The sequence below is a fragment of the Alteromonas sp. AWM4_230 genome, assembly GCF_056158305.1.
Genome location: NZ_JBSWTB010000001.1, coordinates 950,253 through 1,007,923 on the forward strand (window position 1 = coordinate 950,253; position 57,671 = coordinate 1,007,923).

Annotated in this window: 56 protein-coding genes and 1 pseudogene (2 of these 57 cut by a window edge); 39 read left to right on the plus strand and 18 right to left on the minus strand. The window is 42.3% G+C overall.

From position 1 onward, the window contains the following. Positions 1 to 338 carry the 3' portion of an Lrp/AsnC family transcriptional regulator gene (locus ACXACS_RS04090; RefSeq protein ID WP_474804379.1) on the plus strand. The gene continues 145 nt to the left of window position 1, outside the view, so the window shows 338 of its 483 coding nt (coding positions 146-483); the start codon falls outside the window, past its left edge; its stop codon occupies positions 336 to 338. Between the two features lie 41 nt (positions 339 to 379). Here ACXACS_RS04090 and ACXACS_RS04095 read toward each other — a convergent pair whose 3' ends face one another. The 4 genes from ACXACS_RS04095 to ACXACS_RS04110 all read right to left on the minus strand — a co-directional run bounded on the left by ACXACS_RS04095 (position 380) and on the right by ACXACS_RS04110 (position 3,896). Then, positions 380 to 544: a hypothetical protein gene (locus tag ACXACS_RS04095; RefSeq protein ID WP_014950935.1), complete on the minus strand. Its 165-nt coding sequence runs from the start codon at positions 542 to 544 to the stop codon at positions 380 to 382. Positions 545 to 934: 390 nt separating this feature from the next. After that, positions 935 to 1,942 carry a cytochrome d ubiquinol oxidase subunit II gene (locus ACXACS_RS04100; RefSeq protein WP_474804381.1) on the minus strand — a complete coding sequence of 336 codons (1,008 nt, stop codon included), beginning with the start codon at positions 1,940 to 1,942 and terminating at the stop codon, positions 935 to 937. Positions 1,943 to 1,953: 11 nt separating this feature from the next. Beyond that, positions 1,954 to 3,327, minus strand: coding sequence for a cytochrome ubiquinol oxidase subunit I (locus tag ACXACS_RS04105; protein ID WP_474804384.1), 1,374 nt, complete (start codon positions 3,325 to 3,327; stop codon positions 1,954 to 1,956). A gap of 11 nt (positions 3,328 to 3,338) precedes the next feature. After that, positions 3,339 to 3,896, minus strand: coding sequence for a GbsR/MarR family transcriptional regulator (locus tag ACXACS_RS04110; protein ID WP_136783374.1), 558 nt, complete (start codon positions 3,894 to 3,896; stop codon positions 3,339 to 3,341). A 223-nt stretch (positions 3,897 to 4,119) separates the two neighbouring features. On the opposite strand from ACXACS_RS04110, the gene ACXACS_RS04115 reads away from it, so the two are divergent. Next, positions 4,120 to 6,846 (plus strand): ATP-binding protein, encoded by a 2,727-nt coding sequence (locus tag ACXACS_RS04115; RefSeq protein ID WP_474804388.1) that lies wholly within the window; start codon positions 4,120 to 4,122, stop codon positions 6,844 to 6,846. A 159-nt stretch (positions 6,847 to 7,005) separates the two neighbouring features. Here the strand turns inward: ACXACS_RS04115 and ACXACS_RS04120 are convergent, their stop codons facing one another. The 4 genes from ACXACS_RS04120 to ubiD form a co-directional block, all read right to left on the minus strand. Next, a complete protein-coding gene (locus ACXACS_RS04120) occupies positions 7,006 to 8,031 on the minus strand; it encodes a substrate-binding periplasmic protein (protein ID WP_474804391.1) in 1,026 nt (341 codons plus the stop codon). Between the two features lie 279 nt (positions 8,032 to 8,310). Beyond that, positions 8,311 to 9,723 (minus strand): M28 family metallopeptidase, encoded by a 1,413-nt coding sequence (locus ACXACS_RS04125; RefSeq protein ID WP_474804394.1) that lies wholly within the window; start codon positions 9,721 to 9,723, stop codon positions 8,311 to 8,313. 201 nt (positions 9,724 to 9,924) lie between these two features. Next, positions 9,925 to 10,620 carry an NAD(P)H-flavin reductase gene (fre, locus tag ACXACS_RS04130; protein WP_474804396.1) on the minus strand — a complete coding sequence of 232 codons (696 nt, stop codon included), beginning with the start codon at positions 10,618 to 10,620 and terminating at the stop codon, positions 9,925 to 9,927. 98 nt (positions 10,621 to 10,718) lie between these two features. Next, the gene (gene ubiD, locus ACXACS_RS04135; RefSeq protein ID WP_179984729.1) at positions 10,719 to 12,185 is read right to left on the minus strand and encodes a 4-hydroxy-3-polyprenylbenzoate decarboxylase; all 1,467 of its coding nucleotides are present in this window, start codon (positions 12,183 to 12,185) and stop codon (positions 10,719 to 10,721) included. A 297-nt stretch (positions 12,186 to 12,482) separates the two neighbouring features. On the opposite strand from ubiD, the gene ACXACS_RS04140 reads away from it, so the two are divergent. Together ACXACS_RS04140 and ACXACS_RS04145 are read left to right on the plus strand one after the other, a co-directional pair. Continuing rightward, positions 12,483 to 12,734, plus strand: a complete 252-nt coding sequence (locus ACXACS_RS04140) for a TIGR02647 family protein (protein ID WP_118491853.1) — start codon at positions 12,483 to 12,485, stop codon at positions 12,732 to 12,734. A gap of 162 nt (positions 12,735 to 12,896) precedes the next feature. Next, complete coding sequence (locus ACXACS_RS04145) at positions 12,897 to 13,541, plus strand: tetratricopeptide repeat protein (protein WP_474804399.1); 645 nt, start codon at positions 12,897 to 12,899, stop codon at positions 13,539 to 13,541. Positions 13,542 to 13,722: 181 nt separating this feature from the next. On the opposite strand, the gene ACXACS_RS04150 is transcribed toward ACXACS_RS04145, so the two are convergent. Next, on the minus strand, positions 13,723 to 14,292 hold the full coding sequence (locus ACXACS_RS04150; protein WP_474804401.1) for a cytochrome b/b6 domain-containing protein: 570 nt from the start codon (positions 14,290 to 14,292) through the stop codon (positions 13,723 to 13,725). Between the two features lie 101 nt (positions 14,293 to 14,393). Beyond that, positions 14,394 to 14,675, minus strand: a complete 282-nt coding sequence (locus ACXACS_RS04155) for a PepSY domain-containing protein (protein WP_014950922.1) — start codon at positions 14,673 to 14,675, stop codon at positions 14,394 to 14,396. A gap of 311 nt (positions 14,676 to 14,986) precedes the next feature. Here ACXACS_RS04155 and ACXACS_RS04160 point away from each other — a divergent pair, with 311 nt between their 5' ends. Further along, on the plus strand, positions 14,987 to 17,350 hold the full coding sequence (locus ACXACS_RS04160) for a TonB-dependent receptor (protein ID WP_474804405.1): 2,364 nt from the start codon (positions 14,987 to 14,989) through the stop codon (positions 17,348 to 17,350). A 63-nt stretch (positions 17,351 to 17,413) separates the two neighbouring features. Here the strand turns inward: ACXACS_RS04160 and ACXACS_RS04165 are convergent, their stop codons facing one another. Next, entirely contained in the window at positions 17,414 to 19,114 is a 1,701-nt protein-coding gene (locus ACXACS_RS04165) for an alkaline phosphatase D family protein (protein WP_474804408.1), read from the minus strand. 228 nt (positions 19,115 to 19,342) lie between these two features. Between ACXACS_RS04165 and ACXACS_RS04170 the strand changes: the two genes are divergently transcribed. From ACXACS_RS04170 to ACXACS_RS04325, 32 genes and pseudogenes are all read left to right on the plus strand, one after another. Beyond that, positions 19,343 to 19,630, plus strand: a complete 288-nt coding sequence (locus ACXACS_RS04170) for a hypothetical protein (protein ID WP_474804411.1) — start codon at positions 19,343 to 19,345, stop codon at positions 19,628 to 19,630. A gap of 8 nt (positions 19,631 to 19,638) precedes the next feature. After that, a complete protein-coding gene (locus tag ACXACS_RS04175; protein WP_474804414.1) occupies positions 19,639 to 19,986 on the plus strand; it encodes a HigA family addiction module antitoxin in 348 nt (115 codons plus the stop codon). A gap of 328 nt (positions 19,987 to 20,314) precedes the next feature. Continuing rightward, positions 20,315 to 22,732, plus strand: coding sequence for a ribonuclease R (gene rnr, locus ACXACS_RS04180; protein WP_474804417.1), 2,418 nt, complete (start codon positions 20,315 to 20,317; stop codon positions 22,730 to 22,732). Continuing rightward, positions 22,733 to 23,473 (plus strand): 23S rRNA (guanosine(2251)-2'-O)-methyltransferase RlmB, encoded by a 741-nt coding sequence (gene rlmB, locus ACXACS_RS04185; protein WP_474804420.1) that lies wholly within the window; start codon positions 22,733 to 22,735, stop codon positions 23,471 to 23,473. A gap of 522 nt (positions 23,474 to 23,995) precedes the next feature. Continuing rightward, the gene (locus ACXACS_RS04190) at positions 23,996 to 25,684 is read left to right on the plus strand and encodes a S8 family serine peptidase (RefSeq protein ID WP_474804423.1); all 1,689 of its coding nucleotides are present in this window, start codon (positions 23,996 to 23,998) and stop codon (positions 25,682 to 25,684) included. Between the two features lie 310 nt (positions 25,685 to 25,994). Then, complete coding sequence (locus ACXACS_RS04195) at positions 25,995 to 27,389, plus strand: DUF4397 domain-containing protein (protein ID WP_474804426.1); 1,395 nt, start codon at positions 25,995 to 25,997, stop codon at positions 27,387 to 27,389. 132 nt (positions 27,390 to 27,521) lie between these two features. Beyond that, entirely contained in the window at positions 27,522 to 29,630 is a 2,109-nt protein-coding gene (locus ACXACS_RS04200; RefSeq protein ID WP_474804429.1) for a GAF domain-containing hybrid sensor histidine kinase/response regulator, read from the plus strand. Positions 29,631 to 29,850: 220 nt separating this feature from the next. After that, positions 29,851 to 30,219 (plus strand): 50S ribosomal protein L14, encoded by a 369-nt coding sequence (rplN, locus tag ACXACS_RS04205; RefSeq protein ID WP_012519228.1) that lies wholly within the window; start codon positions 29,851 to 29,853, stop codon positions 30,217 to 30,219. Positions 30,220 to 30,231: 12 nt separating this feature from the next. After that, positions 30,232 to 30,546, plus strand: a complete 315-nt coding sequence (rplX, locus tag ACXACS_RS04210) for a 50S ribosomal protein L24 (protein ID WP_014950912.1) — start codon at positions 30,232 to 30,234, stop codon at positions 30,544 to 30,546. A 17-nt stretch (positions 30,547 to 30,563) separates the two neighbouring features. Beyond that, positions 30,564 to 31,103 (plus strand): 50S ribosomal protein L5, encoded by a 540-nt coding sequence (gene rplE / locus ACXACS_RS04215; RefSeq protein WP_012519226.1) that lies wholly within the window; start codon positions 30,564 to 30,566, stop codon positions 31,101 to 31,103. A gap of 12 nt (positions 31,104 to 31,115) precedes the next feature. Beyond that, on the plus strand, positions 31,116 to 31,421 hold the full coding sequence (gene rpsN / locus ACXACS_RS04220) for a 30S ribosomal protein S14 (RefSeq protein ID WP_012519225.1): 306 nt from the start codon (positions 31,116 to 31,118) through the stop codon (positions 31,419 to 31,421). A gap of 13 nt (positions 31,422 to 31,434) precedes the next feature. Then, positions 31,435 to 31,827 carry a 30S ribosomal protein S8 gene (gene rpsH / locus ACXACS_RS04225; protein WP_012519224.1) on the plus strand — a complete coding sequence of 131 codons (393 nt, stop codon included), beginning with the start codon at positions 31,435 to 31,437 and terminating at the stop codon, positions 31,825 to 31,827. Between the two features lie 13 nt (positions 31,828 to 31,840). Further along, on the plus strand, positions 31,841 to 32,374 hold the full coding sequence (rplF, locus tag ACXACS_RS04230; protein WP_334059908.1) for a 50S ribosomal protein L6: 534 nt from the start codon (positions 31,841 to 31,843) through the stop codon (positions 32,372 to 32,374). A 12-nt stretch (positions 32,375 to 32,386) separates the two neighbouring features. Continuing rightward, on the plus strand, positions 32,387 to 32,740 hold the full coding sequence (rplR, locus tag ACXACS_RS04235) for a 50S ribosomal protein L18 (protein ID WP_014950908.1): 354 nt from the start codon (positions 32,387 to 32,389) through the stop codon (positions 32,738 to 32,740). Between the two features lie 9 nt (positions 32,741 to 32,749). After that, positions 32,750 to 33,250, plus strand: a complete 501-nt coding sequence (rpsE, locus tag ACXACS_RS04240) for a 30S ribosomal protein S5 (RefSeq protein ID WP_012519221.1) — start codon at positions 32,750 to 32,752, stop codon at positions 33,248 to 33,250. Between the two features lie 6 nt (positions 33,251 to 33,256). Next, on the plus strand, positions 33,257 to 33,436 hold the full coding sequence (rpmD, locus tag ACXACS_RS04245; protein ID WP_012519220.1) for a 50S ribosomal protein L30: 180 nt from the start codon (positions 33,257 to 33,259) through the stop codon (positions 33,434 to 33,436). 3 nt (positions 33,437 to 33,439) lie between these two features. Further along, positions 33,440 to 33,874, plus strand: coding sequence for a 50S ribosomal protein L15 (gene rplO, locus ACXACS_RS04250; RefSeq protein ID WP_012519219.1), 435 nt, complete (start codon positions 33,440 to 33,442; stop codon positions 33,872 to 33,874). Positions 33,875 to 33,879: 5 nt separating this feature from the next. After that, positions 33,880 to 35,199 carry a preprotein translocase subunit SecY gene (gene secY, locus ACXACS_RS04255; RefSeq protein WP_012519218.1) on the plus strand — a complete coding sequence of 440 codons (1,320 nt, stop codon included), beginning with the start codon at positions 33,880 to 33,882 and terminating at the stop codon, positions 35,197 to 35,199. Between the two features lie 38 nt (positions 35,200 to 35,237). Next, positions 35,238 to 35,354 carry a 50S ribosomal protein L36 gene (gene rpmJ, locus ACXACS_RS04260; protein ID WP_012519217.1) on the plus strand — a complete coding sequence of 39 codons (117 nt, stop codon included), beginning with the start codon at positions 35,238 to 35,240 and terminating at the stop codon, positions 35,352 to 35,354. Positions 35,355 to 35,529: 175 nt separating this feature from the next. Continuing rightward, entirely contained in the window at positions 35,530 to 35,886 is a 357-nt protein-coding gene (gene rpsM / locus ACXACS_RS04265; protein ID WP_012519216.1) for a 30S ribosomal protein S13, read from the plus strand. 14 nt (positions 35,887 to 35,900) lie between these two features. After that, entirely contained in the window at positions 35,901 to 36,293 is a 393-nt protein-coding gene (gene rpsK, locus ACXACS_RS04270; protein ID WP_012519215.1) for a 30S ribosomal protein S11, read from the plus strand. Positions 36,294 to 36,317: 24 nt separating this feature from the next. Then, on the plus strand, positions 36,318 to 36,938 hold the full coding sequence (gene rpsD, locus ACXACS_RS04275) for a 30S ribosomal protein S4 (protein WP_012519214.1): 621 nt from the start codon (positions 36,318 to 36,320) through the stop codon (positions 36,936 to 36,938). A 19-nt stretch (positions 36,939 to 36,957) separates the two neighbouring features. After that, positions 36,958 to 37,947, plus strand: coding sequence for a DNA-directed RNA polymerase subunit alpha (locus tag ACXACS_RS04280; protein WP_039217818.1), 990 nt, complete (start codon positions 36,958 to 36,960; stop codon positions 37,945 to 37,947). A 41-nt stretch (positions 37,948 to 37,988) separates the two neighbouring features. Then, positions 37,989 to 38,390 (plus strand): 50S ribosomal protein L17, encoded by a 402-nt coding sequence (gene rplQ, locus ACXACS_RS04285; RefSeq protein ID WP_012519212.1) that lies wholly within the window; start codon positions 37,989 to 37,991, stop codon positions 38,388 to 38,390. A gap of 280 nt (positions 38,391 to 38,670) precedes the next feature. Beyond that, a complete protein-coding gene (locus ACXACS_RS04290) occupies positions 38,671 to 40,017 on the plus strand; it encodes a flagellin N-terminal helical domain-containing protein (RefSeq protein WP_474804447.1) in 1,347 nt (448 codons plus the stop codon). Between the two features lie 220 nt (positions 40,018 to 40,237). Then, entirely contained in the window at positions 40,238 to 41,299 is a 1,062-nt protein-coding gene (locus ACXACS_RS04295; protein ID WP_474804450.1) for a glycosyltransferase family 61 protein, read from the plus strand. Between the two features lie 59 nt (positions 41,300 to 41,358). Then, the gene (locus ACXACS_RS04300) at positions 41,359 to 42,408 is read left to right on the plus strand and encodes an HAD family hydrolase (protein WP_474804453.1); all 1,050 of its coding nucleotides are present in this window, start codon (positions 41,359 to 41,361) and stop codon (positions 42,406 to 42,408) included. Between the two features lie 2 nt (positions 42,409 to 42,410). Next, on the plus strand, positions 42,411 to 44,327 hold the full coding sequence (locus ACXACS_RS04305; protein WP_474804456.1) for a rhamnan synthesis F family protein: 1,917 nt from the start codon (positions 42,411 to 42,413) through the stop codon (positions 44,325 to 44,327). Between the two features lie 4 nt (positions 44,328 to 44,331). Continuing rightward, entirely contained in the window at positions 44,332 to 45,585 is a 1,254-nt protein-coding gene (locus ACXACS_RS04310) for a glycosyltransferase family 2 protein (RefSeq protein ID WP_474804459.1), read from the plus strand. Between the two features lie 11 nt (positions 45,586 to 45,596). Then, complete coding sequence (locus ACXACS_RS04315) at positions 45,597 to 46,718, plus strand: hypothetical protein (RefSeq protein WP_474804462.1); 1,122 nt, start codon at positions 45,597 to 45,599, stop codon at positions 46,716 to 46,718. Positions 46,719 to 46,720: 2 nt separating this feature from the next. Further along, positions 46,721 to 47,638, plus strand: coding sequence for an acyltransferase (locus ACXACS_RS04320; protein WP_474804465.1), 918 nt, complete (start codon positions 46,721 to 46,723; stop codon positions 47,636 to 47,638). 150 nt (positions 47,639 to 47,788) lie between these two features. Then, positions 47,789 to 47,914: pseudogene (locus ACXACS_RS04325) on the plus strand (IS481 family transposase); the annotation flags it as partial. A gap of 106 nt (positions 47,915 to 48,020) precedes the next feature. On the opposite strand, the gene ACXACS_RS04330 reads toward ACXACS_RS04325, so the two are convergent. From ACXACS_RS04330 to ACXACS_RS04360, 7 genes are read right to left on the minus strand one after another with little or no spacing between them, the layout of a single operon-like run. Further along, a complete protein-coding gene (locus tag ACXACS_RS04330) occupies positions 48,021 to 48,695 on the minus strand; it encodes an acylneuraminate cytidylyltransferase family protein (protein ID WP_474804468.1) in 675 nt (224 codons plus the stop codon). Further along, a complete protein-coding gene (locus tag ACXACS_RS04335) occupies positions 48,692 to 49,351 on the minus strand; it encodes an HAD family hydrolase (RefSeq protein ID WP_474804471.1) in 660 nt (219 codons plus the stop codon). The genes ACXACS_RS04330 and ACXACS_RS04335 overlap by 4 nt, the downstream gene beginning before the upstream one ends. After that, positions 49,335 to 50,963: an aldolase catalytic domain-containing protein gene (locus ACXACS_RS04340; protein WP_474804474.1), complete on the minus strand. Its 1,629-nt coding sequence runs from the start codon at positions 50,961 to 50,963 to the stop codon at positions 49,335 to 49,337. Before ACXACS_RS04340 ends, ACXACS_RS04335 begins: the two co-directional genes overlap by 17 nt. Then, positions 50,964 to 51,725, minus strand: coding sequence for a hypothetical protein (locus tag ACXACS_RS04345; protein ID WP_474804476.1), 762 nt, complete (start codon positions 51,723 to 51,725; stop codon positions 50,964 to 50,966). It lies immediately after the preceding gene. Positions 51,726 to 51,737: 12 nt separating this feature from the next. Continuing rightward, positions 51,738 to 52,487, minus strand: coding sequence for a glycosyltransferase (locus tag ACXACS_RS04350; RefSeq protein ID WP_474804478.1), 750 nt, complete (start codon positions 52,485 to 52,487; stop codon positions 51,738 to 51,740). Further along, a complete protein-coding gene (locus ACXACS_RS04355) occupies positions 52,484 to 55,402 on the minus strand; it encodes a glycosyltransferase (RefSeq protein ID WP_474804480.1) in 2,919 nt (972 codons plus the stop codon). Before ACXACS_RS04355 ends, ACXACS_RS04350 begins: the two co-directional genes overlap by 4 nt. After that, complete coding sequence (locus ACXACS_RS04360) at positions 55,392 to 56,402, minus strand: NAD-dependent epimerase/dehydratase family protein (protein WP_474804483.1); 1,011 nt, start codon at positions 56,400 to 56,402, stop codon at positions 55,392 to 55,394. The genes ACXACS_RS04355 and ACXACS_RS04360 overlap by 11 nt, the downstream gene beginning before the upstream one ends. A 39-nt stretch (positions 56,403 to 56,441) precedes the next feature. Here ACXACS_RS04360 and rfbA point away from each other — a divergent pair, with 39 nt between their 5' ends. Both rfbA and rfbC read left to right on the plus strand, forming a co-directional pair. Then, positions 56,442 to 57,323: a glucose-1-phosphate thymidylyltransferase RfbA gene (gene rfbA, locus ACXACS_RS04365; RefSeq protein WP_474804486.1), complete on the plus strand. Its 882-nt coding sequence runs from the start codon at positions 56,442 to 56,444 to the stop codon at positions 57,321 to 57,323. A gap of 73 nt (positions 57,324 to 57,396) precedes the next feature. Next, positions 57,397 to 57,671, plus strand: the 5' portion of a protein-coding gene (rfbC, locus tag ACXACS_RS04370) for a dTDP-4-dehydrorhamnose 3,5-epimerase (protein ID WP_474804489.1). It continues 271 nt past the right edge of the window; 275 of the gene's 546 nt are visible here — the first part of the coding sequence; its start codon is at positions 57,397 to 57,399; the stop codon falls past the right edge of the window.

Sequence of the window (57,671 nt, forward strand, 5' to 3'; positions counted from 1 at the left end):
TAGAAGAGAAGGGCATAATTTCTAAACGAGTGGCGCTGTTGCAAGCAAAGCAGCTAGGCCTTGCAATGACGGTTTTCGTTCAAGTGAAAGCAGGAAAGCACGATGGAAAATGGCTAGCAAGTTTCGCCAAGCACGCCGCGTCATTTGATGAAGTTGTTGAATGTTATCGTATGTCAGGGGAGTACGATTACTTGCTGAAAGTCCTCGTCACCGATATGGATTGCTTCGACCACTTTTATAAACGATTGGTTAACGGTATAGAGTTTTCAGACGTTACCTCTAGCTTTGCCATGGAACAGATTAAGTACACAACCTCAGTCCCTTTAAACCACATTTAATACGCCAAAAAAATGGGCCGGTTTGACGGGCCCCATATAAATTAATGATTTTGGTCTTCAACGTGCTGGTCGGCAAATATCTTGGATTTCTTTTTAATTTTACATCCTAAGATACGCTGCGCATTTTTACGGCCGATGTAATGAGCGACTGTATAGGGGTGCGCGCGTTTGAAGAACCGTGAGAACGAATGGAATACATTTTCCATAGTATTGGCTCCTTCTAGTAAAAATTGCCCCAAATAAAATATAGTAATATTACAGTTTGATGTCAACAAAATAATTGTCATTAAACAATTTAGATATCTCGTTCACATAATAAGGATAGACTCAGTAGAACTGAGCATCCTCTATTCATTGGTATACATTGTTCGAGGGAAAGGATCATATTTTGATCGCAGGTTTTCAGATCGAGTTTCCGAGCAGGTTATAGTCGTCGCCGAAAACGCCACAGGCCAGAAAGTAGTTGGAAACAGAATAAACTCACAACGTATAAGCGCCAATTATAGCGCTGAATAGAAAGTGAACACCACTGACTATCAGTGATGTTCACTATTGTTTTGAGTAATTAGGATCTGCTGGGATCCCAATAATAAATACTAGTAGTAAGAAAGCTTCTCTGATTTACCGGAGAAAATCTTATACACCATGGCCGTATAAGCCAGAATGATTGGCACAACAATAACTACACCGACTAGCAAGAAGCGCAGGGAGTTAGCGTCACTGAGCGCATCCATCACCGTCATCTGCCCAGGTATAATAAACGGGTAGTAACTAATGCCAAATGCGGTAAAGCAAAGTAAAAATACAAGCAAGGCTATAAAGAACGGAAGCCATTCGCCTTTACCTTGAGCGTCAGGCAGCTTTTTAAGCAATACCCCACACAATGCTAAAAGCGCAAAACATGCTACGGGTATAGCAAAAAGCACATAGCCCCAAGGTGCAGACAGCCATAAGTCTCGCACATCATCGTGTAGGGTTAAATTAGCGATACTTACTGCAGTAATTCCCACAGCCAGTACAACCAACCCTCGGCGTGCCCAATAATATGCTTTTTCTTGAAGCTCTCCTTCGCCTTTGAGTATTAACCAGCATGAGCCAATAAATGCATAGGCCGCTGTTACTCCAAATGCCGCAAGTAGAGCAAAGCCTTGAGCCCAAATATCAGTGCGAAGCCCTGTCACGTAAATACCTAACATGTATCCTTGCGCGAGCGTAGTTAAAAGCGAACCGTATTTAAATACTAAATCCCACTTACGCTTTTTCACCTGCACAACCTTGGCGCGAAAATCGAATGCCACACCGCGCAAAATAAGCCCTAACAACATGAAAGTTGCAGGTAAGTACAGAGTTTGCAGAAACTCGCTATGGGCTTCAGGAAAAGCAATGAGCAGTAAGCCTATGGCAAGCACAAGCCAGGTTTCATTGGCATCCCAGTAAGGCCCAATAGAGGCTATCATATCGTCGCGAAAAGCCTCTTTTCTTGGCGGTATTAATACGCCAACACCTAAGTCATAGCCATCTAAAATAGCGTACAGTAATACAGATAAACCAAGTAAGCCGACGTAGATGTTTCCAAGCATTTCTGCTGATACATTTTCAAACATGTTTGCTCTCCTTATACCGTGCTTGGGTCAGGTTCAGAGGGTTGCATCTTAGCCTTCGCTACTTCGCGCTCTTCCGTCGTTATTTCCTCGATTTCCACTGCTTTTCTACACATCAACATAAGCGTTCCCATGTATGCGATTAAGAGCACCGTGTAAATGACGAGGTAAAGCGTGAACGACAGAGCAATATTGGCCGGTGGCAATTGGGTAACAGCATCAGCGGTTCTTAAGACGCCACTCACCAAATAAGGCTGTCGACCTATTTCTGTAACGTACCAGCCAGCTAACGTTGCTATCCAGCCGCTAAATGCCATACCTGCAAACGTACGTTTCAGCCATACAGGAAATTCTTTCTTGCGAATAAGGTAAAGACTACCAAGCCATGAAACAGCCAGCATTAGCATACCCATACCTACCATGACTCTGAAGCCGAAGAAAACAGGGGCTACAGGTGGGTGCTCTCCCTCAAACTCATTAAGCCCTTCTATCTCTCCTTTGAGCTCATGGGTAAGAATTAAACTTGCACCGTAGGGAATAGGAATTTCAAAATGATTCTCTTTGCTTTCTTCGTCAGGAATTGCAAAAAGCAACAAAGGTGCGCCTTCAGTGGTTTCCCAAAGCCCTTCCATCGCCGCTACTTTCTGCGGCTGATGTTCAAGGGTATTTAAACCATGCATGTCGCCAGCAAAAATTTGCAGCGGAATTAACACTGCCGCCGTATAGGTGGCAGTTTTAAGCGCGAGCTTAGGCGCAAGCTTGTCGTCGCCTTTAAGCATGCGGTATGCCGAAAGCCCCGCTATTAAGAAACTAGCTGTCAATCCGGACGCTAACATCATATGAGCAAAGCGATAAGGGAAAGATGGGTTGAAAATAATTTCTTTCCAGTTTGTGGCATAAACCACCCCATCAACTACTTCAAAACCTTGTGGAGTTTGCATCCAGCTATTAAGCGCTAATATCCAAAATGCAGATGTTGTGGTGCCGAGAGCGACTATAAGGGTGGATGCTGTATGCAGCCAGTTAGGAACACGGCGTATACCGAATAGCATGATACCCAGGAATGTGGCTTCTAAAAAGAATGCGGTAAGGACTTCGTAACCTAAAAGAGGGCCTGCTACGTTACCCACTTTCTCCATGAATCCAGGCCAATTAGTGCCAAACTGAAATGACATTGTGACGCCGCTAACCACGCCTAATGCAAAGCTTAGGGCAAATACACGTACCCAAAAACGATACATGCGCATCCACACAGGGTGACCTGAAATGTTAGAACGCAGTTTAAAATAGAATAGAAACCAGCCCATCGCCATGGTGATGGTTGGAAATAAAATATGGAAACTAATATTTAACGCAAATTGTAATCGAGACAGCAAGAATGCATCCACAGAGAGCCCCCTTAGTTAACGCTGTTTTTCCCCGGAAGCAGCTTGTCCTTAAGCTCAAGCATACGGCCCACGCCAGAACCTAACTTCATCAACGTGTTTAGCTTTTCAGGTCCAAGATTTTGAAGCTCTTCAGACCATGCAGTAATTGATTCGAGTAAATCATGAATTTCGTTCAGTTTATGCTGAGCGTTCGCCTCCTTTTCATTAGCAGGTGCATCGAGCAGCAGATCCCGAAGCAGGCTCATGGTGGGATCTATTTCACGCTTTCTACGCTCTTCAAAAACCCGGTTTGCTAATGTCCAGATATCGCCAGCGGGAATAAAGAATTCTTTTCTCTCGCCGGGAACGTGATGTTGTTTTACTAGGCGCCATGATTGAAGCTCTTTTAAACCCATACTGGTATTGCCTCTCGAGATATTGAGCGCATCGGCAACCTCTTGTGCAGAAATGGGCTCTTCGTTTAATACAATAAGCGCAAGAATTTGCCCTACTGTACGATTAAAACCCCAGCGGCTTCCCATTTCGCCGAAGTGCATGACTGCAGATGTAATTAAAGGCGTCATTTTCATTCTTATTTTCCAGAAGTTTCAGAAATTATTGAAAGTTTATTGTGTAGGATCAAAAAAGGCAACAATAAAGTGCTTTGTAAGCTAAATTTTATTGATAATTTAATAAAAGTTAATTAGGAAAGTTTCAACGATATTGCATGCTTTGGTTGCAATAAGTTGTTATCGTGGTTGTGTAATTAAAACCCTCATGAAAGTTCGCTTTCAAAATTTCTCGGCCAAGGCAATGCAGCACGTTACAGATAAAAAGATAAAGACGCTTCAGAACTGCGAAGATGAAGCTATCCACCTAATCGAAAGTGTTCAAAGCTTTGGTTACGTTATAGCGGTAGACCCTGAAACTAAAAAAATTCAGGTGTTCAGTGAAAACATTAATGAGCTATTTAAAGTCAGTATCATTGCGGGTGAAACTCTCATCACTGAGCTCATAGATACCCCTTCCGAAGATGCCCCCACTTTTCAAAGTATTTATCAAAGCGTAAAAGGCGGAAACACTCGCCGAGCGTATCAATGGAAATTTGCCGACAACGCGCTTCATTTAGACAACTGGGAAAAAGAGGGGAGCGGTGTCGCGTTCGATTCAAACGGTTTACTTGTTATTGAATTAGAGCCTACCCCGCAGCTTAGCTATGAAGCTGCCCAACAATGGGTACCGATGGACGTAGATATTCGCACGTTGCTTCCTGATGTGGATGGGTGCGAGTCTATCGGTGATGTCGCAGACGCCATTGCGGGCGTATTTAAGCGCTACATAGGGTTTGATTCGGTGATGGTTTATCAATTCGATAAAACCTATAGCGGAGAAGTAATTGGCGAAGCAAAATTACCAGCTTCACGCTCTTTCAAAGGTTTGAAATTTCCGGCATCTGATATTCCTAGCCAAGCCCGAGCTCTGTACTTAAAAAATCGCGTACGTTGCGTATTTGACGTAGAACAAAACCCTATTGCTTTAAAGCCAACAGTGCAAGAAGCAGAGCGACCGCCACTGGATTTATCCATGTCTATGGTTCGTTCAGTGTCGCCGGTTCATATTACTTATCTTAAAAACATGGGTATACGTTCATCGTTTTCAGTGTCCCTTGTGTTTGAAGGTAAACTTTGGGGGTTACTTGCTTGTCACAATAACGAGCCTAAATATATCGACCAAAAAAAGCGTTTGGTATGCGAATCCCTCGGTCATCTCTATGCGTGGCAGCTACATACTAAAGCCTTGCATGAAAAGAAAGAGCAGTTTCAAATTCGCCAACGTAAGCTAAACACTATTATTCACCAGCTTACTGGCTTTGCTAACCCGCTTGAGGCGATAACCCAAAAAGAAAAAGGCCTTTTGGATGTTGCCAATGCATGTGGTATGGCGGTTATTACCCCTGTAGATAAGTATTTAGTAGGAAAAACGCCCTCTGAACAAACATTAACTCGCCTTCTTGACAAATTCGTCATTCCAAACTCTGAAGAGTCAATTGCTATTAGCAAGTTGGCGGAAGAAGTGTCGGAACAATGTGACCTTAATGGCATTCGCGGCATGTATATTTCCTGTGTATCCGCCAAGCTTGGTTACTACACGGTTTGGTTTAGAGAGCAAAAAGACAAAACTATACGATGGGCGGGCCGCGAGGCCGCAAACAAAGATATTGGTAAGGTACTAACGCCTCGTAATTCCTTTGATATGTACTTACAAAGTGTTGCTGATGAGTCGGTAGAGTGGAGCGAGGATGATCAGCTTATAATAGAAGGTTTTGATCACCTATTTATACCTTACGCGCTAAGCTTAAAAGCGTCGCTCGATAAGCAAATTAGTAAATTAGAAGAGTTAGATAAAGCTAAAGATCAGTTTTTGGCGAGTATTTCCCATGAACTTCGTTCGCCCCTTAATTCTATTGTAGGTTGGACGGACTTAGCACTGATGGATGTGACGAATGTCGATAGAATGTCCGATGCATTAGGCGTTATCAAACGCGCTGCGTCTACACAGGCCGCGTTAATTAACGATATCTTAGATTTATCGCGCATTATCTCCGGCACCATGAAGCTCAGCACGCATTCACTTAATATTGCTTCATCTATTTCTGAGGTGGCTAAATCATTTGAAGCGGGCTTTGCCAGTAAAAATATCCATTTGTCGATCAATTGCGAAGATGAGCATACTCAAATTCTGGGTGATAATTTGCGTATTAAGCAGGTGATAAATAATCTGCTCAGTAACGCTCTTAAATTTACAGCAAAAGGTGGAACCGTACATGTGCGGGGGCGAAGGGAACATTCTAACTACTTGTTTCGTGTAAAAGACAACGGTAAAGGAATGACCCAAGATCAGATAGCCCGGGTTTTTGAACGCTTTTACCAAGGTAAAGACTCTCATAACAAACTTGGCTTGGGGCTGGGTTTATCTATTGTAAAGAGCCTAGTTGAAATGCACGGCGGGGAAATTCGCGCCGAAAGCGATGGACTAAATTCCGGGACTACTTTCTTTGTATCTTTGCCTATTGCTCCTCTTAGTTTGCACGATGACATTATCGAAACCAAGAATAGCGAAATCAGTGATTTAACCGAGTCTTTGCGTTTAAGCGGTTTACGAATCTTGGTAGCAGAAGACGAGCAAGACGCCCGTGACTTTATAAAGCTGTTTTTAGAGTCTAACGGTGCCCGCGTCAACGTAGTTAAAAACGGGCTGCTCGCATGGAAAGAGCTAAACGATATGCCCGAAGCTTTCGATCTATTACTGTCGGATATTGGCATGCCGGAAATGGATGGGTTAGGTCTAGTGTTAAAAATAAGAGCTAGCGAAATCCCCGAGATTGCGAAGCTCAACGCTGTGGCACTTACCGCATACGCCTATACATCAGACCGCGTTAAAGCCCTTAAAGCAGGCTTTAATAATTATGTATCTAAACCCGTTGACGGAGAAGAGTTGCTGACTATTTTGGAAATGTATATGCCAGAAACGTCACTCTAATAGCTGAAAACCGCGCCTGTAAGTCTAGTCAGCCTTCAGCGCGCGGATAAGTGCCTACTGCGTGGCATTGTATTGACTACAACCTGAATATAGAGTCTTAAATCAGGCTCCGTTGATGCCCAACAGCGAGTTAGGATCTGTTAGGCTTTCAAAATTTATCTACCAGCGGCGAAGCAGTAGTTGGTACGTGGTTTTATCTAGTAGTGAATCGCGAGGTAATGTATTTTCTTTAGAGGGAAGCGCAGCGCGAGCATCTTCTAACGATGCATACCCTTCACCGTTAATATAAAACACGCTGTTTTCAGAAGTCGGTTTCCCGTCAAGGGAATAGGCCGTATTAAGTAGGTCAGAGGCGGTAGTTATGCTGCTATGCCCAATATAGTCGGCTACGCCATCTCCATTCACATCTTTCGTTAGCCATGCCAATGCAAGAGGCTGATTAAGTTCACCGTTATTCTGTAACTCCGATAAGGCTTGGTTAAATTTCGCAATAATGCTTTCAGCACTGGCAACATTTTTACTGATAGCTATTTGAAACCCCGTTTTGGCTAAAGGCTTTGCTGAAAAGTGCAAAGTTTCTTCGTTATCGTTGGCAAGCAGTATATTTAGTTCTTGTGCGAGAAGCTGAGTGGTAATTAAGTAAGGTGCTCTATCATCGGCAAGTTGGCGAAAGGCATCAAACGTTGTGGGGTTGCGCGACCACTTTATATCTTTAAGTAGTCTGAACGAGGGTGTATTTGCAAAGCGGTTTTCTATGGCGACGCGATTACCTTTTAAGTGTGGAAAAAGTTTTATGTCTTCTACGTTTGCCTTCTTACTTACTGCGTAAAGATAAACAGGTAAGTAAATGTCGGATAGAAAATAATTGCTGCTGTCTTCACCCAAGTTGATATAGGCAAATTCACCGTTTAGCTTCCCAGTTAGTACGGAACTACCTAAAAAAGCTTGTCGCATAACCCGAAGTTGAATATCCAACTCCGCCTTTTCAAACACCTTTTCAAGCAAAGCATTAATTCGAGCAGGCTCACCATCATCGCTTATATAAGTTTCAAAGGTAGCGGCACCCAAAGTCGTTGTGGCAGCTTTTAAAGGAGAAATGTTAACTAAACAAAGTGCTAGGCTTATACCTAACAGGGAAAGGCGTCGAGTGAAAAAAGAGAGCGAAAACGCGCTGAATCTTACCAAAGGTGAACTCCGAACTGCCGTCATGCATTTATTACACTGTAATGTAGTTAGTCACTTAATTCCAATAAACCCGCATTGGTTTAAATTAACAAAATGTAAGCGGCATCAATTAATTGTGTGTCATGCTAACGTCTAGGCAGGCTTTTGTTGAGTAAAGTCATTCGTGACGATAAGCCAGTTTCATTACCAGCTTAACGCCACGAATTTGATTGGGTGCGTAATTGAGGGCGTAATTGAATGCGTGTAAGTACGCGTAATATAAACGCTCAATTTAAACGCTTATTCTCCAAAGCTTCCCGCAGGACCTGGATAAACGACAACGCTTTCAACACCGTCCTTGTTCACGCTGGCAACGCCAAAAAAGTAGTTGTCGATAACCACGTTCTCAAGCATGGCTTCGGTAACGTTACCCACAAATTTACTGTATTCCCATTGCGGTGCATCAGTATGACGCCAATATACTTTGTAACCTTTAAGCTGCGGGTTTTGTTTTGCATCTAGTGCATCCCATTTTAAAAAGGTTGAAGGCTGAACTGCACCGGCAATTTCTACGTTTGCAGGTGGGTTAGGCGCCCACGCCATTGCTGCAAGAGAAACAGCGTTTAAACCGGTAAGCTTAGCGGCGTAGTCAAAGTTAACGCCATCTAAGGTATCGCCATAGGCAATACCGTCTTCTACGCGAAGGTCTTGGTGCTGGCGGGTGTAGTTTTCGTTAGTTTCCATAATACGAATACCCGGGTAGCCCAAATCATTGAACGGGCGATGGTGGCCACCACGACCAAAGCGGTCTAGGCGATAAATCACCATAGTGTCTAAATTTTCAATGTATTTATCGGCGATTTTATCGATATAGCGGGCAAGGTTTCGGCTTGGCGAGTCTACTTCACCCCCAGTGAATCGTCGCATACGCGCTTCTTTTTCCGTTTCGGTTACGCGTGTACCTTCGGCAAACAAGCGAGCGGTGGTGTTATTAATCACACCGTTAACCCCTTCGATATTACCTATCATGTCATTATTGAGCACAGCTTTAATTCGCCAACCGTCTTTCTTGGCTTGGTTTGCCATAATACGCCCGCCGAAAAGCCCTTGCTCTTCGCCAGATAAAGCAGCATACACGATACTGCCGTTAAACTTGTATTTGGATAGTACTCGCGCAGCTTCAAGGGTACCGGCAACACCAGAGGCGTTGTCGTTTGCCCCTGGTGAGTCAGAGGTGAAATCCATCACATCAGACACTCGTGAATCGATGTCGCCTGACATGATGACGTAACGGCCTGGATCGGTGGTACCACGCTGAATCGCAATTACGCTGACCACTTCCACTGGGTCTGGAATACGTTTCTCACCACTAATCACTTCTGATTGGTAGTACACTTCTAAGCAACCACCGCACTCAGCTGAAATTTTATCAAATTCAGATTTAATCCAGCGACGCGCAGCGCCTATACCGCGGGTATCAGACTCGGTTTCAGAGAGAGTATGGCGTGTACCAAAGTTCACCAACTTGGTAATGTCTTTTTCAATGTTTTCGGCAGAGACATTTTTAGCAATATCGTAAAGTGCTTGCTGCTGTTCGCTTTGTGCGTGAGCAGCGAAAGATGCAGTGCTACTTAGCAATATGGCTGAGGCCAGCAGACTATTTGTTCTTATTATGGCGCTTATGTTAGCGAGTGTGGATAGGTTTTTTATCATTGTTTTCTCCAGTAATTATCTTTTCACCATAACTAATACGTGGCTTGTCTACAATTGGAGTAAACCTGTTTAATGGTTGGTCATCGCAAGTCATTGCGATTGAAAAGCGGAGTAAGGCGCTGAGTATAAAAAACGATCTGTAACAAAGAACGAAAAAACCGGCATTCGCCGGCTTTCACAATATGAGGTTTACGCTAGTGCTTAAATAAACGCAAATGCGTCGCCAAATAGGTTTTCAACTTTTAAGCCGCGCTGTGTAAAGTCATCGCGCACCACTTTAGCCATCTCAAAACGACCTGCAACGTAAACCTGAACGTTTGAAAAGTCGACGTGGTCTGCCATAACCGCATGGTGTACCCAGCCCGTTCTGCCTTTCCACTCGTCACATGCAAACTCTACTACCGGCACAAAAGTGAAGTGATCGTTAGTTTCAGCGAGTTCAGTTAGCTTGTCAGCTAAATACAAATCAGCCGCGTGTTTTCCACCCCAATAAAGGGTAAGTGGTGTTTTGTCACCGCTATTAAGATGCTCTTGCAGAATTGAGTAGGTATACGAGAAGCCAGTACCACCAGCAATTAGCACCATAGGCAAGCCATTGCTTTGCAAAAAGGCATTACCATTACCTACGTTTACAGTAATTTCGCCATCTGCACGCATGCGCTCTAGCACTTCACCAGCGTAACTGTTGCCAGGCTCTGCACCAATGTGTAATTCAATGCGGCTATTATCGAAGGCGGCATTAGCAATAGAAAATGGGCGCATATCTTTTTCGCCCATTACCACCATAGCGTACTGACCCGCCTTAAATTCAACAGGGCTTTCTGGCGTTAATTCAACTTTTTGTACCACTTCGGTTAAAGGCGTGATGCTTGCAACCTTGCACTTAATCTCTGACATGTATTTTCTTTAAACCTTCTTGCTTAGCGTGTCGCCTTTTTATGCGCTTTAAGACAAGCGCATGCTTTAATAATCGTTAATAGCGCTACATCGAGTCGCTACATAATACCAAGACTGTCCCAAATATCATCAACGCGTTTTTTAACGTCTTCGTCCATCACAATGGGCACGCCCCATTCACGGTCGGTCTCGCCGGGCATTTTATTTGTGGCGTCCATGCCCATTTTCGAACCTAGCCCTGATACCGGGGACGCAAAGTCCAAGTAATCGATAGGCGTATTTTCTATCATCACCGTGTCGCGGGCTGGGTCCATACGGGTAGTGATAGCCCAGATAACATCATTCCAGTCGCGCGCGTTAACGTCGTCATCGCACACTATCACAAATTTCGTGTACATGAACTGTCTTAGAAAAGACCACACGCCCATCATCACACGCTTAGCGTGGCCTGGGTACTGTTTCTTCATCGTTACCACCGCCATTCGATAAGAGCAGCCTTCCGGTGGCAAATAGAAATCAACAATTTCAGGGAACTGCTTTTGCAAAATTGGTACAAACACTTCGTTTAGCGCAACACCTAAAATGGCTGGTTCATCGGGCGGGCGCCCTGTATAGGTTGAATGATAAATAGGATCTTTACGGTGCGTAATATGGGTAACGGTAAACACAGGGAAGTCGTCGACTTCGTTGTAATACCCAGTGTGATCGCCATAAGGGCCTTCAGGCGCAGTTTCATCCTGAGCAATATAGCCTTCAAGTACAATCTCAGCGCTAGCAGGAACTTGCAAATCATTACTGATAGATTTAACCACTTCGGTTTTATCACCGCGCAGTAGGCCTGCAAAAGCATATTCTGAAAGGGTATCTGGTACAGGAGTAACCGCGCCCAAAATAGTGGCGGGATCTGCACCGAGCGCAACAGATACAGGGTAGGGTTCACCTGGATGAGTTTGACACCACTCACGAAAATCTAGCGCACCACCACGGTGTGATAGCCAGCGCATAATGAGTTTGTTTTTGCCAATAACTTGCTGACGGTAAATCCCCAAATTCTGGCGCTTTTTGTGTGGTCCTTTAGTAACACTCAAACCCCAGGTTACCAAGGGTGCAGCGTCACCCGGCCAACAGCGCTGAACCGGAATTTTTGATAAGTCTACATCGTCACCAGTAAGTACCACCTCCTGACAAGGTGCTTTTTTTAGCACTTTAGCGGGCATGTTCAGCACCTGCTTAAACACAGGCAACTTTTCCCAAAGATCTTTAAGCCCCTTGGGCGGTTCTGGTTCTTTTAGGTACGCCAGCAGTTTGCCCACTTCGCGTAGCGCTTCCACAGAGTCTTGCCCCATGCCCATCGCTACGCGCTCTGGCGTACCAAATAAATTTGCCAGTACCGGCATATCGTGGTTTTTAGGGTTTTCAAACAACAGCGCAGGGCCGCCAGCACGCAAAGTCCTATCGGCAATTTCTGTCATTTCAAGGTCGGTATCAATGGGCTGGCTAATGCGCACTAACTCGCCTTTTGCTTCAAGCTGGCGAATAAAGTCGCGTAAATCTTTGTACTTCATCTGTTTGGCGTATCCACACACGTTATTTATGGCAAGAATATACCATTTTAGTGCAAAGTCCGATCAGTAAGCGGTGTGAAACCAACATTAAACGTTCTACAGACAAATTAACCTTTACAGTGGCGCCATTTAAGTGTGATATAGCAATATGTTATGAAATTTAACAATTACGGGCCAATAGCGCACGGCGTGCGTATTCTTACTTAGCCCTTCTATTTTAGTGCTTTGCGATAACACGCCGCAGTAATGCGCGTGCATTAAAACCCTAATAACCCTTTTTTTGCCTAAGGTGGTTACATGAGTTCATTCGATCAGGACATGCTAGACGAGTTAAATTTGCTACTGAAGTTTCCTGCAGACAGTCTACTTCAGGGGCTGAAAATTCATCACGATGCCAGTCAAAGCATGGTGAACGCAGCATCCAGGCTGTACTCGAAAGGCTTAATTACCCAGCCAGACGGTGGTTACCTAACTGATTTAGGTATTGATTTAGCCGACCACGCCCGTCATATCCAATCCGCCATGTGCCCGCGAAAAAGTAGTCATTAGCCTAAACGTTTTTTGCTATATCTTTTAGCAGATAGGCCAAAGTGAAATAGGCTTTGGCCGCTCGCGATTATTTACGTAAAGAAAAGCGTCTCTTGGTTAAGTTAATCTATAATAGGTCGATAACTAAACTAAGTTTGCGTTATCAACATTTATTGCTTAGCTATGAAACGAATTATATCTACCGCTTTATTAATCTGTGCCTCCGTAGCGGGGTTTTCTGCTCATGCGCTTGAAGGTGAGACGATAGAAGAACTGCGTGCAGTTCAGCTTTACAGTCAAGACGCGCTCATCGACATGATTAACGCGAATACTCACCTAGATAAAGTGGTAGAAGACAGATGTCAGCTTGTTCAAGACATCGAAGCTCGCGCCGATGTGCTAAAAATTCCAGCCTACCAATTTTTATGGGGCGATATGCTGGCGTGGGGGGTATGCGTAGATGCTGAACCCGCTCGTGGAATTGGTTATATGGAAGACGCAGCGAATCAAGGTTTGCCAGCGGCACTTGAGCAGCTTGGACGTTACTATGCAAAGGGCACGCTGGTACAGCAGGATAAAGCACGCGCGGTGGTGTACTTACGAGAAGCCGCGGCACTTAAAAACCTAAAAGCGCAGATTCGTTTGGTCGAGTTGTTTTTAGACGGTCACGGCAGCCCTTACGATTATGAAGATGCCTACCACTGGCTTTATAACTCTGTGACCAACGATAAAAAACAGCATCAGCAAATATCGTCTTACCTCGCTCGCTTAGAAAAATTAATGCATCCGAAAGCTGTGCGTGAAGCAAAGCGTCCTTTAGATAGCTAAATGACATTAGTACCTAATTGGTATCAAACGCCTAATTGATTACGAGAGTAGATTTAAACACAACGGGCAGCAGGCAATCCGAGCAACAGGAAAAAGCTAGCAGTTAGCATGAGCTGGCTTCTGCAATAGCGATAGCCTTTGTGCATTTATGGCTTCAGTGCATTTTCACGCGAAAAGGGGCTTAACGCCTTCGCCAGCCTGTGAGTATAGGGCGAACTAACTGAATATTTCCCATATATTGCACAGCAAACACTGCAGCAACATGCACTAGCACACATGCGTAAAGCACATCGGCGATAATGCTGTGTATCCATTCCAGCGTACTATTACCGAACATGGCATCTATTTCTTCCATCATAAAACCGGTAATACCCAAGCCCAGCAGTAGCGTGATAACGGCCATTATCATTAGCCAGCCGAAAGGGTTATGGCCATGATGAGTGGGAACTTTCTTTTGTTTTACGTGTTGTATATGTTCAGCGAAGGCTTGTTGATGCAATGACACGTTAGAAAAGCTTGCGTATTCAGTGGCAACCTTTTTACTAGCTTCGAATTTGGTTGATAAAAAGCCCCAACTAACCCGTATGGATATAAGCGCTACCGCTGTGTAACCAGCTATTTCGTGATAAAGGCGACCTGGCTCCACAATAAAATAGTTGGTCACAAAGGTAGCGACAAGGCCCCAGTGGCACAGGCGCACTACCCAATCCCAAATATAAATATCCGAAGGCGTATCTTTAGGTCTGTACATTACATCACTTTCTTAAGGTAAAACAAAAACGCTGCAATAGTTTGCAGCGTTTTTATCAAGTCTCAAAGCAAACGAGCTATGAGCCGTTTGCTAAAACACACCTAGTGCATTTCTTTCTTAACAATGCTGCCATCAACTGGGTTGAAGTAAATTTCTACTTTATTTTCTTCTTTGTCGAAGCCGTAGATTTCGTAGCAGTTACCACCTGTTACTTTAAACTCGTTAATTTTATAACCTTGCGCTAACAGCTGAGCCTGAAACGCATCTTGGTTTTGCCATTCAGCTTCAGGTGCAGTAGTACACTGCGTAGTGCCATGCTCTGCACTACAAGCACTTAATAGGGTCGCAGCGCCAATAGCCGTAGCCATCATTAATTTTTTCATTGCAGTCTCCATTTCGCTTTTTAGTTAAACGTTAATTCTGTCCTACGTGGAATGAGTGTACTTAGTTTGCTCTATGATTCAAAGGGGCATATTGCAATAGCCATTTATCGCGGCTTAGATTTTTCGAATGGTATATATCTGTCACAAAAGTGCCTTTGACTTGTCACCTATGCTTCATCGAACCTTCGCAAAAGCGTTCTACATTCTTGTGCTTCGATAATTCTAAAAAGTAGGCAATGTCGCCAATCTACCGGTGAACTGCTTATAAAAACACATAAAACACCCACTAAGCACACGAAAGGAATGATTTGATGCGTCCTCTGTACCCTAGATCCGTTTATTCACGCTCTTTACTTGCTACAACGATTGCGTTTGCTCTATCAAGCGCAGCAATTGCACAAGAAGTAGCGCCCGACACAGAAAACGAAACTGACTATATAGAAGAGATTACAGTAACTGCCCAAATGCGTGAGCAGTCCGTAATGGATGTGCCTGTTACTATGGATGTAATCGGCAGTGAGTTCTTAGAGCGCACCAACATTATGGAGCTTGACGAGCTTTCTCGAATATTGCCAAACGTTCAAATTCAGGAACAAGCCGTAAGCCTACCATCTTTTAATATTCGCGGTGTCACCGATGATGTTTCGTCAGTGGCGGCAACGCCTCGTATATCGGTATACCAAGATGGCTTTGATATCAGTAAAAAAACCGTAGCCAGTGTGGCGCTTTACGATATTGCCCGCGTAGAGGTTTTAAAAGGCCCGCAGCCGACCCTATTTGGTGTGGCTGCAGCCAACGGCGCGGTAAGCATTCACTCTAATCTTCCTACCTTGGAACAGGAAGGTAAAGTGCAGGTTGGCTATAACTCAGAGCAAGGTCAAGAAGTTGAGTTTATGTACAACCAGCCTATCAACGACAACCACAGTTTCCGAATTGCCGGACTTTACCGAGAAATGGACGGCATTGTAGAAAACAATGCCTGTAGCGCTGATTCATACTACGGTAATGCCAACATGTATAATCATTTAGGTGAAGAAGTACCGTGCAATAGCGAAGATCTTCAGGGGGTGTCGGTGCAAGCACTTCGCGCAACTTGGCTTGCAAGCTATGAGAAGCTAGAAATTATTGCTCGTGCGGCCATGGAGTATAATGACCAGCCGGGCATTGCTTTCAAGTCAGGTTCTATTGCACCAAATGATGGAGATACTAGCCCTTTTACCGATGCTGAGTTCAGCTTGGGCAGTGAGTTAGGTATTGAGCGTACGCTTCAAGCCTACGACTTAACTGTAAACTACGATTTCAACCAAATGCTTAGCCTACACGCCGATGCCTACTATAAAGATGTAGAAGTAAGCGAAGGTTTTGATGCAGACGGTTCTGCACTGCGTATTCAAGATGCTTATTTCGATAACGATGCCACACTTCAAGGTGCGTCAATGCGTTTGGTGTATGACTCAGGTGACAAGCTTGCAGCGTTTGTTGGCGCGTCTATTACTCAAGATGAATCGATTTTGCCTTACTATGTGATGGTAGACCCATTTATACGTGGTACCTTCGATGCGGTAAAAGCACAGCTTGAGTCCACCTCGAACATTCCACTTAACCAAAATATCGCTACCGACGCATCGTTAGAAGACATTGAAACGCTACGTGCTATGTTGGTGTCGCAGCTATTTAATGCAGATGGTTCGCCTATTTCTAACCCTGCGCTGCCGTCTATATTGACACAAGGGCCGTTTATCTTTGAAGCTGAGTTAGACATTGCATCTTATGTTGCTGAAGTGTCGTATTTTGTTACCGACAATATTAACGTAACGGCTGGTGTACGCTACATTAATGAAACCCGTTATACCCGCAATACCTTTACCACTGCAGATGGTGCATTTACTTTTGATGCCGAGCGCGACTTTGACGATACTCTGCCACGCTTCGCGGTAAGCTATGACGTGAACAACAACTGGAACTTGTATGCGAACTACGCCAAAGGTCGTCGTTCACCGGTTGTGGATGCAAACGCGGGTGGCGTTAACGTGACAAAAGCTGAAATTGTAGATAGCTACGATTTGGGTGTTAAGTATCAAAGCGCCAACTTCCTGTTCTCGGGCGCCATTTTTACCTACGAATACAGCGACTATCAGCAAAGCTTTACCGATGCGGAAACCTTGCAGTCTATTACTGTAACGGTAGGCGATTCGACCATGTCGGGCATTGAAGGCATGGCGACCTATAACTACAGCGAAACACTCACGTTAACAGCAAGCCTAGGTTTCCTTGACGCTGAATTTGCTGACAGTACTGCTGATGGTTCTGAGTTCCAGTACGGCGGTAACAAATTCCGCCTTGCGCCAGAGGTCAGCGGTGCCATCAACATCAACAAAGTATTCAACATGAATAACTTCGACATTGACGTTAACTGGCTAACCAGCTTCCAATCTGAAGTGTTCTTTGAAAGCAGTAATTACCCTGGTCTTTCTCAAGACACTTATTCACTTACCGATGTTTCGGTGAAACTGCTTCAAGACAACAGCAAGTTTGCCTACGAATTTTACGTAAACAACCTGTTTGATAAAGAGTTCTTAATTGATGCAGGTAACACGGGTGGCGGCTTGGGCATTCCTACCTTCGTACGCGGCATGCCACGCATTGCTGGTGTGCGCGTTTACTACGAGTTTTAGGAATACCTAAAAATAGAGGCGCTTAACTGGGTTAAGCGCCTTAATCTAAACAAATTCTATTTACTACGCGTTTATTTCATAGCTATGCGTATTAACCACTTTTCCTGCCTTGGTCAAAATCGCATCCACATAGTGCCAGGTCGCTTTAGCGTTATCCTCGCTAACGGTCAATGTCATAAAGCCGCGCTGGTGAAGATTACAGTACTGTAAATCATCAATAAGAAGCGGAAGATCGTCGGCAAGGGTTTCTGCCTTTTCATCATCCATACTTAAATAATGTTCCATACCGGGTGATGTCACGCCTGGTGTAGCAAGCTCAACGCCTACTTCTGTGCCATCTTTCAGGGTTAACTTATTGTGCCATGCATTATGAGTATCACCTGCAAGGGCAATAACGGGTTTGCCGATGGATTTTAGCTGCATCAGAACCTGTTCACGTTCAACAGGGTATCCATCCCATGCGTCTAAGTTGTAGGGCATTACCGTATTGATAAGCGCAAGCTCTTGTTCGCTAAGTGCGCCACCTTGCTTTTGTTTGCGTTTGATATTCGCGAGCCTATGTACATGAGCAGGAATATCTTTTCGTTCAACCCCATTAAAAACAGATACTGGGAAGAGCATGCGGCCTATCAATAGCTGCTGCCCTAACACCTGCCATTTAGCTTGGCTCTGCTGCATAGAAGAGTGCAGCCAATTGCGCTGGGTTTCACCAAGTAAACCGCGGTTGGGGTTGCCGATGTCTTTCATAAAACGGGCTTGGTCGAATGCTTTTGTTTCAGCATCACGGTAGTTGCCGTACTCAAGCTGTTTGTCGCGAGCAAGCACGCGGGTGTCGAGCATGTACAAATCAAGAAGCTTACCAAAGGTAAACTGGCGATAAATCTCTAAACGCTCAGTACCAAACGGCGGGCGTATAGGTAACCACTCATAATAAGCTTGAACGGCCGCAGCACGACGTTCATAAAAGTCGCCTTCATCGGCTTGATGATTTTCCGCCCCGTCTTTATAGGTGTCGTTAGTGATTTCATGGTCATCCCACACAACAATAAATGGCTTGTTTTGATGCAACGACAGCAAGCCTTCATCCGTGCGATACAGCGCATAGCGATTGCGATAGTCGGTTAGCGTATAAAGCTCGGTATCGTTATCAGGCGCATAGGTTCGGCCAATCTCTTTTGCATGCTCTGTCGCATAACCTTTGCCATCGTACTCATAAATGTAGTCACCAAGGTGTAATACATAATCGATGTTGTCGTTTTTAGCTGCTTCCATATAAGGCGTGAAAAAGCCAGCGGGGTAGTTAGAACAAGAAAATATGCCGAACGTGACGTTTGATACATCGGTTTCAGGAAGCGTACGGGTTTCACCCACTGGGCTTGTATTGTTGGCGCTTTTAAACCGGTAAAAATAACGGTTAGCAGGACTAAGACCTGCCACGTCTACCTTTACGGTAAAGTCATGTGTTGCTTTCGCTTCAACAATACCGCTACTTACCACGTTGGCAAAATCAGCATCGCTTGCCATTTCCCATAAAATATCGGCTTTGGCTAAACCCGAGCCTGAATCTGTTGTCGGGACGGCGCGCGTCCAGATAATAACGGCGTCTTTTAACGGGTCGCCACTAGCCACACCATGGGTAAAGGTAGCGTTAGTTTGCGGTTGGCTATTTGCTGAATTGCTCACTGTGCAGCCCGCTAGCCCTGTAGACACTGCCACGCTCGCACCTGCGAATGACGACAGCTTTATAAACGTTCTTCTATCCATATGCCTGCTCTTTATAAGTTTGTAAGGTAACTGGTGATGTCATTGTTTTGTTGAACGCTCATGCAACAAAAACCCATTTTTATACTGAGTGTTTGTGACATAGAGATGTCAGGCTTAGTTGAATCAATAACAGTACGTTAGATCGAAGTTTACGTTTTAGATTCTGGTTAACATATGAACGCCTTTTTGAAGTGAAATTACCTCTGTGGTAATCTTATGGGTAGTTGGATGGCAATTGTAAGCTTTCTACATCAAAAGCTACTTTCAATGTGGCTCTCTGATTACGATGAATGGCTGCCGTTAGCATATCGTCATGAAGTCTGGAACGCGTTGTTCGATTTAGATGCTGCCTCACATGTATCAGATTTGCTAGATATCGGAGCAGTAAGCCCTGAAGGAAGCGCCCTTTGGTATGTGACTATCACGGTGAATAATGTAGAACCTTGTGGCGCGGTAACTTGCTATTTTAACGATGGTGACTGTTTCAGCCTTGATTACAGAGAGTACAATCCATGAAACAAAGCATGCACATAGGTATTGAATATCAAGATGACCGGGGCAAAGCATTAATTGATACCGGAGAGCGAGGTTCAAGGCCCGAACATCTTAAAAGACCTCATCCAGGTGAAGTATTCAAACGCAGGTGCATGTCGAAGTCACCCTTGAAGCAATCAGAGATTGCGCAATGTTTAGAAGTCTCATGCAAACATTTATCGCGATTCGTCAACGGCCATTCAAGTTTGACTATTGAATTCGCACGTAAGCTTGAAGCCGTAAGTGGGATAAGTGCTCAGGCATGGATGCATTACCAAGTCGCTTACGACTTATATAGGACAGCAAATAATAAACCCAGCTTACAATCTATTTATTAACTGTTATTTCAGCTATCGGGCTCATCGCCGTGATACTTGGATAAGCCGGACTTACCAAACTTTTTTTCAGCACCTACACTAAAATGGGCTACTTTTGACAGCGGCGCTATCTGCGATCCTCGCGAAGTAATTTTCCAAATCCTGTGGGCCCGAATAACGCACAATCTTTTAGTGCAAATACTGTTATACTGTGCAGCAAATAACCACATGAACCAAAATTGGTTTGTGTGTCTAAAAAACATATTCAATGTTTTCCATAGCGCTTTTAAGAGAAAGGCCACCATCGAAGACGTTTTGAACAAAGTAATTAAAGGTAATTTAAAAATACATGAGTGATGATCCGCATTATCAGCGCGAGAAAGAAAAGTACGAAAATCCGGTAGCCAGCCGCGAATATTTAATGAGTTTATTAAAAGAACACGACAAGCCGTTGTCGTTTCTTGATATCTGTAATTTGGTGAACGCGTTCGATGAAGAAGCGCGAATTGGTATTCAGCGCCGACTACGTGCCATGGAGCGCGAAGGGCAGGTGCAATTCACTAAGCAGAAAAAGTACATACTTCAAAACCGTGATGAACTCATAAAAGGCAGAATTATCGGTCACCGAGATGGTTACGGCTTCTTGCGTCCTGAAGACAAAAGCGGTGACTTATTTATAAGTGCTGGGCAAATGAATTTGTTCCTTCACGATGACGTGGTAGAAGCGCGTATTAGCGGTACCGACCGTCGCGGCAGAAAAGAAGCCTTTGTGACGCAAGTCATTGAGCCGCGCAGCGAACCTATTGTTGGTCGTTATTTTGTTGAGCAAGGCTTTGGCATGGTAGTGCCAGACGACAGCCGTTTGCAGCATGAAATTGTCATTCCACCAGAAAGCACTAACGGCGCCCGCATGGGGCAGGTAGTAGTGGTAGAGCTTACTCAGCGTCCACGCCGTAAAATGAACCCTGTGGGAAAAATTGTTGAAGTACTTGGCGAGCATATGGCGCCGGGAATGGAAATTGAAATGGCCCTTCGGACGTTCGATATTCCACACCAATGGCCAAACGGCGTAACCAAGCAGGTGGAAAAGCTTACCGACCAAGTGCCAGATGAAGCCAAAGAAGGTCGCATCGACTTGCGCCAGCTTCCCCTTGTTACCATAGATGGTGAAGACGCCCGCGACTTTGACGATGCAGTATACTGCGAACCGCTAGACGATGGTGGCTGGCAACTATGGGTAGCCATAGCCGATGTAAGTCATTATGTAAGAACAGGCTCTGCCCTTGATGATGAAGCGCAGCAGCGCGGTAACTCGGTCTATTTCCCTGACCAAGTAATTCCTATGCTTCCAGAGGTATTGTCTAACGGTTTGTGTTCACTAAACCCTGAAGTAGACCGCCTTTGTATGGTGTGTGAAATGACTATCAGTGCAAATGGCAAACTAGAAGAATTCCAGTTTTACGAAGCGGTCATGAACTCACACGCCCGTTTAACCTACACTAAAGTGTGGAATATTCTGCAGGGCGACAAAGAACTTCATCAGCGTTACGAGCCTCATGTACCTCATTTACGTAATCTTCACGACTTGTACCGCGCGCTCAAAAAAGCCCGTGCCAAGCGTGGTGCTATTGAGTTTGAAACCCAGGAAGTGAAGTTTGTATTCAACGCCCAGCGCAAAATTGAAAATATCGTGCCTTTAGTGCGTAACGATGCGCATAAGCTTATTGAAGAATGCATGATTATGGCGAACGTAAGTGCGGCGTTGATGTTAGAAAAGCATGAAGCGCCAGCGCTATATCGTGTACACGATAAGCCAGACGCCGACAGACTTACTGCTTTTACCAGCTACTTAAGTGAAATTGGTATCCCTCATGCCATTGTAGAAGATGCTGAGCCAGCCGCGTTTACCGATGTAGTGCTTAAAACCCGCGGTCGAGTAGACGAAGAGCTTATTCAAACCATGCTGCTACGCTCAATGAAGCAAGCGGTTTACGATGGCGAAAACGTAGGGCACTTTGGTTTGGCACTAGAAGCTTACGCCCACTTTACATCACCTATCCGTCGTTACCCTGATTTAGTGGTACACCGTGCGCTGAAAGGTATTATTGCTAAACAGCAGGGTAAAAAAGCGGTAAGCGGTGCTAAAAACTACACTGTTGAAGAAATTGAGCAGCTTGGTGAACAGTGTTCAATGACAGAACGCCGCGCTGATGATGCGACTCGCGATGTGGCCGACTGGCTTAAATGCGAGTTCATGCTCGACCATGTTGGCGACACCTTCGAAGGGGTAGTGAGCTCGGTTACAAACTTTGGCTTATTTGTGCGTCTTACTGAATACCATATTGACGGCTTAGTACATATAACATCATTAGATGATGACTATTATCACTATGATGATGTTAAACAAGCGCTAGTGGGTGAGTCGGGCCATCGTCAGTTTAGACTTGGTGATACGGTTGAAGTAACCGTTGCGGCAGTTAACCTTGATGAAAGAAAGATTGATTTATTACTCGATAAGTCTATGCTGCGCAGCACTAAAGGCAAGAAGGTAAAAGTGAAGACAGCTAAAAAGGCTTCAGACAAACCTACTCGCTTTGATAATAAGCCCCGCTCTGGTAAAGACTCCCGTTCTGATAAGAAAGGGAGCAAAGGTAAAGGCGGCTCAAGCTCGTCTAGTCGAAGCGGTGGAAAATCGTCAAGTCGCGGCAGCGCAAAAGGCGGTAGCAGCGGAAAAACATTGTCATTGAATAAAAGAGGTAAGCGTTAAATGGCGCAGCAAGAATGGTTATACGGTTTACATGCCATGCAGTCGGTACTTGAAAAAGAGCCCGAGCGTGTAATGGAAGTGTGGGTTTTAAAAGGGCGTAACGATGAACGCTTGACCAACATTGTTAACCAAGCCCGCCGTTTCGGAATTTCAGTTCAGTTTAGTCAGCGTAAAGCGTTAGACGAGAAAGTAAACGGCGAACAGCATCAAGGCGTTGTTGCCAAAGCAAAGCCTGCTCGCGTAATGGATGAAGCGGACCTTGATAAAATACTTGAGCGAGAGTCGCAGCCGCTAATTTTAGTGTTAGATGGTATTACCGACCCTCATAACCTAGGGGCATGCCTACGTACAGCTGATGGGGCGGGCGTACACGCTGTGGTTGTACCTAAAGACAAGTCGGCAAGTTTAAACGGCACAGTGCGAAAAGTGGCCTGTGGTGCGGCTGAAGTTATGCCGCTAATCCAAATTACAAACCTTGCTAGAACCTTGAAGCACCTTCAAGACAAAGGCCTTTGGATTGTTGGCACAGCCGGTGAAACCGACAAAACTCTTTATGATGTTGACCTGAAAGGCCCTACTGCACTAGTGATGGGTGCAGAAGGCAAAGGTATGCGTCGACTAACAAAAGAAACCTGTGACGAATTGGTTAAGTTACCCATGGCTGGTAGCGTAACAAGTTTGAACGTGTCGGTAGCAACTGGCGTTTGTTTATACGAAATCGTACGACAGCGCGGTTTGTAAAGGCTCGTAGCCTGCATTCGCAGGCATAATACAGCCAACTTAATAATGTCTTTAAAAAAAGCGCGTGATCCGAGAGTGTCACGCGCTTTTTATTTTTAAGTGAAAATAATAAGAGTTTTAATATTTTGTTACATTTGAATTTGTAAAATAAATGTTAATTATGAAATTTTATTCCTAACATGAATTTGCTCGTAGAACGCATTTGGCGCGCTTTTCATCAAGTGTGGTGTTTTTTTTAGTATTTTTAAAGGTATAAAAAATACTCACCAGGGTTAAGGCAACATACTCAACTCTTTGATTAGCCGCCTAATATGAGCTCTGTAGCTAACCTGCTTATCGCTGGTTAGCTATTAACCTGACAAACGGGTAGGTCGTTGCAACGCTGTTGCGTCGGTTGTCATGGATGAGCTTTTCGTATGAGGTAATGGTTATACCTGTATGTCATTTAATAACAAATAGCTTCAAAAGCACGGGTTAAAACAGTGCTGAAGTTAATAAGACAGATACAACAGGAAATAAGTTTTGAACTCAAAATTAAATAAGAAACACACATGTCTAACAGCAGCTGCACTAGCTGTATCATTTGGTTTAATGACTAATTCTGCAATGGCAGCAGGCGAAGGTCTGGTAAAAGTCAAAGAAAAACCGCAAACCCTTAAACAAGCGCTAGGCAAAAGGCTAACTGTTGACCGCCTTGTTACAGTAGACCAAGAACGCTACATCATTAAGTTTAAAGACGAAATGATAAGTGAAACGGTAGAGGTAGCCAGTTCAAGTGATACGCTTACCAGCAGCAAAGCCAAGTCAAAGGTTAAGACTAAACTGAAAAACAAGAAGCCTTTCAGCATTGCTTCAGCTAAATCCGAAGTTAGAAAAGCCGGAGGTTCAATTAAGAAAGAGCTTAAGAAGCATAAAATGGTGGCGGCTACTATGAGTAAGTCTGCGCTAAACAAGCTTCGTAAAAACCCTAATGTAGAAAGTATTGAAGTAGATGTTCGCCGTAAGCCTATGGCGCAAACTACCCCTTACGGCTACACCATGGTACAAGCAAATCAGTTTGGTCAGTCAGATACTACAGCTCGCAAGGTATGTATTATCGATACGGGTTATAACCTAGGTCACCCAGATCTGCCTGGAACCAATGATGGCGTTACAGGTCAAGCTAACAACAGTGCTGTTGGTAACTGGTATAACGACGGTAACGGTCACGGTACTCACGTAGCGGGAACCATTGCGGCCTATGATAACAATGAAGGTGTTGTTGGTGTTTACCCTGGCGTGGATATGCATATCGTTAAAATCTTTAACGATAATGGCCAATGGACTTATGCGTCTGACCTAATTGATGCGATTACTCAGTGTCAAGATGCGGGCTCAAACGTAGTTAACATGAGCTTAGGTGGCGGCAGTTCATCTACTACCGAACGAAATGCTATGCAGAGCTTTACTGATGCTGGAATGTTATTGGTAGCGGCTGCGGGTAACGATGGTAACAGTGCAAAGTCTTATCCTGCTTCTTACGATGCAGTAATGTCGGTTGCAGCGGTAGACTCAAACGAAAACCGCGCAAGCTACAGCCAGTATAACGACCAAGTTGAAATTGCTGCGCCAGGAAGTGCCGTGCAATCTACTTACCCAACTAATACCTACGCGTCTTTAAGCGGCACATCAATGGCTACGCCACACGTGGCAGGTGGTGCTGCATTGGTGTGGAGCTACTTCCCGCAGTGTTCAAACAATCAAATACGTAATGCGCTAAATGCAACAGCCGAAGACAAAGGCAGTGCTGGACGCGACAACTTTTATGGCTATGGTTTGATGCAGTTAGCTGATGCGTATAACTACTTGAACACCAATGGCTGTGATGGAAGCGGCACGGGTGGTGGTGGCGGCTCTGAGCCAGGCGTAGAGCCAGTATCAGGTCAATTAACAGGCCTTTCAGGCACTCGCAGAAACTGGGATCGCTACACTTGGACTATCCCAGAAGGTGTATCGCAAATGACCATTCGTACCTCTGGTGGCTCAGGTGATGCTGACCTTTATGTGAAGTTTGGCTCACAGCCAGAAACGAACAGCTACGATTGTCGCCCTTATCAAAACGGTAATAGCGAAGTATGTACATTTGATGCGCCAGCATCGGGTACTTGGCACATAGGTATCCGCGCATACTCATCATATAGCGGTGTGACGCTTTCATACTCGTATGAATAACTAACGCAGTAAACAAACGATACTTTCAAAGCCTGCATTTGCAGGCTTTTTTGTTTCTTTTCTACCAGCATTTTATCAATACATCCCCCGTCGAGAGAGCTTCTGCAAAAAGTTGCTGCTGGTTGCGAACTGTCAAGTTATACAAAGAAAAGTAAGCTTTGCAAAGATAGCGTAAAGCTCTGAACTAAGACCTTCTCAGATAGCCATATCGCTGTATTGTGCGAGCCAATATAAGCACTTTTTACGTGTGCCTGCTTGCGTTAACGCAGTCTTAAACCAATAAAGAACAACTTCAAAGGACATTCAATTTATGCAATTGACCTCTCACTCTTTGCTAAGGGGAACTTGGTTCCGTGCAGCGGCAATGGGGCTTGTAGCGCTACTAGGGCTTACCGCATGTGGTGGCTCAGACAGTAGTAGCTCAGATTACTCTTATGCTTACATACAGTTTTATAACGCATCACCTAATGGCGCGAATGTTGAAATGCGAGAGGTTGATGGAGATAGCTTTGGTTCAGCTCAATTTGGTGATGCTACCTCAATGTACTCGATGGATGACGGCGAATACGAAATTGAGTTCATTCGTACTGACTCAGATGACCAAGAAGTTTACATTGACGAAATTACCGTAGATTTAAAAAATGGCTATAAAACCATTGTTGTGATGAGTGGTGATTTTAGCAACCCGACTTTCACAACCTATTCCTATGAGCGCGAAACACTAGAAGACCATTTCCGTTTGTTTGCGCTCTCTGTGGCCGTAGATGATTCATCATATGATTTCTACATGAGTGAATCGGGCGATCCGTTTGAAGCGGCTAATTTTCTTGGCACCGTGACCACTGGTGACATGATAGAGTTTGACTATTGGGATGCTGATGACGACAGCGAATACTTTGATGAAGATGAATATACAATTTACCTTACCGAGCCAGGTAGCGATGAGGTGGTATTCGAATCGCAAACGATAGATTTCGTTTACGAAACTGAGTATTTAATGACCCTTCGTGATGTAAGCGGCGCTATTCAAGAAGGGCTTGTGGTCGACACGGTATTAAACTCTTCAACAGTAACAGCGTTGACCGACGTTGAAGCTGATTCGCAGTATCGTATATACAACTCTACCAATCTAGATGCCGAGCTAAATGTTACCTTTGGCGGTAATACAGACGAAGAAGACGTAAGCTTTACGCTAGCAGCGGGTGAGATGTCAGAATTTAGTGCTATACGCTATGGCGATTATCGCGTAACCGTTACTGACCCATCAGGTACAGTTACATCGCTTAGCAATAAGCTAATCACCCTTAACCAAGGTGAGAGTAAAGCTATCCTTATCTACAACACTAACAACCAACTAGGTGCAGCAACCTTTGTTGAAAGTGGTTTGCCGCAGGCATATGACAAGACCGTTAACTTTATCAACTTAGTCAGCGACTTCGATGATGTGGATTTTTACTTAGTAAGAAACGATGAAACCATTGATACCGCAGAATACGATATACAGAACCTGGAGTTTGCTGAAAGCACCAGCGAAGTGCTGCCGTCAGATTATTACGAAGTAATTGCGGTTTACGAGGACGATAATGAAGAGCAAGTGCTTCTAGATAGAACGTCTCTGTATGGTTTTACTGAAGAGGAAAACTACATCGTAACTGTAGAGCCAGCAGATACCGCAACAGGATATGAAATAAACGTGCTTTATTAATTAGTTAGTCTATTTATTATACTAATTGATAATGCGGAAAACTTTCATCTTGTGAAATATCCCATAAGTTTAAAAGGTCAATGTTAGTACATTGGCCTTTTTTATTTGCAGTCTGGGAGGGCTAAAATCCTCATGAGTATTATTCGAGATCTTCAAGTTATATCTGATGATAAGGCTATGTCATTAGATGAAAAGTTAGAAAGTTTGTTGCGTATCGGTACAGAAGCGCTTCGTTTAGAAACAGGGATCGTAAGTAATATTCAGGGAGAGCGGTATAGCGTGCTAAGCGTTGTCACTCCCAACGGTGACATACCAAAAGGCGCTGAATTTTCCCTTTGCGATACGTATTGTGCTGATGCTGCAAGGGCCGACACGGTCATTGCCTACCATAATATTGATGTGCAACCTGGTGCTTCACATCCTTGTTTCGATAAATACACGCTAAAAAGTTACCTCGCTTCTCCTATTCGCGTATTCGGTGAGTTCTACGGTACGGTAAACTTTTCCTCGCTGTCTTCAAGAAATGAACCGTTTAATGAACTAGAAACGGATTACTTATTACTGCTTGCCACTTGGATTGGCAATGAACTTGAACGGCAGCAGTCTATGAGTAATCTGAATGCCCAAAAGGTCATGTTTGAGGAGCGAAACTCCCTGTTAAAACAAGTAACAAATTTGGCTGGGGTTGGAACATGGGAACTAGATGTAGAAAGCGGCTCGATAATCTGGTCGGGTGCACTAAAGCGCATGCTTCATGTTCACAGTGATCGCGTGATGGTAGCCGAGGATATACTGAAATTTATCGTCGATGAGGAGCATCGTAAAAAATACGCTGAAAAATTTAAGCAAACAATGCAAACAGGGGAAGATTTCTTATACAAAGTAGAGATTCGAACCGATGCAGGTGAAAAGCGTTGGATTGAAAGCAGAGCCCATCCCATAATGGACAACGGCAGGTGCGTAAGAGTAGTAGGTGCTACCGTCGATATTACGCAAATGCAGATAGACAAGGCTGTTCTACAGCATAAAAGCGACTTGGCGCAGAACGCCCTCAAAGCGAGAGGTGAATTTTTGGCTAATGTGAGCCAGGAAATACGTACGCCAATTCATGGCGTTCAGGGGATGCTAGAAGCGCTAATGGCGTCGCCATTAAATTCGAAACAAATGGAATTAGCCTCCCTTGCTGCGCAAAGCGCAGATTCCCTCCTCAACATTGTGAACGACATCTTGGACTTTTCAAAAATTGACGAAGGGGAACTAGTCTTTGAAGACGGGCCTACTAACTTTGAAGAAACGATTGAAGAACAGATACCCATGTTCACAAGTCTTGCACAGGAAAAAGGGATAACGTTTAGCGTAAATACATCAGCGCTCAAAGGCCAAACTTTTATTGCTGATAAGTTGCGGTTAGGGCAGGCACTGATCAACCTGGTAAACAACGCTTTTAAGTTTACCAAAGAAGGTGAAGTAACCGTTGAGACAAGGTGTGTGCGTTACGGTAAAGGGCGCTATCGGGTTAAATTAATTGTGACTGACACAGGTATTGGTATCAGCGCTCAGCAGCAGAAAATAATCTTCACGCCGTTCATGCAAGCAGACAGTTCTACACAAAAACTTTTTGGTGGAACAGGTTTAGGCTTGTCAATCGTTAAACGAATAGTAGAACACTATAACGGAAAAATTGAAGTGAGTAGTGAGTTGGGTATTGGCGCTCGCTTTACCGTTACGCTCACGTTAGATGATGCAAATGCAGGCGCTATTGCAAGTAAAATAGTTACTCAGAACGATACTTACATACCAAGTAAAGAAGAGCTGAGGGCGTTTAAAGCGCTTGTCGTAGAAGATAACGAGATAAACCAGCTTGTTATCAAAGAGCAGTTGAAAGAGATAGGTCTTGTTAGTGATTTAGCGGTAAACGGTGAGGATGCCCTAGAAAAGGTTAAGCGTTCAATGGCTGAAAAGTCACCATATGCGCTAATATTTATGGACTGCCATATGCCCGTTATGGACGGCTTAGAGGCAACCAAACAAATTAGGCTAATAAATCAACAGACCGCCGAAGTTCCTATAATCGCCTTAACGGCAAATGTTTCGACAGGAGAAAAAGAAAAATGCTTGAAATCTGGCATGGATGACTTCATATCAAAACCTGTTGGTGTAAGTCGCTTGAAAGAATGCGTTTTTCGACATATGAGTAAGCAGTTTGTAAACACTGTTTCGGCGTTAAAAGATCCTGCTTGATAACCTATGACGTGGTTATCGGCCCCGACTTTTAGTCGGGGCTTTTTTATTGCTCACATAGTTTAAAAATAATTCAATTTACCGCTATCACTTCCTAAAGTTTTCTGTTATTATTTCGCGCCCTTTTTATGGGGGTATGTACATAAAAGCAACGATATCCAGTTGTTTTTAGCAGCACTAACGACTCGGGAGAGTCTTAATTTAAGAGCGGAGCACTAACATGATCCAAATGCAAACTAACCTGGACGTTGCAGACAACAGCGGCGCTCGCAGGGTTCAGTGTATTAAGGTTCTTGGTGGCTCGCATCGCCGTTATGCAGGTATCGGTGACATCATCAAAGTTACTGTTAAGGAAGCAATTCCTCGCGGTAAAGTTAAAAAAGGTGACGTACTGAATGCAGTGGTGGTGCGTACTAGAAAAGGCGTTCGTCGTGCAGATGGTTCTACCATTCGTTTTGACGGTAACGCGGCTGTTATGCTTAATGCTAACAAGCAACCAATTGGTACGCGTATCTTTGGCCCGGTTACCCGTGAGTTGAGAAGTGAAAACTTCATGAAAATCATCTCATTGGCCCCAGAGGTACTATAAGGAGTCACGATAATGGCTAATAAAATTCGTCGTGATGATGAAGTAGTCGTATTAGCGGGTAAAGACAAAGGCAAACAAGGCAAAGTCCTTAAAGTGCTTATTGCTGATAACCGTGTAATTGTAGAAGGCGTTAATCTTGTCAAGAAGCACACTAAGCCAAACCCACAACTGGGCGTAGCTGGTGGCATCGTTGAAAAAGAAGCTTCTATTCACGTTTCTAATGTTGCGATTGTTAACCCGGCAACGGGCAAAGCAGATCGCGTTGGTTTCCGTTTCGAAGATGAGAAGAAAGTACGTTTCTTCAAGTCTAACGGCGAACTTGTTTAATTATATTGGAGAGTACGATGGCGAAACTGCATGATTTCTATAAAGAAACAGTAGTAGCTGAACTTGCTAAGCAGTTCGGATACAAAAGCGTCATGCAAGTCCCTCGGATTGAAAAAATCACTCTAAACATGGGTTTAGGTGAAGCAGTTGCTGACAAAAAGGTACTTGAGAATGCTCAAGCTGACATGACGGCTATCGCCGGTCAGAAGCCTGTTGTTACAGTTGCTAGAAAATCAGTAGCGGGTTTTAAAATCCGTGAAGGTTATCCGATTGGCTGTAAAGTAACCCTACGCGGCGAGCGTATGTGGGAATTCCTAGAGCGTTTGATTTCAATCGCTATTCCACGTGTTCGCGATTTCCGTGGTTTGAATCCTAAATCATTCGACGGACGTGGTAACTACAGCATGGGCGTGCGTGAGCAAATCATTTTCCCTGAAATCGATTTCGATAAAGTGGATAAGGTTCGCGGTATGGATATTACTATCACTACCAGTGCGAATACTAATGACGAAGCACGTGCTCTGCTGGACGCGTTTAACTTCCCATTCAAAAAGTAGGGGTGTAGGGTTATGGCAAAAGAATCAATGAAGGCACGCGAAGCGAAGCGTACTAAGCTAGTGGCTAAGTATGCTGAGAAGCGCGCCGCACTTAAAGCGATTATCAGCGATGTTAACGTTTCTGAAGAAGAGCGTTGGGACGCTGTTCTGAAGCTACAACAACTGCCACGTGACTCTAGTTCTTCACGTCAACGTAACCGTTGCCGTGTAACTGGTCGTCCACATGGTTACCTACGCAAATTCGGTCTTAGCCGTATTAAGCTTCGCGAAGCAGCGATGCGCGGTGAAGTCCCTGGCCTTAAGAAAGCCAGCTGGTAAGGAGTAGCTGATAATGAGCATGCAAGATCCTATCGCGGATATGTTTACCCGCATCCGTAACGGCCAGATGGCACAGAAAGTTTCTGTGACTATGCCTTCTTCAAAACTTCGCGTTGCAATCTGTGAAGTATTGAAAGCTGAAGGTTATATCACTGACTTCGCTGCTTCTGGTGACGTTAAGCCTGTTTTAGAAGTTACGCTTAAGTACTTCGAAGGCAAGCAAGTAATTGACACTATCGAACGTGTAAGCCGTCCTGGTCTGCGCATCTATAAGAAAAAAGATGAGCTTCCAAAAGTTATGGGTGGTTTAGGCGTAGCTATCGTGTCGACTTCTAAAGGTGTGATGACTGACCGTGCAGCGCGTAACGCTGGCATGGGCGGTGAGATCATCGGTTATGTAGCATAACGGAGGAGTTGAAATGTCACGTATAGCAAAAGCCCCAGTAGACGTTGTATCAGGTGTAGAAGTTTCTATCTCTGGTCAAGAAGTTACTGTTAAAGGTAGTAAAGGCACTTTGACCCGCGTTTTCAACGACGCTGTAGAAGTTGCACAGGAAGAGAACCAACTTAAAGCACTTCCACGTGAAGGTTTCGCTGACAGCTGGGCACAAGCAGGTACTGCTCGCTCTATCCTAAACGCAATGGTTCAAGGTGTTTCAGAAGGTTTCGAGAAAAAACTTACATTGTTAGGTGTTGGTTACCGTGCACAAGCACAAGGTGCCAAGCTAAACCTTACACTAGGTTTCTCTCACCCTGTAGTATACGAAATGCCTGAAGGCATTACGGTTGAAACTCCTAGCCAAACTGAAATCGTCGTTAAAGGCGCCGATAAGCAGGTGGTTGGTCAGGTTGCGGCGAACATTCGTGGTTACCGTCCACCAGAGCCTTACAAAGGTAAAGGTGTACGTTACGCTGACGAACACGTACGTCGTAAAGAAGCTAAGAAAAAGTAGGTGGGTGATACGATGGATAAGAAAACAGCTCGCATTCGTCGCGCTACTCGCGCACGAGCAAAAATTCGTGAACTGGCCGCGCATCGCTTGGTAGTTAACCGTACACCTCGCCACATCTACGCTCAGTTAATCGCTCCTTGCGGTTCTGAAGTGTTGGCAGCGGCTTCAACTGTTGAGAAAGATCTTGCGAAAGATCTTAAGTCTACAGGTAACGCTGAAGCAGCGACGGTAGTCGGTAAAGCAATCGCAGAGCGCGCGCTTGAGAAAGGCATTAAAACAGTGGCTTTCGATCGTAGTGGTTTCCAATACCACGGTCGCGTTAAAGCATTAGCTGATGCAGCTCGCGAAGCTGGTCTTCAGTTCTAGGAGTTTATAATGGCTAAACAAGACGTTCAAAATGGTGAATTTCTAGAGAAATTGATCGCTGTAAACCGCGTTTCTAAAGTGGTTAAAGGTGGTCGTATCTTTAGTTTCACTGCATTGACAGTAGTGGGTGACGGTAACGGTCGCGTTGGTTTTGGTTACGGTAAGGCACGTGAAGTACCTGCTGCAATCCAAAAAGCAATGGAAAAGGCACGTCGCAACATGGTTGACGTAGACCTTAACGGTCACACGTTACAGCACCCGATTAAAGGTCGTCACTCTGGCTCTAAAGTTTACATGCAGCCAGCATCTGAAGGTACCGGTATTATTGCCGGTGGTGCGATGCGTGCAGTACTTGAAGTAGCTGGTGTACAAAACGTACTTTCAAAATGTTACGGCTCTACAAACCCAATCAACGTTGTACGTGCAACAATCAACGCGCTAACAGAAATGAATAGCCCGGCGAAAGTTGCTGCGAAGCGTGGATTGTCTGTAGAAGAAATTTTGGGGTAATCAGACATGGCAACGATTAAAGTAAAGCAAACTAAAAGTGCAATTGGCCGCTTGCCAAAGCACAAAGCTACGCTTAAAGGTTTAGGCCTTCGTAAAATCAACCATGTTCGTGAACTGGAAGATACCCCAGCCGTTCGTGGCATGATCAACCGTGTACATTACATGGTTGAGATAGTGGAGGAGTAAGACATGCGTTTAAATACAATTTCTCCAGCCGAAGGTTCAAAGCCTACTGGTAAGCGTTCTGGTCGTGGTATCGGCTCAGGTCTTGGTAAAACAGGTGGCGTAGGTCACAAAGGTCAAAAAAGCCGTTCAGGTGGCCGTGTTAAGCCAGGATTCGAAGGTGGTCAGATGCCTATCCAGCGTCGTCTTCCTAAGTTCGGTTTCACTTCACGCAAGAGCTTTGTTACTGATCAAGTAACTCTTGCTGAAATCGCGAAGGTTGATGGTGATACTGCGTCTCTTGAGACTTTAAAAGCAGCTGGACTTGTTAAGAAAGAAATCCAGTTCGTTAAAGTTGTAAAGAGCGGTGAAGTTTCACGCGCTGTTACAGTAAGCGGGTTAAAGGTTACTAAAGGCGCTAAAGAAGCGATTGAAGCTGCTGGCGGTAAAGTAGAGGAATAAGCTAGATGGCTAAACCAGGATTGGATTCAGGCGCTAAAAGCGGCTTGAGTGAGCTTAAGGCAAGATTGTTGTTCGTACTTGGTGCGATTGTTGTATTCAGACTAGGTTCTTATGTTCCTATCCCTGGCATCGATCCAGCGGTACTTGCTGACTTGTTCGAGCAACAAAAAGGCACCATTGTAGAAATGTTTAACATGTTCTCTGGTGGTGCGCTTGAGCGTGCATCCGTTCTGGCTTTGGGCATTATGCCATACATTACTGCATCCATTATCATGCAGTTGCTCTCGGTGGTTCACCCACCGATGGTGGAGCTTAAAAAAGAAGGCGAAGCAGGCCGTCGTAAAATTAGTCAGTACACGCGTTATCTAACGCTTGTATTGGCTATCTTCCAATCTATTGGAATTTCGACTGGTTTGCCTAACCTGATTAATGGATTGGTGATAAACCCTGGCTTCGGATTCTACTTTACGGCAGTGGTGAGTCTAGTCACAGGAACTATGTTCCTTATGTGGTTAGGTGAGCAAATTACCGAACGAGGTATTGGTAACGGTATCTCTATATTGATTTTTGCTGGTATTGTTGCCGGTCTGCCAACAGCGATAGGTCAGACTGCGGAACAAGCAAGGCAGGGCGACATTAACTTGTTGTTCCTACTGTTGATTGGCGCAATTGTTATAGCTCTTACATACCTAGTTGTATTTGTAGAGCGCGGACAGCGCAGAATTGTGGTAAACTACGCAAAACGTCAGCAAGGCCGTCAGGTTTTTGCTGCGCAAAGCACCCATTTACCGCTAAAAGTCAACATTGCTGGTGTAATTCCACCAATCTTTGCTTCTAGCATTATTCTGTTCCCGGGTACCATCGCAGGATGGTTCGGACAGAATGAATCAACAGCGTGGTTGCAAGATGTAGCGCTTATGCTATCTCCTGGTCAACCGCTGTACGTGATGTTATACGCAGCTGCGATTATCTTCTTCTGCTTCTTCTACACGGCGTTGGTATTCAACCCGCGTGATACAGCAGATAACTTGAAGAAGTCTGGCGCATTCATCCCAGGCATCCGCCCGGGTGAGCAAACGTCACGATACATTGACAAGGTAATGACTCGCCTTACACTGGCTGGCGCACTGTACATAACCTTTATTTGTTTAGTGCCTGAATTCATGCTAATCGCTTGGAATGTTCCGTTCTACTTCGGTGGTACGTCGCTTCTAATTATTGTAGTGGTTATCATGGACTTTATGGCACAAGTACAGACACATTTGATGTCTAGTCAATATGAGTCTGTGCTGAAGAAAGCTAACCTTAAAGGCTACGGCCGATAAGTTAGCCCCTTAATATTGATAGAAAGGGGAAAGATGTAATGAAAGTTCGTGCATCAGTAAAAAAGATTTGCCGTAACTGTAAAGTTATCAAGCGCAACGGTGTTGTGCGTGTAATTTGCAGTTCTGACCCAAAGCATAAGCAGCGTCAGGGCTAATCAAAGCGGAACAGAATATTTGCAAGACTAAGTGAGCAGAACCTGAATTATACTTGTCAGGTTCTGCTAGTTTTGTTTAAAAGTATTTTGAACCTTAATTTGCAATTTAGTCGACGGGTAAGTATCCTATCGGGCTTTTTAGGTCGTCGACAAATAAACAAGAGGAGTGCTGTTAATGGCCCGTATCGCTGGCATTAACATTCCTGAGCACAAGCATGCTGTAATCGCTATCCAAGCGATCTATGGCGTTGGTCCCACACGTGCGAAAAGCATTTGTGCGGGTGCTGGTGTTGCAGAAAATACAAAAATCAAAGAGCTAGACGAAGCTACTATTGATAAGCTTCGTGACGAAGTGGCTAAATTCACCGTTGAAGGTGATCTACGCCGTGAAGTCTCTATGAGCATCAAACGTTTGATGGACCTGGGTTGCTTCCGTGGTATTCGCCACCGTCGTAGCTTGCCTCTACGTGGTCAGCGCACTAAAACTAATGCGCGTACCCGTAAAGGTCCTCGTAAGCCAATTAAGAAGTAAACGGGGAGTAAGTTATGGCTAAAGCACCAGCTCGTAGCACGCGTAAGCGCGCTAAACGTCAGGTTGCAGACGGAATGGCTCATATCCATGCGTCTTTCAACAACACAATTGTGACTATTACAGACCGTTCAGGCAATGCACTAGCATGGGCGACATCTGGTGGTTCTGGTTTCCGTGGTTCACGTAAATCTACCCCATTTGCTGCACAGGTAGCTGCTGAGCGTGCAGGTGTTGCTGCACAAGAATACGGTCTTAAGAACCTTGAAGTATTCGTTAAAGGTCCAGGTCCAGGCCGTGAGTCTGCGATCCGTGCTCTTAACGCTACAGGTTATAAGATCACAAACATTACCGATGTGACCCCTATTCCTCACAACGGTTGTCGTCCACCGAAAAAACGTCGCGTTTAATCGACGGACAGTTGGAGAAAGATCATGGCAAGATATTTGGGTCCTAAACTCAAACTTAGCCGTCGCGAAGGAACTGACCTGTTCCTAAAAAGCGGCGTTCGCGCAATCGATTCTAAATGTAAAATCGATACAGCGCCTGGTCAGCACGGTGCCCGTCGTGGCCGTCTGTCTGACTACGGTGTTCAGCTGCGTGAAAAACAAAAAGTTCGTCGTATGTACGGCGTTCTGGAAAAACAATTCCGCAACTACTATAAAGAAGCTGCACGTCTAAAAGGCAACACAGGTGAAAACTTGCTACAGCTTTTAGAACAGCGTCTTGATAACGTAGTTTACCGTATGGGTTTCGCTAGCACTCGTGCTGAAGCACGTCAGCTAGTTAGCCACAAGGCGATCATGGTGAATGGTCAAGTTGTGAACATCCCATCGTTTAACGTTTCTGCCGAAGACGTGGTTTCTGTTCGTGAAAAGGCTAAAAAGCAAGCGCGTATCGTAGCTGCTTTGGAACTGGCTGACCAACGTGAGAAGCCAACCTGGATTGAAGTAGACAGCAGCAAAATGGAAGGCACTTTCAAGCGCGTTCCTGAAAGAACTGACCTGTCTGCGGAAATTAACGAACAGTTGATCGTCGAACTTTACTCTAAGTAAAGCTAACTAAAGAGGAAGCATTGTGGGTTCTGTGACTGAATTCCTAAAACCGAGATTAGTTGAGATCGAAAACGTTTCTCCTACTCGTGCCAAAGTAACTTTGGAACCACTAGAGCGCGGCTTTGGCCACACTCTAGGTAACGCCCTACGTCGTATTTTACTGTCATCTATGCCAGGATGTGCAGTTACCGAGGTAGAAATTGACGGCGTTCTTCACGAGTACAGCACCAAAGAAGGTGTTCAGGAAGACGTAATTGAGATTTTGCTAAACCTTAAAGGTTTAGCGGTTCGCCTTGAAGGTAAAACTGAGGCAACCCTAACTCTAGTGAAATCTGGCGCTGGCCCTGTTGTTGCTGGTGATATTCAGCATGATGGCGACGTAGAAATTGCAAACCCTGAGCATGTTATTTGTACTTTAACTGGCGAAGCTGAAATCAGCATGCGCATTAAAGTAGAAATGGGCCGTGGTTATGTACCAGCTTCTACCCGTCGCTCCTCTGAAGAAGATGATCGTCCAATTGGTCGTTTGTTAGTTGACGCTTCATACAGCCCAGTTGAACGTATTGCTTACAGTGTAGAGTCTGCACGTGTTGAACAACGCACAGACCTAGACAAACTAATCATCGACATGGAGACGAACGGTACTTTGGATCCTGAAGAAGCGATCCGCCGTTCTGCTACTATCTTAGCTGAACAGCTAGATGCATTCGTAGACCTACGTGATGTATCTGAGCCAGAAGCGAAAGAAGAGAAGCCAGAATTCGATCCGATTCTGCTTCGCCCAGTAGATGACCTAGAGTTAACAGTACGTTCTGCAAACTGTTTGAAAGCAGAAGCTATCCAGTACATTGGTGACCTGGTACAGCGCACTGAGGTTGAGCTACTTAAAACGCCAAACCTTGGTAAGAAATCGCTAACTGAAATCAAAGATGTTCTAGCATCTCGTGGTCTTTCTCTAGGTATGCGCCTAGAAAACTGGCCGCCAGAGAGCATCGCTGAAAAAGATTAATCAGGTTTTTATCAAACTGATTTGTAGAGAAGGATAAAACTATGCGCCATCGTAAGAGTGGTCGTCAGTTGAATCGCAACAGCAGCCATCGTCAAGCTATGTTCAAAAACATGGCCGGTTCTTTGGTCAAGCACGAAGTGATCAAAACTACGTTACCAAAAGCGAAAGAATTACGTCGCGTAATCGAGCCTCTAATCACTATGGCTAAAGAAGACAGCGTTGCAAACCGCCGTCTAGCTTTCGCCCGCACTGGTGACAAAGAGGTTGTAGGTAAACTATTCAACGAGCTTGGTCCTCGTTACGAAGCTCGTCCAGGCGGTTACACTCGCATTCTTAAATGCGGTTTCCGTGCTGGCGACAATGCCCCAATGGCATATGTTGAGCTAGTTGACCGTCCAGTTGTAGAAGCTGAAGAAGAAGCAGTAGAAGCAACTGAAGAGTAATTAATACTCGATTAGAAAAAGGGGCCTGAGTGAAAACTCAGGCCCCTTTTTTTGTACCCAAAGAACAATGGGGTCAGAGTTGCAACTCTGACCCCATTATTGTTTTTTATCTCACAATTGCTCATCAAGCTTACGAAGTATTTTGTCACACCGTAATAATCACTTTGGCTTGTTGCTTGCTAAAAGAAATAGGTAAGTTTTTAGTCCATGCATTGAAAGGGCCGTTCTCTGTTAGGTTTTTGGCACTTGGTTACTTCTGTTATTCATAGCAAGGAAGTTTATGTTAACCGTTTCATCATTTACGCAGTCGCTATCTTCAAATCCTGTGTTAAGTAAAACGCTGTCTACAGCGTATGAACGGCTAAGTTCAGGGCTAAGAATAAATAAAGCTGCAGATGACAGTGCAGGCTTACAAATTTCCAACCGTTTAATGTCAGAGTCAATTGCAAAAAATCAACTTCGCCGTAACTTAAACGACGGCATTAGCTATGCACAAATAGCGGAAGGCGGGCTGCAAGAATCTGCCGATATATTGCAGCGTATGCGGCAACTAGCCATGCAGTCACAAAATGGCATTAATACTGATTCAGATAGGCGCGCACTAGATAGAGAATTCCAAAAGTTAAAAAACGCACTCAATGGCATTGCCTACAATACCGAAGCATTTAACCGATTGCCTTTGCTTGGTGATAACGACTTATTGTCAGATAACGTACCTTCAATAGGCGATACCTTTGTAAAGGGTAATACAACTCGATTGAGCAGTGGTTTACGTTCTGTAGCGTACATTCCCGAAGGTTCAACAAATATATCCATAGATATTGATAGCTTTACTGCAGACGATGATTTGCAGGTATTCACAACAAGCGGTAGGCATCTAGTTGGCACACCACTGTCTGATAATGTCTGGAGTAGTAATAACGTAAACTCAACGAGTGACATCAAACGTTTTCTATTCTTACCTGAAGAAGGGTATGCACCCACAGCAAGCTACGATGGTAGTTCACTGATCACAAGTGGTTCTGGTACGATTAACGGAACAACATTTACTTTTTCTGGCGACCAACACCCAGGCGTTACAACAGAAAGTTTAACCATTGATAACACTAGCGAGCCGCTCATTATTTCCGTAGTGGGGCAAGGGGTTTTTGATGCTACCGTAGATTGGGATACGTTGGGTGCTGCAGGGAGCGGTGGAAACAGCTTTGAAGCGGGTCCTGTGAATCTCACCGCTACTAACTCGCTAAGCGATGGCACAGACTTCATAAACCTAACTAAAACGCCAGTGGGTTTATCTGATCTAAATATGGTTGAAAGCGACGTACTAACTTTTGAAAATGCAGAAATAGCGCTACAGCAAATTGATAATGCCTTAGAGTATGTTAGCGAGAGTCGTGCGTTCTACGGCGCAAAAATGAATCAATTGGAGTCGGCCCTAAAACTCAATGACCGTATGCATGAAGGTTTAATGGCAGCGCGTTCTCAAATCCTCGATACTGATTTTGCAGAAGAAACTGCTAAATACACACAGGCGCAAATCGTAGAGCAAGCGAGTATTTCTGTTCGGGCCCAAGCTCAGTCTAGCGATGAGCAGGTATTGGGGTTGTTGAATGAGGTTGTAAGCTAAAACCCAGTCTTAATAATTAGATTAGCTATAAAGCTTTCACTTAAAATATAGATATCCTGCAATTCAATAAAAACGAGTTCTTCATATCACCTAATTTAATCCAGTGAAGTTAAACATTATATCTGTATAGGCATCGAGCTCTGGAGAGCTGTGCATAGGATCGAAATTTAATGTATTATTGCCACCTTTGTGACTCAGTCAATGGCGAAAGGGATATAAGTTGGCATTTACAATTGACATAGAAAAAAACAGAGAAATTTCTGAGTTATCTGTTTTATCCGCAGAGGGTGTATATTCCGAAAAGCCTGAATTTAACGATAAGCGCCTTAGTGCTCTGTCTGAAGATTTTCGAGAAAGCTTGCCTTCAGTAGGTTTAATTAAACTTAACAACGTTTATGTGTTTGGTAATGGTTGTCTATTGACTGAGTCTAGGGAAAGGATTCAGTCACCCTTCTTACCGTACACCTACCTAAAAAGTGAAGAAGGAATAAAACAAAGTTCAGCAGCTATTAGGAACTTGTCTCCCACTCAGTGGCGCACACGACCTCTCAGAATCACTGAGGTCAAAGAAACTGCAGCTCTACTTACCCAACCTGGTGACAGGATTTTTGGGCATTGGTTGGTTGACCTCATTCCTATGTTTTCCCTTATCAAAAAGTACTATCCCAACGCATTGCCAATCGTAAAATCCAGTGTTTTAAATGGCGAAGCAATTCCAGATATACTTGAGGCATTCGAAATAATAGGTTTGGATAAGGAAAAAGCATTAGGTCTCACTGAAAATCTTGATGCGTATTTCTGCAGAGAGCTTATTGTCCCTACTTCTGTTCGCTATGGTCAGCAGTTGCATCCTATTGTAAACGAAGTATACGGTAATCTAAGAAAACCAGTGGTTTCCAGTAAACCCAACAGAAAACTGTATCTATCTAGAAGGAAGTGGGAAAAATCAGGTTCTCACCGGGTCTTGATCAATGCTGCGGAAGTAGAAGCACACTACGAGTCATTAGGTTTTGAGATTATACATCCCGAACTACTTACTTTTCGCGAAAAAATAGCACTTTTCCAAAATGCTAGCGAAGTGGTTGGAGAAAAAGGAACTGCATTGCACTTAAGTCTTTTTACAAACAGTATTAAGAAAATGACTGTGCTGCTAAACCCTTATGAGAGGATGACTGGTCTCCCATTGCTTCAAGGTGAAATATGTAAATTACAAAATTGTGATGTTAATTACATAATGGGTGAAGAAGTGAGTTTTGATAGTGGATATACCATCGCCGTTTAAAGCAGTGCAACGATTTTAAAGGTCGTACAACGGTATCAACGTGGAATAGTTGAATTAACATGTTAAAAAATAAGTCTTTGGAAGAGTTCGGGTATAACTTTTTAGGCCCTGTTTTAGCCTCTTATATCATTGAAGTATCAAACAAATTATCTTTTTTGTCTAACAACAAAAGCATAAAGGTTTTTCATCTAGCTAGAGAGGGATATGCTTTTGAAAAAGCTTTCGATTTAGTTAATAGTGATGCATATCCATCGTCATACCTAAACGTATCGCGCACGTTTTTATTCAGAATATTGTCAGATATTGAATCATCGTGGCAATACAGTGTTAAGCATAGTTTTGAAGGCTCGCTAGCTGACTTTCTACATGCTCGATTCGCTTTTTCAAGAGAGCAGATTTCAAACCTTTTAGACGAAGAACAAGCGAAAGAAACTATTGTTTTGCCAGATGACTATGAACGAGTTTGTCAATTCTTAAAAACAAAGCAATCTCAAATCAGTGAGTTGGTAGCACCAGTAAGGGCAGTTTACCTCGAGTATCTGAACTCAATTGGCTTTGTTGCTCCTGAGGTTACTCCTGTTCTGCTTGATGTCGGTTATTCTGGAACTATCCAAAAGCTGCTTACCCTACTTGTTAGTAAAGACACTTTTGGTATTTACATGATAACGACTACCTCAGGTGACGAGAAAGTTGGTGACAACATCGCAAATATTGACCATGTTTTTAAAACTAGTGTCAAAATGGGCGGTGGGTATTTAATGCTCGATAGATCAATGTTCTTAGAGGCATTACTCACCGCTCCGAATGGACAATTTATCGATATTTTAAAAGACTTAAATACCGAAGATTTTCATTTCTGTTATGGAAAGCGCACATATACTCAGGAGCACTTTTCAGATCTTGAAATTGTTCAGAAAGGCGCACTCGCTTGTCTGAAGAATTGCATCAAATCAGGTACAGTTTATTCGACGGATGAAGTTGAAGAGATATTTTCCGCATACGTTACTCAGAGAAACTTGTTGCCTCGTGCGAGTTGGCCATTATTTGTTCTTGATGATGCGATATCGGGACAAGGCAACCTGAACCCACTTACTTTCTTTGGGCTGTAAATATGAAAGATAACGTTAGAAAAATTGTAAGACGTGCGCAGCAATCGTTAGAAATGACATCTAACCCTAAGATTGCAAAGGCATTTAAAACAGCAAAGTCAGAGGGCTATTTTGATTACCAGTGGTATCAAGAGCACTACGGGCAATTCCCACATGAGCTAGCAGCATTTTCTGATTATTTAGAAAAGTCTAAATCTTCAAATGTAAATCCTTCTGCGAGATTCGATACTGAATTCTACCTTCGAAGTAACGTAGATATTTACTTAAACGGTGTTAGTCCTTTAATTCATTACTTATATCACGGGCGTTACGAAGGCCGCGCTTCGTCTGGAGTAATAAATCGTTGGCTACCCTCAACGGAATTATTAGCCAAAGAGTCGGCGACGTGGCGTAAGCAGAAAATTGCCATTGTGCTTCATATCTTCTATCCCGATTTTGTAGAAAAGTTTGCTAATACCATCAAAAGCTTTCCCACGAATGTGGATATATTTGTAACAGCAGCTTCACGTGAAATAGAAACAGAATCTCAGGATAAGTTCATCAAGCTTGGGAACGTTAATCAAGTAAAAACGGCTATTTGCGAAAACAGGGGCCGAAACTTTGGCCCATTTTTAGTTAACTTCAGCAAAGAGTTATTAGACTACGACTTAATGTGTCATTTGCACTCGAAAAAATCTCTGTATAGCGGTAGAGAACAAACGCAATGGTTTGACTATCTGAATAACTTTTTACTTAAAGACAAACATGTAGTGAAATCAGTTCTCAGGTTATTCGATGGTAATCAAGAATTGGGAATGTACTATCCTTCCTCATTTTGGATGATGCCTGCATGGGTTAACCACTGGACTTGTAATAAGCCTTATGCAAACTCTTTTGTAAACGAATGGCAATTAGATATTTCCGAGAACTTTGTTAATTATCCCGTTGGTGGAATGTTCTGGGCAAGGCCAAAAGCGATTGCCCCATTATTAGACAAACAATACGTTTACGAAGACTTTCCTGAAGAGCCGTTGCCGAATGATGGGAGTTGGTTGCATGCCCTAGAGCGAACTTTAGGTCTGTTAGCCGAGAAACAGGGATACAAACAGTTTTTCTACTATCCACCACAAGGCAAGTTTACGCTCGATAAGTCCTATATATCTTCAAGTTATTTCAAAGCGTCGGAGTCACTTTTAGCCGACATTCAAAATTTCGAAATCGTATCTTTTGATGTCTTTGACACGGTACTGCGACGCGAATTTACAGCCCCAGATTATGCAAAGTTCAAGTTAGGAAAAGAGCTAGCTGCGGAAAGGTTCTTTGATTCCCCAGAAGATTTTATTAAGAAAAGAAACGATGCGGAATTAGCGTGCAGAAAAGCCAGAAATTTCGAGGGCGATGTAAATATCTTCGAGGCATATGAGCAATTAGCAAAAACGTCAAGCATCGACCCAGAAGTAGCAAAAGAATGGGCTGAGAGAGAGTTTTATTTTGATCTCGAGATGTCACTACCCAAAGATGAAATGGTAAAAATTGTGCATGAATTAAGTGCAATGGGAAGAGATATTTGGTTTGTAACTGACATCTACTACACAAAAGATCAAATTTCTAAAATGTTAAGAAAAATCGGTATTTCAGTACCCTATACACTTCTGGTGAGCTCCGAGTTGCGTAAGCGTAAAGATGCCGGAACAATGTGGACATACGTTAAAGATCAGGTTGCAAAGCTAGGGAAAAGCTTCATTCATGTAGGGGATAATGTGCGCTCTGATGCTCAAATTTGCGGGGACTTTGGCCTTCAAAACGTTCATATTTTAAACCCATTAGACAAATGGGCTATCGCAGGCTTTAAGGCACCAGATTTCGATAGAGAAGACCACATACAAAAGTGGGGCAGTATCATTGGAAACTTTGGCCGCTACCCTTACTTTGGTGAATAACTGAATGGATGTATCAAATAAAATGAATGTCGCAATCTTAATGATGCAAAAGAACGAAGATGAGCTGTTAGATAAGTGGATTGCTTATCACTCTTATCTTGTCGGCCATAGAAATCTTTTCATCTATGATAACGGAAGTACAAGCGAACGGACGCTACATAAGTTACAAAACGCGCAAAGTAATGGAATTAATGTACTGTCTCAGTTTTCATCTAAAGCAGACTATGAAAATCGGGGAAGAATATTTTCAGACCATATCAAAGAGCTTGATAAGAAGGGCGAATTCGACTTCTATATGCTTATTGATTGCGATGAATTTTTAGCGTGTGTAGATAAAGAAGGGGTGATCAGTTGTGATCGCTTGGCGCTAGAACACAGCTTAAAACCATTAAGTACGTGCGACGATGTACTTATGATTGATGGTCAATACTACAACTCTTCTATATCTAAATCGTGGTTCAACAAACAGCCATATAGAAAATGTTACTTTCGAAAAGGTAATATCGAAAGCTTAGACCAGGGTTTTCACTGGGGAAAAGTGACAACGTCGCAGGAAGAATTGCGTACAAACTTAGTCCACATTCACTTTCACAATAAGCCTTTCGAGATTGCTAAAAGCCATGCAAAAGAGAAGTTAACTGGACGTGTGGAAAGCTTTGATCTCGAATATTTAAAGAATTACAAAGGGAAGGGATTTCATTTAACACGATTCTTTTTTGAAGATGAGGAGGAATTCGTATCTCGCCAAGTTAAGCTAAATCACGTGTTTTCTTCATCTTTATCGGGTAAGTTTGACGAGTTGAACATAAGCTGGCCTTATGAAGAAGAAGTGAATAGCTCAAGAGAGAAACTTGGAGTGCAAAATGACCTTTCTCTATTCAATAACGTGCTACCAGAGTTTAGGGGGTCGATAGATACAATTACACGCCAGGGAGAAGATATTCTTTTTCGGGGGTGGGGTATCTTAAGGCATAGTCGACCCGTTCAAAACCTTCTTGTTGAAGTGAACGGCCAAACTTACACAGCAGAGATAAAATCCCGCTATAAGCGAGATGACGTAAACCAGCTTCTTAATGTAGCTGGTGTAGAGCTAGGCTTTGACGCCTACATTCCAGCACAATCTTTCTCAAGTCTTCCTACAACTCCTGCTTTTGGTGAAGTAAAGTCTTACATTGACTTTGATCGCACTTTTTACAGCTTCGACATGAGAGCAAGCTTGAAAAAGTTTGATTTTGTTTCTTGCCAGGTTATTAGTTAAACAAGCTGTATATGAAAAAACATGTAATTTTGCACATTGGTCCGCCAAAAACAGGAACTTCTGTATTACAAAACTGGTTCAATGCTAATAAAAAGATATTAGCAAAGCATGGCGTTTTATATCCTGAACACAGAGTAGATAAAAATGGTGTTAGTTCTGGCAATAAAGACCTTTTTTTAGATAAGTGCAATGAATCTGGCGTTACTAAATTCAACAACACAAAATATCAGTCGCTTCTAGATAATTTCAAAAAAGGAAATTTTAGTCGGTTATTACTAAGCTCAGAGTTTTTCTTTTCAGCTTTGCCACAAATTATTGAGGCTTCCAAAGGCGTTAAGGTAGAAATTGTCGCTTATATTAGGCCTGAATATGAATTTTTAGAATCAATTTACAATCAGTCAGTAAAAAGAAATAAGCAAACTAAACCTATTGCTTTAAAAGAGTCTTTGCCGGCGAGTTACTTAGACCGACTCATGAACTATATAAAGACGTATGGAAGTGAAGAGTTTCATTTAAGAGGGTACGGTGTAGGTGATTTTTTTCAAAATGGTATAGTTGCCGATTTTTTAAGCGTTCTTGATATCGATGAAGGGTACGCTACATCTGGTGATAATCAGTATATTAATCGCTCTTACAGTTTTGAATGTTTGGAATTCAAACGTTGGATGAACAGGTTTCAGTTAGACGGTTTAGATCGTGAGCTAGACTCACAACTTCAGGCTTATGACAAAGGCATCAAACACTATACGGTTATCCCGTTTAAAGCTTATACCAGATATCAAGAGCAGAGTAAGAAAAAGATTGATGTGCTTAATAGGCTGGCCCCAATTGCTAACGTTGAAGCACTTTTTGATTACATAGATAGCAGTAAGCGCGGTGATTACTATCACCAAGACCTTTATGATTCCCACATTGTGCATGTTATTCAATTTATATTGGAACGCGACGCCTCTTTAGTTCAGTCTTTGATTAAATCGATAGAGAAACAGGCCAAAGACGAATTCGATAAAGAGAAGCTGCACGTTATAAAGCAATGTTATTTAAAAGACGCTGAAAGCGCTAAGCTACAGAAAAGCCTGTGGAGCCAAGTGGTAAGAAAGCTTAAAGCTATAGCTTCGAAAGTAGGAATTTAGGAATGCATAACCTCGATGATGCAAGTTGGAAATATAGAAAGGACGCAATAGAAATATGGGAAGCCAATGTTTCTGATTCAAGCGAGCAAGAGGCGATTAGAGGAGTACTTAGCCGTAACGCAAATGCTTCTTTTGGGAGAAACTGTTACATCGCTCCAGACTGCAACTTTTTTACTCACAAAGCGACGCTAGCAAATAATGTTCGAATTGGTTCACAAGTAACATTAAGAGGGAATTTAGTTTTCGGGAGCGATATTACGGTTAATCCAATGGCTAACATTATAGGGAATGTAAATATTGGAGACGCTGTTAGAATTGCTAGTGGCGTTCAAATATTTGGTTTTAATCATGGCTACGATAGAGTTGACCGCTATATAAAAGACCAGCCCATTACATCAGAGGGTATTGTTATCGGAAACGGCACTTGGATAGGTGCTGGCGCCAGTATCGTTGATGGTGTGACGATAGGCGCAAATAGTGTAGTCGCCGCTGGCGCGGTGGTTACAAAGTCTTTCCCTGAATTTTCTATAATAGGTGGAGTACCTGCAAAACTTCTAAAAAATAGATTGCAAGGTAATGGACGAAAACTAGAAATAAAAATGCATAATGCGGACAGTTTTCCTGCTTTAGTTCATTTAGAAGTGCCTATTACAGGATACGTAGATAATAAGAATCCGTACATAAATGGTTGGATAGCCTTTAATGATGAAATATGTGATTTGTTTGTGACATCTGCTCAGACCGAGTTGCCCGTTGAATTGAAAGAAAACAGGCCAGATGTTGTGGACTTTCTCAACAGAACTAATCAAAAATTTAGGCAATCTCGCGTGTTCAGTTTTAGAATCCCAGTTTTAGCAAACCCTGTTACTCTGATGGCAAAAAGCATGGGGAAAACGACAGAATTTGTTTCGATTTTGTAAGATTGTCAATGTATAAGCTTAAGCACAGTAAAATGGCTTAGCAGAACGCTCTAAAGGCCCATTCTGTGTAAAGTTAAGCGAATAATATACCGCCACTGGCTTATGAAAAGCTAGATGAATTTCAAACGAAAAACTGCCTAGTAAAGTCTGGTCGATTTACTTCAAAAAGATCTGGACGTGTGGATGGATTACTACAACAATGAAAGGACTCATTAGGGTAAAATTTGCTGTGGCAGAGCGCCATTAGAAACATTAGTCTATGGGAAACAGACTTAGGCTGAGAAGAATCTAGCTCAAATCTAATCTGACAGCGGAACCTTGAATATCGGGTAACGGTTAGATCAAGTTTGAGCTATTACACCTAAGATGTCTCAAAATGCAGTTAGTGATTAATTTTCCATAAGAGCTCTGCAAGGTGAAAATCTTGCGGCCAATCTATGTCAATTGATTTTAATTTTTCTTGCTCTACTAACAAAGGATTTCTACCTATGCGATCAGAATGCGCTTTATAATTTTCAGCAGAAGAAATAAACACACCGCTATCAATTTCAAACAGAGGCTGTATATTCTGTGTCATAGGCCACTTTAAATGCTTTCTATCATATGATAGCGGGCCGTTTTCATCCCATATAAACCCTTGCAGTTTGAGTACGGTCATCAATGAGTCAAAACCATTTGCAAGAGCCCCATAGTATTTTTGAATTAGTTGCTCATAGTCTTTCTCATTTATAAATGGAGATGTAACGTGTGTCCAAAGTATATCTCCCTCTTTGATTAGTTGAGAGCAGTAAGAAATTAGTTCATCAGTAGTTGTTGAGCTACTTCCTAAACTGTCAGGTCTATGATCTAAAGTGATTTTAGAATGATTCATATCACCAGCAATATCTAGAACTCTAATGTCATTCGAAGATACAATAATCTTATCTATATCATCGCATTTAAGAAGCTGAAGTAACTTAATCTTAAGTAGACCGCCATCAATGCCTGCGAAGCTTTTAGTATTCTTATCAGGAATTCTTTGGCTACCCTTTCTGCAGGGTAAAAATGCAGTAATCATATAATATCCCCCCATTTTTCAAACACAGTAAATTGACTTTCTAAAGTTCTTTTTTTTAGCTCATGAGGCACATTTGAAAACGGGATATATGCAATAAAGTCGATATCATTATCTATTGCCGCATTTAAGTCAGATAGTGCGTCACCAACCATTACAGCGTTTTTAGTATTTTCTATATTTAAAATATTCCGAATATTCGTAGATTTCTCTGTTGGAGAGCCTGTGATTTTTATAAAAAACTTACTTAAATTGCGCTTTTCAAATACATCTACAAGTTCATCTTCTGCTGAACCGCTAGCAATATATTTTCGACCGTTAAGGTTATCGATGAAGTCCAAAAATCCAGGCGTTATGGGCGCGTCAAAATATAGCACTCTACATTGACTCGAGAACAACGATAAAAGCTTCTGTTCAAAAACTACTTTTTTTTCGTGATCATCAAATGACAAGATAAAGTTGGTAAAATACTCGATGTGATGATACCGAGATTTACCAAAATTATTTTTAAAATAGTCGATGCAATGTTTAATGGATGACTCATCAACGTTCAACGCACTAAGTGCGTTGAACATTGCTGAAATTTTTAACTTGTTAGAGTCTAAAACTACACCATCACAATCAAAAATATAAACATCATAGTTATGAATGGACAGCATACACTGAACCTTTGTTGATTGGGTAGGACGTCGGCGTTAGTGCTGTAAGTTCTACTTTCTCTGGTAACGCGTTAAACTGAGTAAAGAGAGTAATCATATCTAACTGTCGCGTGTCTTGCGCAGGGTAGCCATCAAAGCCTACTAACTTAACTCCTAAAGGTTTCGATATAGCCAATATTCCCAATAAATATGTACTTGTATAATCTAGCTTTGAACTCACATATGTATCTTGAATCGAGAGTTCATCTGCTGTGTTTTCAAACCCATAATCTATGTAGGTCATTTTCTCTAGTTCCACAGCTTCATCTTCACTGAACCTATGTTTAGGCAATATTACTGGCTTGTTGAGACTTCGGTATTTAGCTGCATCAGTTAAGAATTTAACGTTGTGTGAAATCACGTAATAGTCAATCAGTGTTTTATCAATTGATTCATTGATATTTACTGATATCACTATAGGCTTATTTAATTTGATATATGTTTCTACGGCAGTTTTATATTTGGTAGTAGATTCCGCGCTAGTAATAACTAAAACCTCCTTACCTTCAAATAAACCGACTAGAGCATTTGTGCCAGACGTGTTGTTTCCAGATGTTTTGAATCTTACCGCGGTATCTAGTATCGAGCCATCGTAAGAAGCACTGCTTTCTAAAGAGCTTAAATAATTTATAGCAGCGATGATCTCTTCAGTTCCGTATTGTTCGTTTGATAACAAGTTTTGGATATAAGTTGGGTGTACATCATTTTTCGCACCTAAGAAATATAATAAGTTCGAACCCCAACCAAAATCGGCTTGCATCTTTTCGAAATATCGTATTACTAGGTCATAGATGGGCTTTGCATCATATTTGTTAGTGAATGTAGTTAACAAACGTTCGGTTTGTGTATTACCCGCACCTCGGCCCATACCAGTAACTGTAGCATCTAACCAATCGACACCATTAGCTAAAGCTGTACAAGAGTTATCTAAACCCTTATTCATGTTGTCGTGAGTATGAATACCCATTGGCCCATTCCACTCAAAACGAATGGCTTGAATTATTCTGGTAACCTCTTGTTCGTCCATGTTACCTAATGAGTCAGCAAAGTATAAGACATCTAGATTTGTCCCCCAGCTTTTCGCAATTCGAGCTTTTTCGCGTATAAGTTCATTTGACTTGCCGCCCGCCTGCATAAGATTAAAGCCTACAACATATCCAAGTTCTTTGAGCACCTTTACTATTTGGCCTGACTCTTCCACTTCGTGAAAGTGCGCTGCAACTCTTACAAGTCCAATTTTACTTTCAGAGCGGGGAACGAAAAGTGAATTAATCGCGCTCTCTATTGAAACGCCAGCATTTAATATAGTTTTTGCGTCAACCATTACTCCGTAAGTTGGCCCCTCTGGAAGAGCTAAAGTATTTAAAAAGCTCTCTGTAGTGTATGCAAAAGCTCCTAAAAAACCTGGCTTAGGGAAATTGCGTAGTCCAAGTTCTACATAATCAATACCAGCAAGTGCAACTGCCTTTAAGTAGGCGGAAACGATGTGGCTAGGAAAGTCCCATTGATTGTAATATCCACCGTCGCGTAGCGTACAGTCTAAAATTGTTAGGTTTTTGGTTGTGTTTTCCAATTAAAGGCCCTCTAAATAAAGATGTGAATAGTCAGGGTCAAACTTCGCCATTTTCTCAAGCGTATCCCTGTAGTGTTCGTTAATTCTTTCTATCGTTTCTGGCTTCAACTCTTTTTTGTATCTTCCTGGAAATATATCCGAGCCTTTCCAAGCATTACCTATCCAGTCTTTATTATTGTCTAGGTTCTCAATTCGTTCTTTTTCAAGAGATTTCCATATCGAATCATTAAGCTCCACTTCAAGAAATTTAGCTGACATTTCTATAAACGAATCAAAGTCTAAGCAAAGGCGAGCGTAAGTTAAAACTTTGAAGTCTTTCTCATTGATTTTAGAAAATAAATACCAAAAATTATCAAAATAATTAGCATCTAAATTTTGCAAAACCCATTGGTCAATACCTTTTTCCTCTACCTTTCTTATTTTTGCTACTCTTTCTTCCTCAGTGAGACCAGGAGTTGGGTGAATTAGACTCCAATGAAACTTATTACATATTCGGTCTCTAGGATCTCTAAAGTTAATTAAAAATTTGAACTTTGAAAGATCTTGTTCTTTGTTTAGTTTCGTAGGTACGTTAAATTGCAGTAACTTATAGGTATTAGGTATTGTGTCTGATGCTAACTCATCTAAAGCACCTCGTAGATAGAAACTGCCAACGTATTCTTTAGTCGTATTGAACTCAACTCCCGTCAAGCTACAAAAAATTCTAAGCATAGAGTCGGTAGCAGAAGTTTGCGATGTGAAATTTATGTAATTTTGGTTCATTTTTTTTGCTCACTAGTTCAAGTAATAAGAGTATCTACTGAGTTGCGTTGGCTCAACACGCTCAAAATTTGAATTTGCTAAGGACGATACTGAACTAATTCTTCGTCTTTTGAAGTGAATAGTTTTTGGGATGTTTAAATGCTCTATATCAGAAAGAGAAGTTCGACAATTCCATAAATAGTCTTCATGTGCATATCCGTTTTTCTTGTCATTACGAGGGATAGGGTTTTGTAACAATAGAGCTCTTGAAGTCAAACAAAGTGCGTCCCAGTAGTTAGCACTTCTGAAAAAACCGAGCTCTTCTTTTGATAACGGTTTGTTTCGACAAGTCCCTTGCCTCACGAACAAGCTTTCCCTCCCAAATATATAATTGTATTCTGGATGTAAAATAATATTTTGAGGAAAACTTTTTTCAATAAGAAACTCGTAACACAATGTTAGCCAATTCTCAGACCAAAGATCATCTCCATCTAGAAATGCAATGTAATCAGAGTCAGTTTTTCTGACTGCATCCATCCTTGAAGCGCCAGGGTCTCCATTAGAAGCAATCTCTACACAATTAGAAATGGATAAATTTTTAGTTATGCCATGAACTACTTCTAATGTTTCCTCGTCGGGATTATCTAAATAAAATAAAACATTCGCTTCTACATGTACGTTAGAAAGCAAGCTATTCAAAGAGTCTACAGCGCTCTTAACCGTTGGATATAGCAAAGCACCCTCTTTATGGGCGTTTATTATTATTGTTAGGCTTGAATTCATTCCTCAACTCCTTTTAGGGCTTTACATAGCTTCTCCTTGTAGGCCAAATATGTTCTACTTAGTAAAGCGTCTTTATACATCGCTTCTAGTTTACCTTCGTTAAATGTAGCTGCGCTGAGTATTTTATCTTTGTATTCTTGTGCATCATTAATATTATTTACAATGTGGGAGCTAGGTATTAACTCAGACACTCCACCTGCATTGCTTGCTACAATTGGAAGTCCTTCTTCCATTACCTTAATTAGTATCGTAGGTACCCCGTCCCATTCGGACGTATATAAGAAAAGTAAAGGCTCCACAGACCTGACTTCTGAAATATCATTGAATAGACCCATGAGTTTGATGTTTTTACACTCTGAAAAGTTGTATGCCTTTTGGTTAAGAACAGGCTTGCCCCAAACGTAGAAGGTGAAATCAGGCATTAATTTAGCGATGGAGATTAATAAATCTGGTCTTTTCTGGTGATCAAATCTACCTGCCCAAACGATGTTCTTAGTAGGATAATTATTTAACCTGTAATCTATCAGTTCTAGTTCTGTTAACGCGCAAGGGGTTTGAATGTGAACTATCTTATTCTGGACGCTTTCTGCGTTGTTTGTTCGAACCCCAATTTCTTTTTTAAGGGACTCGCTGTCAACTAAATAAAAATCTGTCAAGCCTAGAGTGTTGAGTAGATACCTAGAGGGGTAACCATCTACATTTCCATACGCATCTCGATCGTCACAAAATAGATATGCATAAAATTTCAAATTGTTTCTTAGTTGCCGATAGTATAGCGTTTTAACTTCCCATAGTACTCCACAATTTACGTTAAATACTTGAGTACATTCACTCCCTATTAAAATGTCATAGACCACATCGCACGCTATCAAGGATTGATTTTTAGGGTGACAATGATCAAAAACCAGTGACTGAAGGTCAAAAACTATATCTCTGTCGATATTGTGGATTTGTAATGCTTCAAGCGATACTCGAGAAAGTGATATTATCTTTATAACTTTTCCCGCATATATCTCCTTTAAACTATGTACTAAAGAAGATAGGACTGCATCAGCTCCACCAAAGTTAATTGAGTCTCTGAAAATTAAGATATCAGCACTCCCGATAATTTTTGGCAGTTCGCGTAAATAGGGGAAGTTGTCGACATTGAAAGGCATGAATGTGATGGGCAAACTAGGATTATTTGCTTTAATCATGGGCTCAATCATAGAGGCCAAAGTAATCTGTTTCGCTAACTCATCTTTATCTGTAAATAAAGTTTCAGTTGATAGGGCATTCAATGCAAAATCATTAAGCCTAGCGAATTCAGAATTGAATAGCGAAGCTATTTGAGGTGCTGACTTTATATTACAACCGCTATATTCACTTTTGAAGAAAAAAGCTGCGGCGTTTCTTTCATTACTTGTCCCATAGAAAAAGGCAATCCATGCAAGATTAAGGAAAATGGATGGTGAGCGATTTTCAAAAATGCCATGATAGATAAAATGTTCGATAAGGGGCTTATTAAACGTTCTCAGATCAAAGTTGCTCTCTAAATAGTAATTCGAATCAAATAAAGGGGAGCTCTCAATCCTATCTCTCAATTTAAACCATAAATTGAAAGTTTCAATGGTATTAAGCTCTGAGCTATCCGGTATTTGCTTTTTCACAAAGTCCGACGCGAAAAAAGGTGAAAAGTCATAATGAAAATTAGAGGTTTTCCAATTCTTTATACAAGTTAGAAAGTCTCTTTCTTTAGTCTGATATTTTAGTTCATCTATATCGAACATCGCTAAAAAAAGCGGAATTTGCGTATCTTTTCCGTTGAAAGCTCTGATTTCCCCTAATATTTCGAAAATGGCGTACCATTCTTCAAAAGTCGGATTACTTTTTCCAAAGTTATTCTTCAAAAAAAGTTTAACTGATTGAGACAAAAACTCGTCTTTACAATTTAATAAAGCATTTTTTGTGTTTTTAATAGGGAACTTTACTGGACTACTAACAAAAGATAAAAGATTGTTGTGTATTCTACCTTCGTATTGTCCATGCAGTAAAAAGTGTTCAAATAAAGCAATATCATCTCCAACTAAATCCTTATTGTTGGACTTATATACTTCAATATCAAACAAGGGGGTTGGTAAATGAAGAGAGTTTTCTCTCCAGTGTTTGAAAGCTTCAATACTGTTACTAAACGAAACTTTTGAAACTTTAGAATAATAAGATGTTATGAAATAAATAGCCTTTGATTCAAAACAAAAATCCTCTAAGGAATCAGTTGACTTTATAAGAGAAATATCTGCTTTAGATATAAAGTCCATAGCCAAAAATATCTGAATGTCTCTTTCTGTTCGAAGGTCTAAAAATTTGAAAATCGTTACAATCTTCTCTAAAGATTCATTAAATGATAAATCGTATAGTTTGCTAAATGATTCTACAAGCTGAGAATATGGGATAGCGTCTTCTTTTTTGTTTAAAAGATACGCATAATGAACTACATTATTGGAGTGGGAAGATAACTGCTTTTCTTCAATCTTTTTTTCAATATACTCTATATTTATAAAAGGTGATAAATAAGTCTCACCATTTAATTTTAATGTTCTTAAAGTTTGAATTTCTACTTTATCGCCAATGTTTTTTGATATGTTTAACATGAAACTCAAAAAGTCATCTGCCGCACTCTCTGAGCTTTCAATAGCGATTCTTCCTTCATTTTCACCAAAGAGAATATAGTGAATTAAAGGATTGAAACCTGAATTTAAAACATCTTCATAACTATTTAAGTAATACTCAGAGTCAAACTTATTAGGGATATATAAAACTCTCTTCTCCCAATTACTTAGATAATCAGAGACGCTATCATCAGTTTTGTAATGACTTTTGTAATTTGAAAAGTCTAGACCACTATTTATTATGATTTCTTTATATTCATTGTTCATAGATTTTTCTCAAAAAATCGTTTATATATTTGTCTGGGGTTGTGAAGAAGTAATTTCCAATAATATTATTCATTTTTGTAACATCAACGCAGCTACTAATAACATCAGAAGAATACTTCTCCTTTACAATTATTTTACTGTGATTTTCTTTAAATTTAAGTACGCACTCTAAAATTCTATTCAGAGAAGTAGAGGAACCGCTTCCAATATTTACAACTCCACTAAAGTTTGAATTCGAAATCATCAATATAATCGAGGCGAGATCTTTTACATGTATGAAGTCACGGCTAGCATTTATATCGAAATATGCACTGAAAGTAGAGCCTGCTTTCATTTTATCTAAAAGAACATCAATAAAGCCATGGGAGGGGTGGTGGGAGTTTCCGAAAGGGTTCGTTACTCTTCCTATTATTAGAGGTACACCCAGAATATCGAGTCTAGATTGAAGTATGAGTTCTTCAATCATTTTAGCTCTACCATACCAACCTATCGGTTTTAAGATATCATCCTCTTTAAAAGGTCTTAAGGAGTTGCTTTCTCCGTACACCGTTCCCGCAGAAGATAAGTGGATAACACGTTTTGGCTTTTTGATTGTCACAGCATTTGCTAGATTTTCGATAATCGAATAGTTATCTTTAAACGCAGTAGAGAAAGAAGCTTCAAAGTCCTGAGGTTTATTTGACCCTGAAGCGTTGATAATTGTGGTGTTCTCAGTGTAATACTGTAGTAAATGACCCACCGATAGAGGGTCGGAAAGGTCTATGTTTACAATGTTTTTACCACTTTTAACTCTAGACGTCCCTATCCAAATTTTGCCTTGTTCTTCGATATCCTTACAAATAAAGCTACCGATAAAACCAGTAGCTCCCAGAATCAAATAATCCAACCTCATCCCTCGCTGCTTTTTGTTAGACTTTTTTACTTTGAGTGTTTCGAAAGAAAGCTCTCTAAAGCAATTTTTGCTATTTAAAATGCTCATCTCCCTAAGGTATGGTATCATTGAAATGTGACGTTTACACCGATTGATTTTGGAGAATTGATGAGAAAAGGAATAATATTAGCTGGCGGATCTGGCACACGTCTGCATCCATTAACTAAAGTAGTCAGTAAACAGTTAATGCCAGTATACGACAAGCCGATGATTTACTACCCTCTTACAACTCTTATGATGTCGGGTATTCAAGATATCCTCATCATAACCACCCCTGAAGAGCAGCAACGATTTATAGACTTAATAGGTGACGGCTCGTCCTTAGGTATAAACATTCAGTATGCAGTGCAGCCTTCACCGGACGGTTTAGCTCAAGCATTTCTGATTGGCGAAGAGTTTATCGGCAACGACAGTTGTTCACTTGTATTAGGCGATAACATTTATTACGGTCACGACTTAAAATTGTCTTTACAGAATGCATTTAAGCAAGAACATGGGGCTACAGTTTTTGGCTATCACGTTAACGACCCAGAACGCTATGGTGTAGTAGAGTTTGACGATAATTGGAACGCTCTTTCTATTGAAGAAAAGCCAGCTGTTCCTAAATCAAATTATGCAGTAACCGGCCTTTACTACTACGACAACCGCGTAGTGGACTTTGCTAAAGAAGTAAAGCCATCACCCCGTGGTGAACTTGAAATTACTGACTTGAACAACTTATATCTTCAAGATGGCAGTTTGAAAGTGGAGTTAATGGGTCGAGGCTCTGCTTGGCTCGATACTGGCACGTTAGATTCACTTCTTGATGCGGCAAACTTCGTTGCGGCTATAGAAAAACGGCAGGGCTTAAAGGTTTGTTGCCCAGAAGAAGTCGCTTATAGAATGGGTTATATAAACGCTGAGCAACTTGAAAGGTTAGCAACACCACTTAAGAAAAGTGGATATGGTGACTACCTGCTTAAAGTAATTAACGATAGAGTAAAGGTTTAGGCTTATTTTAGTTAAAAAGGGTGGTGTAGCCACCTTTCTTCTTAAGTAAATCGCCAGTTTGTACGGAAATTAAATGCAAGTAATTAAAACAGACATCCCTGACGTAAAAATCATCGAACCCAAAGTATTTGGTGACGAGCGCGGTTTTTTCTTAGAAACCTTTCGTACTGACTGGTTTAAGAAAGAGTGCGCGGATGTAGAATTTGTTCAGGATAACCACTCGAAATCTAGCCAAGGTATTCTTCGTGGCCTTCATTATCAGATGGAGCAAACCCAAGGTAAATTAGTACGCGTAGTTAGCGGCGAGGTTTACGATGTAGCAGTTGATATGCGTAAAGACTCACCTAC

What these genes read in the sequence shown, in the direction of transcription:
- ACXACS_RS04095 (WP_014950935.1), bottom strand. Translation starts at nt 544, where the DNA reads ATGGAAAATGTATTCCATTCGTTCTCACGGTTCTTCAAACGCGCGCAC.
- ACXACS_RS04100 (WP_474804381.1), bottom strand. Translation starts at nt 1,942, where the DNA reads ATGTTTGAAAATGTATCAGCAGAAATGCTTGGAAACATCTACGTCGGC.
- ACXACS_RS04110 (WP_136783374.1), bottom strand. Translation starts at nt 3,896, where the DNA reads ATGAAAATGACGCCTTTAATTACATCTGCAGTCATGCACTTCGGCGAA.
- ACXACS_RS04115 (WP_474804388.1), top strand. Translation starts at nt 4,120, where the DNA reads ATGCAGCACGTTACAGATAAAAAGATAAAGACGCTTCAGAACTGCGAA.
- ACXACS_RS04125 (WP_474804394.1), bottom strand. Translation starts at nt 9,723, where the DNA reads ATGATAAAAAACCTATCCACACTCGCTAACATAAGCGCCATAATAAGA.
- fre (WP_474804396.1), bottom strand. Translation starts at nt 10,620, where the DNA reads ATGTCAGAGATTAAGTGCAAGGTTGCAAGCATCACGCCTTTAACCGAA.
- ubiD (WP_179984729.1), bottom strand. Translation starts at nt 12,185, where the DNA reads ATGAAGTACAAAGATTTACGCGACTTTATTCGCCAGCTTGAAGCAAAA.
- ACXACS_RS04140 (WP_118491853.1), top strand. Translation starts at nt 12,483, where the DNA reads ATGAGTTCATTCGATCAGGACATGCTAGACGAGTTAAATTTGCTACTG.
- ACXACS_RS04145 (WP_474804399.1), top strand. Translation starts at nt 12,897, where the DNA reads ATGAAACGAATTATATCTACCGCTTTATTAATCTGTGCCTCCGTAGCG.
- ACXACS_RS04150 (WP_474804401.1), bottom strand. Translation starts at nt 14,292, where the DNA reads ATGTACAGACCTAAAGATACGCCTTCGGATATTTATATTTGGGATTGG.
- ACXACS_RS04155 (WP_014950922.1), bottom strand. Translation starts at nt 14,675, where the DNA reads ATGAAAAAATTAATGATGGCTACGGCTATTGGCGCTGCGACCCTATTA.
- ACXACS_RS04160 (WP_474804405.1), top strand. Translation starts at nt 14,987, where the DNA reads ATGCGTCCTCTGTACCCTAGATCCGTTTATTCACGCTCTTTACTTGCT.
- ACXACS_RS04165 (WP_474804408.1), bottom strand. Translation starts at nt 19,114, where the DNA reads ATGGATAGAAGAACGTTTATAAAGCTGTCGTCATTCGCAGGTGCGAGC.
- ACXACS_RS04170 (WP_474804411.1), top strand. Translation starts at nt 19,343, where the DNA reads ATGGCAATTGTAAGCTTTCTACATCAAAAGCTACTTTCAATGTGGCTC.
- ACXACS_RS04175 (WP_474804414.1), top strand. Translation starts at nt 19,639, where the DNA reads ATGCACATAGGTATTGAATATCAAGATGACCGGGGCAAAGCATTAATT.
- rnr (WP_474804417.1), top strand. Translation starts at nt 20,315, where the DNA reads ATGAGTGATGATCCGCATTATCAGCGCGAGAAAGAAAAGTACGAAAAT.
- rlmB (WP_474804420.1), top strand. Translation starts at nt 22,733, where the DNA reads ATGGCGCAGCAAGAATGGTTATACGGTTTACATGCCATGCAGTCGGTA.
- ACXACS_RS04195 (WP_474804426.1), top strand. Translation starts at nt 25,995, where the DNA reads ATGCAATTGACCTCTCACTCTTTGCTAAGGGGAACTTGGTTCCGTGCA.
- ACXACS_RS04200 (WP_474804429.1), top strand. Translation starts at nt 27,522, where the DNA reads ATGAGTATTATTCGAGATCTTCAAGTTATATCTGATGATAAGGCTATG.
- rplN (WP_012519228.1), top strand. Translation starts at nt 29,851, where the DNA reads ATGATCCAAATGCAAACTAACCTGGACGTTGCAGACAACAGCGGCGCT.
- rplX (WP_014950912.1), top strand. Translation starts at nt 30,232, where the DNA reads ATGGCTAATAAAATTCGTCGTGATGATGAAGTAGTCGTATTAGCGGGT.
- rplE (WP_012519226.1), top strand. Translation starts at nt 30,564, where the DNA reads ATGGCGAAACTGCATGATTTCTATAAAGAAACAGTAGTAGCTGAACTT.
- rpsN (WP_012519225.1), top strand. Translation starts at nt 31,116, where the DNA reads ATGGCAAAAGAATCAATGAAGGCACGCGAAGCGAAGCGTACTAAGCTA.
- rpsH (WP_012519224.1), top strand. Translation starts at nt 31,435, where the DNA reads ATGAGCATGCAAGATCCTATCGCGGATATGTTTACCCGCATCCGTAAC.
- rplF (WP_334059908.1), top strand. Translation starts at nt 31,841, where the DNA reads ATGTCACGTATAGCAAAAGCCCCAGTAGACGTTGTATCAGGTGTAGAA.
- rplR (WP_014950908.1), top strand. Translation starts at nt 32,387, where the DNA reads ATGGATAAGAAAACAGCTCGCATTCGTCGCGCTACTCGCGCACGAGCA.
- rpsE (WP_012519221.1), top strand. Translation starts at nt 32,750, where the DNA reads ATGGCTAAACAAGACGTTCAAAATGGTGAATTTCTAGAGAAATTGATC.
- rpmD (WP_012519220.1), top strand. Translation starts at nt 33,257, where the DNA reads ATGGCAACGATTAAAGTAAAGCAAACTAAAAGTGCAATTGGCCGCTTG.
- rplO (WP_012519219.1), top strand. Translation starts at nt 33,440, where the DNA reads ATGCGTTTAAATACAATTTCTCCAGCCGAAGGTTCAAAGCCTACTGGT.
- secY (WP_012519218.1), top strand. Translation starts at nt 33,880, where the DNA reads ATGGCTAAACCAGGATTGGATTCAGGCGCTAAAAGCGGCTTGAGTGAG.
- rpmJ (WP_012519217.1), top strand. Translation starts at nt 35,238, where the DNA reads ATGAAAGTTCGTGCATCAGTAAAAAAGATTTGCCGTAACTGTAAAGTT.
- rpsM (WP_012519216.1), top strand. Translation starts at nt 35,530, where the DNA reads ATGGCCCGTATCGCTGGCATTAACATTCCTGAGCACAAGCATGCTGTA.
- rpsK (WP_012519215.1), top strand. Translation starts at nt 35,901, where the DNA reads ATGGCTAAAGCACCAGCTCGTAGCACGCGTAAGCGCGCTAAACGTCAG.
- rpsD (WP_012519214.1), top strand. Translation starts at nt 36,318, where the DNA reads ATGGCAAGATATTTGGGTCCTAAACTCAAACTTAGCCGTCGCGAAGGA.
- rplQ (WP_012519212.1), top strand. Translation starts at nt 37,989, where the DNA reads ATGCGCCATCGTAAGAGTGGTCGTCAGTTGAATCGCAACAGCAGCCAT.
- ACXACS_RS04290 (WP_474804447.1), top strand. Translation starts at nt 38,671, where the DNA reads ATGTTAACCGTTTCATCATTTACGCAGTCGCTATCTTCAAATCCTGTG.
- ACXACS_RS04300 (WP_474804453.1), top strand. Translation starts at nt 41,359, where the DNA reads ATGTTAAAAAATAAGTCTTTGGAAGAGTTCGGGTATAACTTTTTAGGC.
- ACXACS_RS04305 (WP_474804456.1), top strand. Translation starts at nt 42,411, where the DNA reads ATGAAAGATAACGTTAGAAAAATTGTAAGACGTGCGCAGCAATCGTTA.
- ACXACS_RS04310 (WP_474804459.1), top strand. Translation starts at nt 44,332, where the DNA reads ATGGATGTATCAAATAAAATGAATGTCGCAATCTTAATGATGCAAAAG.
- ACXACS_RS04315 (WP_474804462.1), top strand. Translation starts at nt 45,597, where the DNA reads ATGAAAAAACATGTAATTTTGCACATTGGTCCGCCAAAAACAGGAACT.
- ACXACS_RS04320 (WP_474804465.1), top strand. Translation starts at nt 46,721, where the DNA reads ATGCATAACCTCGATGATGCAAGTTGGAAATATAGAAAGGACGCAATA.
- ACXACS_RS04330 (WP_474804468.1), bottom strand. Translation starts at nt 48,695, where the DNA reads ATGATTACTGCATTTTTACCCTGCAGAAAGGGTAGCCAAAGAATTCCT.
- ACXACS_RS04335 (WP_474804471.1), bottom strand. Translation starts at nt 49,351, where the DNA reads ATGCTGTCCATTCATAACTATGATGTTTATATTTTTGATTGTGATGGT.
- ACXACS_RS04345 (WP_474804476.1), bottom strand. Translation starts at nt 51,725, where the DNA reads ATGAACCAAAATTACATAAATTTCACATCGCAAACTTCTGCTACCGAC.
- ACXACS_RS04350 (WP_474804478.1), bottom strand. Translation starts at nt 52,487, where the DNA reads ATGAATTCAAGCCTAACAATAATAATAAACGCCCATAAAGAGGGTGCT.
- ACXACS_RS04355 (WP_474804480.1), bottom strand. Translation starts at nt 55,402, where the DNA reads ATGAACAATGAATATAAAGAAATCATAATAAATAGTGGTCTAGACTTT.
- ACXACS_RS04360 (WP_474804483.1), bottom strand. Translation starts at nt 56,402, where the DNA reads ATGATACCATACCTTAGGGAGATGAGCATTTTAAATAGCAAAAATTGC.
- rfbA (WP_474804486.1), top strand. Translation starts at nt 56,442, where the DNA reads ATGAGAAAAGGAATAATATTAGCTGGCGGATCTGGCACACGTCTGCAT.